Origin of the sequence: Algoriphagus sp. oki45, assembly GCF_036245605.1 — a bacterium.
In the GTDB taxonomy this organism is placed as follows: Bacteria; Bacteroidota; Bacteroidia; order Cytophagales; family Cyclobacteriaceae; genus Algoriphagus.
On the sequence record NZ_BTPC01000002.1, the window covers coordinates 654368 to 711322 of the forward strand.

The 56955-nt window shown below is 44.9% G+C and carries 56 protein-coding genes (1 of these 56 running past the window's edge); 31 read left to right on the top strand and 25 right to left on the bottom strand.

Features of this window, described 5'->3' with window-relative positions; all coding sequences use genetic code 11:
- The first annotated feature begins 43 nt into the window (after window positions 1-43).
- Window positions 44-2980, top strand: a complete 2937-nt coding sequence (locus tag AAA942_RS12320; protein ID WP_338220574.1) for a DEAD/DEAH box helicase — start codon at window positions 44-46, stop codon at window positions 2978-2980.
- A 217-nt stretch (window positions 2981-3197) separates the two neighbouring features.
- Entirely contained in the window at window positions 3198-4547 is a 1350-nt protein-coding gene (locus AAA942_RS12325; RefSeq protein WP_338220575.1) for a PhoH family protein, read from the top strand.
- An 83-nt stretch (window positions 4548-4630) separates the two neighbouring features.
- Here AAA942_RS12325 and AAA942_RS12330 read toward each other — a convergent pair whose 3' ends face one another.
- The 10 genes from AAA942_RS12330 to AAA942_RS12375 form a co-directional block, all read right to left on the bottom strand.
- Window positions 4631-5332 (bottom strand): hypothetical protein, encoded by a 702-nt coding sequence (locus AAA942_RS12330; RefSeq protein ID WP_338220576.1) that lies wholly within the window; start codon window positions 5330-5332, stop codon window positions 4631-4633.
- Window positions 5333-5479: 147 nt separating this feature from the next.
- The gene (locus tag AAA942_RS12335) at window positions 5480-6583 is read right to left on the bottom strand and encodes a DUF6544 family protein (protein ID WP_338220577.1); all 1104 of its coding nucleotides are present in this window, start codon (window positions 6581-6583) and stop codon (window positions 5480-5482) included.
- A 188-nt stretch (window positions 6584-6771) separates the two neighbouring features.
- Window positions 6772-7152, bottom strand: a complete 381-nt coding sequence (locus AAA942_RS12340; RefSeq protein WP_338220578.1) for a PH domain-containing protein — start codon at window positions 7150-7152, stop codon at window positions 6772-6774.
- Between the two features lie 2 nt (window positions 7153-7154).
- The gene (locus AAA942_RS12345; protein ID WP_338220579.1) at window positions 7155-7937 is read right to left on the bottom strand and encodes a sensor histidine kinase; all 783 of its coding nucleotides are present in this window, start codon (window positions 7935-7937) and stop codon (window positions 7155-7157) included.
- Window positions 7930-8652, bottom strand: coding sequence for a hypothetical protein (locus tag AAA942_RS12350; RefSeq protein ID WP_338220580.1), 723 nt, complete (start codon window positions 8650-8652; stop codon window positions 7930-7932). The genes AAA942_RS12345 and AAA942_RS12350 overlap by 8 nt, the downstream gene beginning before the upstream one ends.
- Entirely contained in the window at window positions 8643-9002 is a 360-nt protein-coding gene (locus tag AAA942_RS12355) for a molecular chaperone DnaK (RefSeq protein ID WP_338220581.1), read from the bottom strand. The genes AAA942_RS12350 and AAA942_RS12355 overlap by 10 nt, the downstream gene beginning before the upstream one ends.
- A gap of 113 nt (window positions 9003-9115) precedes the next feature.
- Window positions 9116-12082 carry a protein translocase subunit SecDF gene (gene secDF / locus AAA942_RS12360; protein WP_338220582.1) on the bottom strand — a complete coding sequence of 989 codons (2967 nt, stop codon included), beginning with the start codon at window positions 12080-12082 and terminating at the stop codon, window positions 9116-9118.
- An 81-nt stretch (window positions 12083-12163) separates the two neighbouring features.
- A complete protein-coding gene (locus AAA942_RS12365) occupies window positions 12164-12511 on the bottom strand; it encodes a hypothetical protein (RefSeq protein WP_338220583.1) in 348 nt (115 codons plus the stop codon).
- Between the two features lie 57 nt (window positions 12512-12568).
- Window positions 12569-13189, bottom strand: coding sequence for a uridine kinase family protein (locus AAA942_RS12370; RefSeq protein ID WP_338220584.1), 621 nt, complete (start codon window positions 13187-13189; stop codon window positions 12569-12571).
- A 31-nt stretch (window positions 13190-13220) separates the two neighbouring features.
- Entirely contained in the window at window positions 13221-13802 is a 582-nt protein-coding gene (locus tag AAA942_RS12375; RefSeq protein WP_338220585.1) for a non-canonical purine NTP diphosphatase, read from the bottom strand.
- Between the two features lie 190 nt (window positions 13803-13992).
- Between AAA942_RS12375 and AAA942_RS12380 the strand changes: the two genes are divergently transcribed.
- Both AAA942_RS12380 and AAA942_RS12385 read left to right on the top strand, forming a co-directional pair.
- On the top strand, window positions 13993-14556 hold the full coding sequence (locus tag AAA942_RS12380) for an LOG family protein (protein ID WP_338220586.1): 564 nt from the start codon (window positions 13993-13995) through the stop codon (window positions 14554-14556).
- A gap of 116 nt (window positions 14557-14672) precedes the next feature.
- Window positions 14673-15176, top strand: coding sequence for a hypothetical protein (locus tag AAA942_RS12385; RefSeq protein ID WP_338220587.1), 504 nt, complete (start codon window positions 14673-14675; stop codon window positions 15174-15176).
- On the opposite strand, the gene AAA942_RS12390 is transcribed toward AAA942_RS12385, so the two are convergent.
- Window positions 15163-15546 carry a hypothetical protein gene (locus AAA942_RS12390; RefSeq protein ID WP_338220588.1) on the bottom strand — a complete coding sequence of 128 codons (384 nt, stop codon included), beginning with the start codon at window positions 15544-15546 and terminating at the stop codon, window positions 15163-15165. The genes AAA942_RS12385 and AAA942_RS12390 overlap by 14 nt on opposite strands.
- 4 nt (window positions 15547-15550) lie before the next feature.
- A complete protein-coding gene (locus AAA942_RS12395) occupies window positions 15551-16279 on the bottom strand; it encodes an LOG family protein (RefSeq protein ID WP_338220589.1) in 729 nt (242 codons plus the stop codon).
- A gap of 162 nt (window positions 16280-16441) precedes the next feature.
- Here AAA942_RS12395 and AAA942_RS12400 point away from each other — a divergent pair, with 162 nt between their 5' ends.
- The 4 genes from AAA942_RS12400 to AAA942_RS12415 all read left to right on the top strand — a co-directional run bounded on the left by AAA942_RS12400 (window position 16442) and on the right by AAA942_RS12415 (window position 18580).
- Window positions 16442-17044 carry a YkgJ family cysteine cluster protein gene (locus AAA942_RS12400; RefSeq protein WP_338220590.1) on the top strand — a complete coding sequence of 201 codons (603 nt, stop codon included), beginning with the start codon at window positions 16442-16444 and terminating at the stop codon, window positions 17042-17044.
- Window positions 17045-17108: 64 nt separating this feature from the next.
- Window positions 17109-17468 carry a phage holin family protein gene (locus AAA942_RS12405; RefSeq protein WP_338220591.1) on the top strand — a complete coding sequence of 120 codons (360 nt, stop codon included), beginning with the start codon at window positions 17109-17111 and terminating at the stop codon, window positions 17466-17468.
- Window positions 17461-17838: a hypothetical protein gene (locus AAA942_RS12410; RefSeq protein WP_338220592.1), complete on the top strand. Its 378-nt coding sequence runs from the start codon at window positions 17461-17463 to the stop codon at window positions 17836-17838. The genes AAA942_RS12405 and AAA942_RS12410 overlap by 8 nt, the downstream gene beginning before the upstream one ends.
- Window positions 17825-18580, top strand: a complete 756-nt coding sequence (locus AAA942_RS12415; protein WP_338220593.1) for a geranylgeranylglyceryl/heptaprenylglyceryl phosphate synthase — start codon at window positions 17825-17827, stop codon at window positions 18578-18580. The genes AAA942_RS12410 and AAA942_RS12415 overlap by 14 nt, the downstream gene beginning before the upstream one ends.
- Here the strand turns inward: AAA942_RS12415 and AAA942_RS12420 are convergent.
- The 6 genes from AAA942_RS12420 to panC form a co-directional block, all read right to left on the bottom strand.
- Window positions 18563-19492, bottom strand: a complete 930-nt coding sequence (locus AAA942_RS12420) for an AraC family transcriptional regulator (RefSeq protein WP_338220594.1) — start codon at window positions 19490-19492, stop codon at window positions 18563-18565. The genes AAA942_RS12415 and AAA942_RS12420 overlap by 18 nt on opposite strands.
- Window positions 19493-19630: 138 nt before the next feature.
- The gene (locus tag AAA942_RS12425) at window positions 19631-20770 is read right to left on the bottom strand and encodes an acyl-CoA dehydrogenase (protein ID WP_338220595.1); all 1140 of its coding nucleotides are present in this window, start codon (window positions 20768-20770) and stop codon (window positions 19631-19633) included.
- A 102-nt stretch (window positions 20771-20872) separates the two neighbouring features.
- Entirely contained in the window at window positions 20873-21559 is a 687-nt protein-coding gene (locus tag AAA942_RS12430) for a zinc metallopeptidase (RefSeq protein WP_338220596.1), read from the bottom strand.
- 34 nt (window positions 21560-21593) lie between these two features.
- A complete protein-coding gene (locus AAA942_RS12435) occupies window positions 21594-22595 on the bottom strand; it encodes a lysylphosphatidylglycerol synthase transmembrane domain-containing protein (RefSeq protein WP_338220597.1) in 1002 nt (333 codons plus the stop codon).
- Entirely contained in the window at window positions 22595-22942 is a 348-nt protein-coding gene (gene panD / locus AAA942_RS12440; protein ID WP_338220598.1) for an aspartate 1-decarboxylase, read from the bottom strand. The genes AAA942_RS12435 and panD overlap by 1 nt, the downstream gene beginning before the upstream one ends.
- Window positions 22943-22966: 24 nt before the next feature.
- Window positions 22967-23815 (bottom strand): pantoate--beta-alanine ligase, encoded by an 849-nt coding sequence (gene panC / locus AAA942_RS12445; protein ID WP_338220599.1) that lies wholly within the window; start codon window positions 23813-23815, stop codon window positions 22967-22969.
- A gap of 124 nt (window positions 23816-23939) precedes the next feature.
- Between panC and AAA942_RS12450 the strand changes: the two genes are divergently transcribed.
- The 5 genes from AAA942_RS12450 to AAA942_RS12470 all read left to right on the top strand — a co-directional run bounded on the left by AAA942_RS12450 (window position 23940) and on the right by AAA942_RS12470 (window position 29980).
- Window positions 23940-24752, top strand: coding sequence for a glycogen/starch synthase (locus AAA942_RS12450; RefSeq protein ID WP_338220600.1), 813 nt, complete (start codon window positions 23940-23942; stop codon window positions 24750-24752).
- Window positions 24712-26082: a DUF4270 family protein gene (locus tag AAA942_RS12455; protein ID WP_338220601.1), complete on the top strand. Its 1371-nt coding sequence runs from the start codon at window positions 24712-24714 to the stop codon at window positions 26080-26082. The genes AAA942_RS12450 and AAA942_RS12455 overlap by 41 nt, the downstream gene beginning before the upstream one ends.
- 122 nt (window positions 26083-26204) lie before the next feature.
- Complete coding sequence (gene glmS, locus AAA942_RS12460) at window positions 26205-28046, top strand: glutamine--fructose-6-phosphate transaminase (isomerizing) (RefSeq protein ID WP_338220602.1); 1842 nt, start codon at window positions 26205-26207, stop codon at window positions 28044-28046.
- 262 nt (window positions 28047-28308) lie between these two features.
- Window positions 28309-29382 carry a peptide chain release factor 1 gene (gene prfA / locus AAA942_RS12465; protein WP_338220603.1) on the top strand — a complete coding sequence of 358 codons (1074 nt, stop codon included), beginning with the start codon at window positions 28309-28311 and terminating at the stop codon, window positions 29380-29382.
- A gap of 73 nt (window positions 29383-29455) precedes the next feature.
- Complete coding sequence (locus tag AAA942_RS12470) at window positions 29456-29980, top strand: GNAT family N-acetyltransferase (RefSeq protein WP_338220604.1); 525 nt, start codon at window positions 29456-29458, stop codon at window positions 29978-29980.
- A 13-nt stretch (window positions 29981-29993) separates the two neighbouring features.
- Here the strand turns inward: AAA942_RS12470 and AAA942_RS12475 are convergent, their stop codons facing one another.
- Together AAA942_RS12475 and AAA942_RS12480 are read right to left on the bottom strand one after the other, a co-directional pair.
- The gene (locus tag AAA942_RS12475) at window positions 29994-31232 is read right to left on the bottom strand and encodes a cystathionine gamma-synthase family protein (protein WP_338220605.1); all 1239 of its coding nucleotides are present in this window, start codon (window positions 31230-31232) and stop codon (window positions 29994-29996) included.
- Between the two features lie 208 nt (window positions 31233-31440).
- Window positions 31441-34269 carry a YCF48-related protein gene (locus tag AAA942_RS12480; RefSeq protein WP_338220606.1) on the bottom strand — a complete coding sequence of 943 codons (2829 nt, stop codon included), beginning with the start codon at window positions 34267-34269 and terminating at the stop codon, window positions 31441-31443.
- 139 nt (window positions 34270-34408) lie between these two features.
- Between AAA942_RS12480 and AAA942_RS12485 the strand changes: the two genes are divergently transcribed.
- From AAA942_RS12485 to AAA942_RS12510, 6 genes are all read left to right on the top strand, one after another.
- Complete coding sequence (locus tag AAA942_RS12485) at window positions 34409-35062, top strand: Tll0287-like domain-containing protein (RefSeq protein WP_338220607.1); 654 nt, start codon at window positions 34409-34411, stop codon at window positions 35060-35062.
- Between the two features lie 33 nt (window positions 35063-35095).
- Window positions 35096-36052 (top strand): formylglycine-generating enzyme family protein, encoded by a 957-nt coding sequence (locus AAA942_RS12490; RefSeq protein ID WP_338220608.1) that lies wholly within the window; start codon window positions 35096-35098, stop codon window positions 36050-36052.
- A gap of 20 nt (window positions 36053-36072) precedes the next feature.
- A complete protein-coding gene (locus tag AAA942_RS12495; protein ID WP_338220609.1) occupies window positions 36073-37386 on the top strand; it encodes a Gfo/Idh/MocA family oxidoreductase in 1314 nt (437 codons plus the stop codon).
- 1 nt (window position 37387) lies between these two features.
- Window positions 37388-38302 carry a hydroxypyruvate isomerase family protein gene (locus tag AAA942_RS12500; protein WP_338220610.1) on the top strand — a complete coding sequence of 305 codons (915 nt, stop codon included), beginning with the start codon at window positions 37388-37390 and terminating at the stop codon, window positions 38300-38302.
- The gene (locus AAA942_RS12505) at window positions 38299-39300 is read left to right on the top strand and encodes a WD40/YVTN/BNR-like repeat-containing protein (protein WP_338220611.1); all 1002 of its coding nucleotides are present in this window, start codon (window positions 38299-38301) and stop codon (window positions 39298-39300) included. Before AAA942_RS12500 ends, AAA942_RS12505 begins: the two co-directional genes overlap by 4 nt.
- A gap of 163 nt (window positions 39301-39463) precedes the next feature.
- Window positions 39464-40198: a 1-(5-phosphoribosyl)-5-[(5-phosphoribosylamino)methylideneamino]imidazole-4-carboxamide isomerase gene (locus AAA942_RS12510; RefSeq protein WP_338220612.1), complete on the top strand. Its 735-nt coding sequence runs from the start codon at window positions 39464-39466 to the stop codon at window positions 40196-40198.
- A 77-nt stretch (window positions 40199-40275) separates the two neighbouring features.
- On the opposite strand, the gene AAA942_RS12515 is transcribed toward AAA942_RS12510, so the two are convergent.
- Window positions 40276-40638, bottom strand: a complete 363-nt coding sequence (locus tag AAA942_RS12515; RefSeq protein ID WP_338220613.1) for a hypothetical protein — start codon at window positions 40636-40638, stop codon at window positions 40276-40278.
- A gap of 72 nt (window positions 40639-40710) precedes the next feature.
- Here AAA942_RS12515 and AAA942_RS12520 point away from each other — a divergent pair, with 72 nt between their 5' ends.
- Window positions 40711-41049, top strand: a complete 339-nt coding sequence (locus AAA942_RS12520) for a tRNA-binding protein (protein WP_338220614.1) — start codon at window positions 40711-40713, stop codon at window positions 41047-41049.
- On the opposite strand, the gene AAA942_RS12525 is transcribed toward AAA942_RS12520, so the two are convergent.
- Window positions 41050-41376: a Rieske (2Fe-2S) protein gene (locus AAA942_RS12525; RefSeq protein ID WP_338220615.1), complete on the bottom strand. Its 327-nt coding sequence runs from the start codon at window positions 41374-41376 to the stop codon at window positions 41050-41052.
- Window positions 41377-41477: 101 nt separating this feature from the next.
- Between AAA942_RS12525 and AAA942_RS12530 the strand changes: the two genes are divergently transcribed.
- Window positions 41478-42221, top strand: a complete 744-nt coding sequence (locus AAA942_RS12530; RefSeq protein ID WP_338220616.1) for a hypothetical protein — start codon at window positions 41478-41480, stop codon at window positions 42219-42221.
- Between the two features lie 160 nt (window positions 42222-42381).
- On the opposite strand, the gene AAA942_RS12535 is transcribed toward AAA942_RS12530, so the two are convergent.
- Entirely contained in the window at window positions 42382-43716 is a 1335-nt protein-coding gene (locus AAA942_RS12535; protein WP_338220617.1) for an amidohydrolase family protein, read from the bottom strand.
- A gap of 91 nt (window positions 43717-43807) precedes the next feature.
- On the opposite strand from AAA942_RS12535, the gene AAA942_RS12540 reads away from it, so the two are divergent.
- From AAA942_RS12540 to AAA942_RS12560, 5 genes are all read left to right on the top strand, one after another.
- Window positions 43808-44518, top strand: a complete 711-nt coding sequence (locus AAA942_RS12540; RefSeq protein WP_338220618.1) for an SAM-dependent methyltransferase — start codon at window positions 43808-43810, stop codon at window positions 44516-44518.
- A 3-nt stretch (window positions 44519-44521) separates the two neighbouring features.
- On the top strand, window positions 44522-45592 hold the full coding sequence (locus AAA942_RS12545) for a dipeptidase (protein WP_338220619.1): 1071 nt from the start codon (window positions 44522-44524) through the stop codon (window positions 45590-45592).
- Between the two features lie 95 nt (window positions 45593-45687).
- Window positions 45688-47019 (top strand): hypothetical protein, encoded by a 1332-nt coding sequence (locus AAA942_RS12550; protein WP_338220620.1) that lies wholly within the window; start codon window positions 45688-45690, stop codon window positions 47017-47019.
- A gap of 194 nt (window positions 47020-47213) precedes the next feature.
- Window positions 47214-48695 carry an MFS transporter gene (locus AAA942_RS12555; RefSeq protein ID WP_338220621.1) on the top strand — a complete coding sequence of 494 codons (1482 nt, stop codon included), beginning with the start codon at window positions 47214-47216 and terminating at the stop codon, window positions 48693-48695.
- Between the two features lie 23 nt (window positions 48696-48718).
- The gene (locus tag AAA942_RS12560; RefSeq protein WP_338220622.1) at window positions 48719-50677 is read left to right on the top strand and encodes an amylosucrase; all 1959 of its coding nucleotides are present in this window, start codon (window positions 48719-48721) and stop codon (window positions 50675-50677) included.
- Between the two features lie 152 nt (window positions 50678-50829).
- On the opposite strand, the gene AAA942_RS12565 is transcribed toward AAA942_RS12560, so the two are convergent.
- Window positions 50830-51855, bottom strand: coding sequence for a LacI family DNA-binding transcriptional regulator (locus tag AAA942_RS12565; protein ID WP_338220623.1), 1026 nt, complete (start codon window positions 51853-51855; stop codon window positions 50830-50832).
- Window positions 51856-52000: 145 nt separating this feature from the next.
- Between AAA942_RS12565 and AAA942_RS12570 the strand changes: the two genes are divergently transcribed.
- From AAA942_RS12570 to AAA942_RS12590, 5 genes are all read left to right on the top strand, one after another.
- Window positions 52001-52708 carry an orotidine 5'-phosphate decarboxylase / HUMPS family protein gene (locus tag AAA942_RS12570; RefSeq protein ID WP_338220624.1) on the top strand — a complete coding sequence of 236 codons (708 nt, stop codon included), beginning with the start codon at window positions 52001-52003 and terminating at the stop codon, window positions 52706-52708.
- 3 nt (window positions 52709-52711) lie between these two features.
- Window positions 52712-53755, top strand: coding sequence for a zinc-binding dehydrogenase (locus AAA942_RS12575; RefSeq protein WP_338220625.1), 1044 nt, complete (start codon window positions 52712-52714; stop codon window positions 53753-53755).
- 1 nt (window position 53756) lies between these two features.
- Window positions 53757-54548: an SDR family NAD(P)-dependent oxidoreductase gene (locus tag AAA942_RS12580; protein ID WP_338220626.1), complete on the top strand. Its 792-nt coding sequence runs from the start codon at window positions 53757-53759 to the stop codon at window positions 54546-54548.
- A gap of 157 nt (window positions 54549-54705) precedes the next feature.
- Complete coding sequence (locus AAA942_RS12585; protein WP_338220627.1) at window positions 54706-55590, top strand: sugar phosphate isomerase/epimerase family protein; 885 nt, start codon at window positions 54706-54708, stop codon at window positions 55588-55590.
- Window positions 55591-55721: 131 nt separating this feature from the next.
- Window positions 55722-56594, top strand: coding sequence for an SMP-30/gluconolactonase/LRE family protein (locus AAA942_RS12590; protein WP_338220628.1), 873 nt, complete (start codon window positions 55722-55724; stop codon window positions 56592-56594).
- A 232-nt stretch (window positions 56595-56826) separates the two neighbouring features.
- Here the strand turns inward: AAA942_RS12590 and AAA942_RS12595 are convergent, their stop codons facing one another.
- On the bottom strand, window positions 56827-56955 hold the 3' end of the coding sequence (locus tag AAA942_RS12595) for a phenylalanine--tRNA ligase subunit alpha (RefSeq protein WP_338220629.1). The gene runs 900 nt beyond the window's last position; only the last 129 of its 1029 coding nucleotides appear in the window; its start codon lies off the right edge, out of view; it ends in the stop codon at window positions 56827-56829.

A 56955-nucleotide genomic window follows, 5' to 3' on the forward strand; every position in this document is an offset into this window, starting at 1 on the left:
AATATAGTCTGAGAATAAATTCGAAGTCTATATAGTATCACTTATGATAGTTAATTCGGATCAACCTTTTCAGATAGTATATTCTATTTTCAGTCATGAATACCTCGGGCTTCTTTTGGAGTCATTTGTTGTGCAATTGGACGAAAAAGGAAGGCTCTCTCTCGCTTACCAAAATATCAGCTCTGCCAATGCCGCAGAATTTGACTCTGGTCTTGATGCTACCGATTACGAATTGATCAAACTCATGGACTCCATGCAGCCTGAAGTGGTGGTCAAGCAATACATGAAAAAGAAGAACATCAAGCCAACAGAATTTCTTCAGAAGATTTATGATCCTAAGACAGAAGATTTGGATATTCAAGGGCTTTTGGCAGAAAATCTGGAGATCAAGCGCTCCAAAATTCTCCCCAAACTGATCGGAAAGCGGCTTTTTGAAATGGGGTCGGATAAATACCCAGCCTGGAAAGAAATTCAGGTTAATCCCGAACCAGCTACGGTTTTGTTTCATTTTCATAAAAACCCGGATAATACCCACTATTGGCCTACCATTAAGCACAAAAACCTAAAACTGGATTGGCAGTACAAAAACGGCTATTTCATCTGCAAAGAGCCGGCTTGGTTGATAGTCAATCAACAGCTTTTTCACTTTGAAAAGGGGATAGACGGAAAGAAGCTACAGGCATTCCTCAATAAGAAATTCATCGTCATTGAGAAAAGGATTGAACCCAATTACTATCGTGGGTTCATGAAAAATCTCATTACCCAATTTGAGGTGGAGGCCAGGGGTTTTGAAATCAAAACTGAGCAGGCTTCCCCGCAGGCACTTTTGGCAATCAGTGAACTTCAGTATAATGGTGGTGAGGATCTTTTTGGTGCCGAATCTTCAGTGCCTGATGAAAGTAAAATAGTCTTTGAGCTACGATTTCAGTACGGAGAATATGATTTTGGAATTCAGTCGGCTGGGGGAGAAAACAGTGGGAATTCGGTCCGCTTGGAAGAGAAAAATGATACATACACTTTTTACAAGACCGTCAGGACTTCTCAGGTAGAAAAAAAATATGAAACCATTCTCAAGAAAAAGGGAATGGCATTTACCCATGGAAAATTCAGTCTTCCAAAAACGCAGGCATTTGAGTGGCTGGGGATAAACGAAGAGTATCTGGAGGAAAACCGGATTCAAATTGTCCAGAAAAATGGCCTTAATGGTAAGACTTATCATTTAGGCAAGGCACAGATTACCATTGAGGTCAATGAAAACATTGACTGGTTTGATGTCAAGGCTATGATCAAGTTTGGGGTTTATCTGGTTCCTTTTGCCAAAATCCGTCGCTTGATTATTTCGGGTAAGACAGAGTTTGAGCTGCCGAATGGGGAGATTGCCGTGATTCCTGCATCTTGGTTCGTCAACTACTCGGAGCTGTTCAATTTCATCGAGGAGCGATCTGCTGATGAGTTGGTGCTTCGCAAGCATCACTTGGCCTTTGCCCGTGAGCTGCAAAATGGGGAGCTGATTAAACTTACCCTTAGCCTGAAATTGGAACGGCTGCGGGAGTTTGATGCGATTGACGACTACGAAATCCCCTCTTCATTCAATGGTACACTGCGTCCCTATCAGCAGGCTGGGTACAATTGGCTTCGTTTTCTTAACGAATATCAGTTTGGAGGTTGTCTCGCAGATGATATGGGTTTGGGTAAAACTGTGCAGGCCTTGGCCTTGCTTTCTTACGAAAAGGAGGAAAATCCCGGCTTTGCTTCCCTGCTTGTCATGCCCACTTCCCTGATTTACAACTGGGAGCTAGAAGCCAGAAAGTTTGCTCCCGAGCTGAAAATCCTAGTCTATTCAGGCACGCAGCGGATCAAAGATCCTTGGAAGTTTCGAGGCTATGATGTGGTCCTGACCTCCTACGGAATTGTACGAATGGACATCGACGTATTGAAGGACTTTTACTTCAATTACATCATTCTGGATGAATCCCAAGCGATTAAAAATCCATCTTCGAATATCGCCGTGGCTGTCAACAAGCTGAAAAGCAAGCGCCGACTCATCCTTACCGGTACTCCGGTGGAAAACGGAACCATGGACCTTTGGTCTCAGATGAACTTTGTCAATCCTGGGCTTTTGGGCAATCAGAATATGTTCAAAAAACAGTTTTTGCTGCCCATCGAGAAGCAAAATGACAAGGACAAGGCTTCGCGTCTTCATGCGATGATCAAGCCTTTTATCCTAAGAAGACTCAAATCTCAAGTGGCCAAAGACCTTCCTGAAAAGCTCACCAATGTGAAGTACTCCGACATGACCGCCGAACAGGAAAAAGTCTATGAGGAAGTGAAGAGCTACTACCGGGAAAAAATCATCGGTGAACTCGCTGTTGCGGGTAGGGGTGCACAGCAATTCACCCTACTTCGGGGCCTGACACAGCTTCGTCAGATCGCCAATCATCCCAAGCTGGTAAGAGAAGATTACAAAGGAGAATCCGGAAAGCTGGAGGATATCACATACATGCTTCAGGAGACCATTTCAGAGGATCACAAGGTATTGGTCTTTAGCCAATTTGTTCGGCACCTGAGTATAGTTCGGGCATTTTTGGAAGAGAATAATATTCCCTATGCCTACCTCGATGGCTCTACTCGGGATCGACAGGCACAGGTGGAGAAGTTCCAAAATGATGATAAGATCAAGGTGTTCCTCATCTCACTCAAAGCCGGTGGCGTAGGTCTCAACCTAACCAAGGCGGAATATGTGTTTCTACTCGACCCTTGGTGGAATCCTGCCGTAGAAGCTCAGGCCATAGACCGGGCCCACCGTATCGGACAGGAAAACAAGGTGATCATCTACAAATTCATCACCCGAGGCTCCGTTGAAGAAAAGATCATGGCCCTTCAGGATCGGAAGCTAGCCCTTGCAGGAGAACTCATTTCCAATGAGGAAAGCTTTATGAAGAGCTTGGATAATGAGGATATTCGGGCATTATTGGATTAAAGTTCTAAAGTTGGAAGGTTGGAAACTTGTAAGGTAAGTCTCCCGCAACTTTGCAACTTTCAAACTTTGTCACTTTACAGCTTTTTTATCAAATTGATTCTCAAGCCTATCCCCCTTTTTCGTGATTTTTAACCATAATTTATTGGAAATGCATGCCTAATCCCCGAGATTATTTTTTAAATTATTTCAGCACTACACCACTACAATTTTCCTGCGCATGCCTAGAGCCAAATCCGATAAAGATCGGAAAATCTTTGTGCTGGACACCTCAGTGATCCTTTACGCACACAACTCCATCATGAACTTTGCCGAGCACGACGTGGTCATTCCGATCACAGTGCTGGAGGAACTGGATCAGTTCAAAAAAGGCAACGACACCAAAAACTTTGAAGCCCGGGAATTTATCCGATTGCTGGACAAGCTGTCCCAAGATCAGCGCATCGATCAGTGGACTCCACTCAACGGAAAGACCAAGGGCAATTTCAAAGTGATGATGAACCATCCAGAAAACGAGCGAAATGCCATTGAAATCTTCGGAGAGGAAAAAAATGACCACAAAATCCTCAACGTGGCTGTCCACCTTCAGGAGACGGAAAAGTCCCGAAAGGTCATTTTGGTATCCAAGGACATCAACCTTCGTCTCAAAGCCAAATCCTTAAACGTCCATGCCGAGGACTACGAAACGGGCAAAATCAAAAACATCACCGAGCTCGAAAATACCGGAAAATACGTCATGGAGTCGGTCGATCCCGAGGCGATCAATAAGCTCTACGAGCAGGGGTATATTGAGGCAAAGCACGTATTGGGTACCCGAAAGAGAAAGTCCAATGCCTACTACATCCTCAAAAGTGATAAAAACTCCGTGCTGGCATTTTACAATTCAGAGGAAAATGTCTTGGAGCGGGTAGATAAAAGGCTAGCTTACAATATCAAGCCCAAAAATGCCGAGCAGACTTTTGCTCTTCATGCCATCATGAATCCGGCAATCAAATTGGTCTCTATCCAGGGGGTAGCAGGAACAGGGAAAACGCTACTTGCTTTGGCAGGTGCACTTGAACAGCGTCGGGAATACAAGCAGGTCTTTTTGGCCCGACCCATTGTGCCTCTTTCCAACAAAGACATCGGATACTTGCCGGGTGATATTAAGTCCAAGCTCAATCCTTATATGGAGCCACTTTGGGACAACCTGAAGTTTATCCAAAATCAATACAAGGAGACCGACAAGGAATACCAAAAAATCACCGAACTGGTCAATCAGGAGAAGCTGGTCATACAGCCTTTAGCTTACATTCGCGGACGGTCGCTTTCCAATATTTTCTTTATTGTGGATGAGGCGCAAAACCTGACTCCGCATGAGATCAAAACGATCATCTCCAGAGCAGGTGAAAACACCAAAATCATCTTCACAGGTGATGTTTTCCAGATCGATACGCCCTATTTAGATTCCCAATCCAACGGCTTGTCGTACCTCATCGATCGGGTCAAAGACCATCCGCTCTATGCCCACATCAAGCTGGAGAAAGGTGAGCGGTCAGAACTGGCCAATTTGGCAAATGAGTTGTTGTAAATACGATTAAAATAGTCTTCAAAAAAAATAGTCCCGTATTCATTGGATTCGGGACTATTACTATATGGATTCAATAAGACTGCCTACTTCCTCACTTCAGAATATTCCTCAATCAGGCTGACCATCTTTTTGGTACTTTCATTCAGCGCATCGGAGATTTCCTTCATTTCCTTCCATTTGATATCGGTGCCTCTCTGGGCGATATAGGTGTTCGTATTCATCAGTTCGGCAAACCAATTGGTAATGATAATCATGAGTTGGGAGAGGTTGGATCGGCTGTTTTGGATTTCCAAAGGAGGTTTGAAAAAGAAAGTGGTAACCAAATCCAACAATCCCACCGAACCAAAGGCAATGGCCAAAATGGTCTTGTCGTGGGCTGCAAAATAAATGGAAGTCGCAATCAGCCCAATTCCTAGAATAAATGCAGTGATATACATAGCCATGATGTAATTGTAGGCCCGTGTCGCATCTTTGACCACCAGCTGAAGGGAGCTTTTTATGCTCATTATTGTCTCATAGGTATTTTCCATGTTTCGGGTATAGAGTTCAGATACCCGGATTTGTGTCTTTACCTGGTCTTCGTTTAATTTTTTTCCATTTTCAGACTTCAGGTAGTCAGTTTCCCTGGCTTTTGCAGAAACTTCTTTGATTAGGGTCATCAGCGGGAGTAGGGTCTCTTTGTCCTCTTGTGATAAATTGGGGTCTTCCGAGGCCAGCTTATCCGCTTCTTCGTTGACTAGCATCAGATTTTTCAGATAGTCAAAGGCTAAGGCTTTATTTTCCATAAGGTGCTAGGTTAAGTTTTTGAAAAAAGAGAATTCAGTACTAAAGGAAATCGAAAGCTTCGCAAAAAGTCATCATTCTCATTCCTGGATCGAGTTAAGTTAATGATTTTTAGTGATTTGAATCCATGTTGCTTTTTCTCCTGGCGGTCAGAATTCTATTCTTTCAGGATTATACTTAATGTCTGTCACCTCCAGTTTCAGCCAGGTCCAATCTCCCGAATCCAGCCTCCAGGTAGAGGTCATTTTTGAAGGAACTCGGATTCCTTCATATGTGCGATATTCCTGAATATCCATAATCCATTCTGTTCGCTGTGCATCTGTTTCATTGCCTCGGTATCTGAGAGCAGAGAAACGAGTGACTTCTCCCCCCTTATTGAAGAAGAAAGTACCACTGCCTGAAGTACCTTGAAATTCTAATGTGGCTTTGGCCGAGTGGCTATCAATAGGCTCCCAACGGACATGCGGACTGAGTGCAAGAGAAGGAAACCAGACCATCTCTCCCAAGAATCGCTGCAGAGAGCCTTCATCCAATTTTTCTCCCTTTTCATTTACGATTGGTATCAGAGAATTGAGTTGAATCAGCATCTCACCCTTTCCTTCTTCAAATTTATCCCTGCCTCGAAAGTTCAAAAAAGAGTTCATCCGGGCATCCACCACCCAGATGAAGGCCGGAGGATTCATACTGGTATATTGCTCTGCAGTCGCTTCCATCCATTGATCCTTGTCCGGGCTCATTTGCATTTCTGCAATTTGGGATACCTGAGCTCCAGACAAATAGGGTTTTCCTAGCATTCCCGACTGTCGAATCCAACGAGAAACCGGTTCAGGAAGGTTCTTCAGGTCTTCTTCTTTGACTGATTGGGTTTCGGAAGGATTGCTTGCCCGGACGATTTGGAGAGTTTGATTTTCTACCATTTTCTGAAAGCGGAATTGCCCCCAATTCATCAACGCGATGATTAAGATGAGAAGGTTTGGGAGTGTTCCGATTTTGGCATCTTTCCAGAAGATAAATACCAAAACCTGAGAAATCACCACCCCAATCAAACCGATCAACCAAGAATACTTGGACTGATAAAGGTACATTAGCCCGTAAATCACCAAAAGGATTGTGGTAAGTAGCCAAAGAATACCCATGGGTTTGGAAATAGGCAAGGTCAGTTCTCTAATTTCCCTAATCTGAAATGCTTTCAGAAAGCCCAAAAGGTGAATTAATCCATGAAGGATAATCAATATGAAAAAGAGGATTTTCATAATAGCAGGGTCTTTGGTTCGCTATCATTTTCAGCAAGATTTTCTCCGCCGATTCCAAAAGGCACTTTTTGAAATTATTGAAAATCAACGGTTTTGTCCAGAGGATAGGGGAAAATGTCATTTTCTCGGATCAAAAAACTGGAAAAAACCCTGAAAGACAGCTTGCGAATTCCTAGTAATTCCTGATTTTATTTCAAAACATGGTAGGCCAAAAGCTTTTGCACTTCATAGACATTGACCGATTTGTTGAACTGCTTTCGAATACTGGGTGCAGCTTCACTCGATATCCAAATTTTGAGCTCCGCATCCAGATCAAAGGTTCCGGTAGTTTCAATACTAAATCTGGAAATGCTCTTGTAGCTCACCGAGGTGTACTCTTTTTTGCTTCCTGTCAGACCCTGCACATCCACTAAAATCAGCCGTTTGGTAGTGAATATAAATGTATCTCGGACCAGCTTGAAGCCAAGCTCTATAGTTTCCCCTTCTGTTAGAAGTGGTCCGTATTTTTGGAAAAGTTCTTCCTGAGGCACTGCACCTGCATTTCCTAAAAGAGCTGAGAAAAGTCCCATAATTAAGGTTGGTTTAGAGAGGTTTTATTCTGCGTGGGGAGCTGGAGTCGGATTAAAGTCCCCACTCCGATTTTTGAGTCAATTTCCAGTTTCCCTCCGATAGTTTCCATTCTCTTTTTGATGTTATACATCCCACTTCCCTGAGAGGCCAGAGAAGTGTCAAATCCTTCCCCATTGTCTTTGATTTCAATTTTTCTCGCCACCCCGTTTTGATAGATTTTCACAGAAAGTTCTGTCGGCTTAGCATGCTTAATGGCGTTGTTGAGGCATTCCTGAATTACTCGAATTAACACCAGCTTTTGGTCTTTTGCCAGCTGATTGAATGACTGGTCTGATTCAATCCCGGTTTTGCAAAAACCAGTGGATTCAATTCTGTTCAATTGACCGGAGATGAAATCGTCTACCGAGATGCTTTCTACCCAATCCAGATTCAGGGATTTGGACAGGCTTCGGACTTCTTGGATGATTTGGTTCAAAAACTCTTTGCCCTCAGCCTGTCTTTCCGGCTTGGTGGAGTTTAGATTGAGTTTGGCGAGAGATAATAGCTGACCGATATTGTCATGAAGCTCCCTTCCGACATGCGAAAGGGTTTCTTGCTGGATTTCGTTTTCGATATCCGAAAGCATTTTGTCGTAATCTGCTTTGAGCTGCTTGAGTTTTTCCTGATTTTGTACTTGCCTCTGCCTATGCAGGACCACAATAGCCACCACAAACAGGGACATAAAAAATGCGAAGAATATTCCTCCAAAAAGGATAAGGATAAATTGGCTTTCCTGTTCAGACATGAATGATTTCTAGTTCAAATCTTTGCTTAATTACTTGTGAATAGATCCCAAAACAAAGGAGGAAGTTACAAAGCAGGGACATATGTCTTGGAATCTCAGATACCATGTAATACAATTCTATATGGTTGGTATACAAGTAAACATAAGATATATAAATCATGAATGAGGAGGAAATATAGAATAAAATAGTCGTGGTAATCCAGAAGCTGAAGGATTTCAAAGGATTGATTGCCAAATTCTCGTCCATGGTAATCAATTCAAAAAAATACAAACTGCAGGATGAAAGAATAAACACGGTATTTACTAAAGCAATGTATTCTCCTCCATCATGAAGGGAGGCAATGCCGTTAAAATGCAAAGCTCCAGAAATCAGCAATAATGCTGCAATGAAATACAGGACTATTCTTCGGTGAATTTTCTTCTTTAATAAACTTCGGATTAAAAGCAAAAAGAGAATTGAACCTATATGGCCATTAAAAATATTGTATACCCAATGGTTATTAATTTGTTGAGCAGCCAATATGCTTGCCAAAAATTCGTAGAAGGCTATATGAAGCAAGATTCCCAAGGAATAAACCATTGTTGGATTGGTTTTATCCTCTTTCTTAAGAAATAAAAAACCAATCCAACCCGCTATTCCGAAAAATAGCATCAGCTTCAGGTAATGGTCAGACCTTTCAAAAAGAACCTGTAATGTGGTTTCGTCTATTCGCATTTTGGAGGGCACATTTGTCCTCTATCGAAATATTCATCTCCATTTAGCGTGGCCATCCTAGAATCGCCTGAATAGATAGGAGAGAATACCAATCCCAGTCTCCCTACATACTTGTCTGAATCGCTGCCATAATATTTCTTGGCCACTTCTTCTGTGTATTCTGTAAAGTGAAATTTGATTCCTGTTACTCCTTCTTGTCCCAAAGCCTCCATGATATCTTTTTTAGAATAGGAAATCCAGTTGGTCTGATCGTCAATATCTTTGTTTTTATCTTTTCCAGCCTTTCCTTTTTTGATTTCCTGGTCATACTTGGCTTTCATTTGCTCAAAGTCTTCTTTGCTGATTTTCATGGTTGTCTGATAAAGTGTTGTTAAGTTTTAGATTCCAAAATATAGTTGAATTTTATCCCACAAAAAAAAGGAGCAGACCATCATCTGCTCCTTTCTTGTTTATTTTGTTTGGATCAAGCTGTTTTCTTGGCGTCTTTTTGTCCGGCCTCTTGCTCGATTTCTTTTTTCATCAAGTCAACTACGATTGGAGTCGCGATGAAAATAGAGGAGTAAGTACCCACACCGATACCTACAAAAAGAGCGAAAGAGAATCCTCTCAATACTTCCCCGCCGAAAATCAACAACACAATCACTACGATCAAAGTAGTAAAGGAAGTGATCAAGGTACGCCCCAAAGTCTGATTGATGGCATCATTAAATACCTTCACCAGTTTGTGAGTGCCTCTGTTTTCGATATTCTCCCGGATTCGGTCAAATACAATCACGGTATCGTTGATGGAGTAACCGATTACGGTCAATACCGCAGCGATGAATACCTGATCGATCTCAAATGTAGCTCCAAATGCACTGGCAATAGCAAAAGCAGCAATTACGAACAGCGTATCGTGAATCAAGGCCACAATGGAACCCAAAGAGAACTGCCATTTTCTAAATCTCAACAAGATGTAAAGGAAGATAGCAATCAATGCCACCATCATTGCTTCCAATGAAGAAGCCTTGATGTCGTCAGCTACTGTAGCTCCTACTTTGGAAGAGCCGGTGATTGCAAACTGATTTTCTGCAAGCAATTCAGCGTTTTCGATAAAGCTGAATCCAGTCACGTTGGCAATTCCTTCCTTCACTTTGTTTTCCACTTCCAAGTTTGAAGCATCGTCGTCTTCGTTGATCAGGTAAGAAGTGGTTACTTTCAAGACATTATTGGAGCCATAAGTCTTTACTTCCACAGAACCGTCAAACTCCCCATCCAAGCCGACTTTCAGGTCGGATGGAACCATGGGCTGATTGAATTCTACGATGTAAGATCGACCTCCTGAGAAGTCAACGCCGAATTTCAATCCATTGATGGCTGCGATAGCCAAACCGATGATGATAATCCCTGTGGAGATCAGGTAAGCTACTTTTCTCTTGCTCAAGAAATCAACCTGAAGGGCAGAAAGTGCATTTTTAGCAAATGGAGCAGAGAAATTGATGCTGCTCTTGTCGCCTTTTTTGGTCATCCAGGATACAATCACCCGAGTGATGAATACTGCGGAGAAGAAGGAGGAAGCAATACCAATCATCAATACAATCGCAAAGCCTTTAACTGGTCCCTGACCCAAAGAGTAAAGAATAGCACCAGTAAGGAAGGTAGTCACGTTACTATCCAAGATGGCAGAGAAGGCTTTGTTGTAACCTGAGTTGATCGCTGCAAGCAGTCCAGCTCCGTTTCTCAGTTCTTCTTTGATTCGTTCAAAAATCAATACGTTAGCATCGATCGACATACCAATGGTCAATACAATACCGGCGATACCAGGCAAAGTCAAAGCAGCGCCTAGCTGAGCCAGAATACCCAGAATAAAGAAGATATTGAATACCAGTGCTGCAATAGCTACCAAACCACCCTTGGTGTAATAAGCGATCATGAACAAGACCACCAAAACCAAACCGGCTACCATGGAAATAATACCTTGGCTTTGAGCTTCTTTACCCAAAGTTGGGCCGATGATGCTTTCTTCTACGATCTGAGTCGGAGCAGGAAGAGAACCTGACTTAAGGATGTTGGCCAAATCTTGAGCTTCCTGAAGAGAGAAGTTACCGGAGATTTCAGACTGACCGTTTGGAATTTCACCGTTTACTACCGGAGCTGTGTATACATAGTCATCCAATACCACGGCAATTCTTCTGCCTACATTTTCTGAGGTAAGTTTTCTCCATTTTCTAGCACCTTCTGCATTCATCTGCATGGATACTGCAGGACGGGAGGTCTGATCCAAAGTCTGTCTGGCATCGGTAACCACATCCCCTTCGAGAGGAGCCTCATCGCTTCCTCTTGCCGTTTTTACAGCATAGAGTTCGATGATTTCTGTACCGTCTTCAGCAGTTACGGGCTTCACACCCCAGAGAAGCTTGAGGTCACGAGGCAAAAAGGCTTGGTATCGCTCGTTTTTCAAGATTCGATTCACTGCCAAAGTATCTCTCACATCGTAAACCAAACCATAATTCGCTTTCAGCAGGCTGATTACAGGAGAAACGTCGTTGTTTGGATTTAGGGGATCCAGTTCCTGAAGTTGCTTTTCCAAAGCATTTTTCAGAGAATCTTCAGGAGATAAATTCTCATCGACTTCAGGCTCTTCTTCGGTAGTAGTTGCTTTTTGGTCAGCCACCCAGGTTGAGTTGATGGTTTCGATAGCTCCACCATATTCGTTGAGCTCCAATACTTCCCAAAACTGAAGCTTAGCCACACCCTGCAAAAGGTTTCTTACTCGCTCCTGATTGTCAGCACCAGGCAATTCGATCTGGATTCTGCCAGAACCTGCGATTCTCTGGATATTGGGCTGAGAAGTACCAAATCGGTCGATACGAGTTCTTAGGATATTAAAAGAACGGTCGATGGCATTTTCTACCTCAGTATTGATGATATCGAGGATTTCAGAATCAGAAGACTCAAGAGAAATTCTTCCTCTATTGGCAGCAGTTGCAAAAATGCTGCTTAGGTTTTTACCTGGGTTGTTTCTTTGCCATGCTGAATAGAAGAGGTCCGCAAAAGGTGAATTGGAAGTTTTGGCCTCCTCTCTGGCTTCTTCTACTGACTTGTTGAATCCTTCATCTCTTGGATTGCCGGCGATACCCTTGACGATCTCAACAGGAGATACTTCCAAGGTCACGTGCATACCGCCCTGAAGGTCAAGTCCCAAGCCAAGTTCGGTTTCTTTTACTTCTTGGTAAGTAAAATCGGCGCCAAGAAAACTGTAAACAGGCTGTCTCCAGATAGAGTCTAGGTAGGCTCTTCTTTTCCCGAAATCAATATTCCCATTGGTATCCGTAGCATATTCAGTTGCTTTTTGTTGGATCCCATTGGATACGAAAGTGAATGACAGATAATACAGACAGAGCGCTGTAATGACCACTGTCAAAAACACAATGATGCCTTTGTTTTGCATAAGGTATAAGTAATTGTTGTTAAGAAATACGTGAGAATGGTCTTTCCGAAAAGGAAAGAAAGCGGGTGTCAGCTAAAAAAATCAGGGGCCTTTGGTGGAAATAATCCGCTCGAAAAGCGTTTCCACAAGAGAATTGGGAATGGAGGCAGAGACTGCCTGAAGAGTAGGGAGCTTCAGTTCAAAACTGAAAATCTGATAAATCAGGTATAGTACCGTGTCCGCCACTTGTACAGCAAAAGGGACTACCGCATCCAAAGCTACACTGATGATAGTTTGGTCAGGATTTTCGGCAGTTTGTTCTGTATTTACCTGATCAGCAGCACTGGGAAGATATTCTACACTCGACACAAAAAAGCACAAGAATAGCACCAGCAACATGGTTAGCCGCTGTTTCCATAAGTTTGAGGATGTGCCGAAGTTCTTTTTCATGCGCGGCAAATATAGAGAATAATTATAATCTAAGCGATCAATGCCTTTTTTTTTGACTTAGGTAGAGGATTTGGCTCTTAAGTAGGTACGGATTACATCCAAGGCTCTTTCAAAGCTTTGATTGTTTGGGACGATCAAGTCAGCCTCATTTTTGAATGGCTTGATGTACTTTTCGTAAGTGGGCATCACGTGCATTTCATACCGATAGAGCACATCATCCAGATCATAGCCCCGCTCTACCTTGTCCCGGATGATTCTGCGCTTGAGCTTGATGTGATCTTTAGCATCGATAAAAATCTTTAAATCCAGCAAATCAGCTAATTCCGGGTAATACAAAACAAAAATACCTTCAACCACCACTACAGGAGCAGAATTGAAGGTGAGCATTTTCGGTTTTTTAGCTGCGTTGTTGAACGTATATTCTTCCCGATAAACCGTCTCTCCCTGTTGGATTTTGCGGATATCACAGGCATACTGCTCAAAATCTATGCTGTGAGGAGTATCGAAATTATGCACGCCCTGAGCATCAATCGGCTGTAGATGACGGGGCTTGTAATAATTGTCCTGAGAGATGAGACATACTTCACCGGGATCAAAACTGCTGAGCAAGCGCTCCAGAAAAAGGGTCTTTCCCGAGGCCGAACCTCCTGTGATACCGACGATGAAGGGTTTTTTCATGAGGGACAAAGTTAATTCATTTTGGGATTACTCAGAATTTTCTTTGGCTCAGGAATTCAATTAATGATTTTACCGCTTTTCCTCTATGACTGATTTGGTTTTTTTCTTCCAAAGTCAATTCCGCAAAAGTCTTTTCAAAGCCCACAGGTCGAAAAACAGGGTCATATCCAAACCCTCCATAGCCTACTTTTTTATCCAGAATTTCCCCCTCTGCTACCCCTTCAAATGCATACTCTTTTTCTCCAAGAATCAAGGCAATCACCGTCCGAAACCGCGCTTTTCTATTTGAGTGATTACTCATTTTTTCCAAAAGCAACCCAATATTCCGCTCGTCACCTCGTGGCTCCCCGGCAAATCTTCCCGAATACACCCCCGGAGCGCCGTGCAGAGCTTCCACTTCCAAGCCCGTGTCATCAGCAAAACAATCCACTCCATAGTGCTCCTTGACATATCGGGCCTTCTGAAAAGCATTGGCATCAAGCGTATCTCCCGTTTCGGGAAGTTCTTCGTTGCAACCGATTTCTTCAAGCGAAACAAGGGTGTATTTTGGGCCTAAGGCAGCTTTTACCTCCTCGATTTTCTTTTTGTTGTTGGTAGCAAAGCAGATTTTCATGGCTTGGAGGGGAAAAGGGAATGGGTATTTGATTTAAAAGATGAAGGTAAGATACTTTTCAAAAGAGGAAAACTTTCGTTTTTCTTCTTTTCCACAGGGAGATTCAGTCCTGAAATAAAAAAATCTATCTTCCCATCCGATTGAGAGACTTCGATCTTTCTATTTTAGAAGCCAAAATCATCAGATTGTCATGAAAAAAATCACGGTTTACTGCGGGTCCAAAAAAGGGAATGGATCCATTTACGAGGCTGGAGTCAGGGCCTTGGCTCAGGAGATGATCAAAAGAGATCATTCTTTGGTGTACGGAGCAGGCCGAGTCGGTTTGATGGGGGTAATCGCAGATGAAATGCTGGCTGCGGGAAAGGAAGTCCTGGGAATCATTCCCCAAAAACTGGTAGACCGCGAGGTAGCACACACCGGATGTACTGAGCTCATCATCGTCGAGACCATGCGGGACCGAAAGTGGCTGATGGCTGAGCGTGGAGATGGGTTCATCGCCATGCCGGGAGGTATCGGCACCCTTGAGGAGCTTTTTGAAATCATGACACTCAATCAGCTCCACTATATCCAAAAGCCCTTGGCGCTATACAATGTCAACGGTTACTATGACAAGCTGATCGATTTTCTCAATCATGCCATGGAGGAGGGCTTCCTCTATCCCGAGCAGGAGGATTTGATTATCATCTCCGATGACCCGGTGGAGCTTTTGGACCAAATGAGTGCCTATCGGTCCCCAAGACCGGCTGATTGGTAGACTTTTACCCTTCATTCATGGGCAAAAAAAAGAAAAACAGGATTTTTCAGGACATTCTATTTCACTTTTCCATTTTTTGGAGGAGAAATAGTATTTTTGCCCAAACCCTTGATTGAATGATCGATAAGCTGTTTCCTTTGGACAAAAATTATATTTTGCGGCAAGCTCAGTTTGCTCTGGAGGAAGAACTGCTTGATCAGATGGTGTATGAATTGAAAAAGTCCTACACGCATCTTTACAATCCTCTTAGGCTTATGGATGAGACCTATGAGCGGATTTTGGATACCTTCGAATATCCCTCAGACAGGATCCGATTGATTTACAGACAGCTCTGTGGAATCTATCGGTTCAAAAACGGGGACAATCAACTCGAACTACTTTTTGATGGTAGAAGTCATTTTGACAAATTCAAGGAAGAATGGGAATCCACCTTCCTCTCTTGGGTCAAAAATCTCGGACATCACGAGCAATATGTCAAGACCATGCTGAGAATGACCCTACTTTTCGATACAGAATCCCGTGCCGAATGGGCAGAGAATCACTGCAAGGCATTTATCAATCAGCATTTTGAGCTGAAAGTGGTAAAAAGGCAAGGAGAGCTGAAGCTCAAAGTGGGTTGAGGTAAGAAGATCCTGTTTTGGATAGTTTCTCAACCATGGACTTGGGAAGCTGATCAAGTGATTCGTCTTTTAACCAAATCAAAATAACTCCGTTTTTCCCGGCCTCACCGTATTCTGCAACAGCTTCAGGAGTCCTGAGTACTTTCATTTCTTTGATTTGATCTGGGTTTATTCCTCCTCCGATTTCCTTGCTATTGTATTCCCCCTTGAGCTCTCCTAAAAAAATCACAAAAAGCGGATCTCCAATATTTTCAGCAGTAGACACACATCGGGTTTTGATCACCACCGTTTTGCCATCGGTATCCTGTCCAAAGGAAGGAAGTGAGGCAAATGCCAATACGAAAAGAAAAAGAAGTCCGCTTTTTGTCATGGGTTTAAAAGTTGGGACTGAGAAGGTACTTGCTGTAAAACTCATCGATAGCTTTGACCGCTTCCGTAGCATCATCGACCACGGTAAACAGATCCAAGTCCGATTCGCTGATGTAATTGGGGTCTCCTCTCAGCAAGGTCTTTTTGATCCATTCCACCAGTCCTCCCCAGTAATCTTTGCCTACCAATACGATCGGGAATCGACCGATTTTGTTGGTCTGGATGAGGGTAAGTGCTTCAAAGAATTCATCCAAAGTCCCAAAACCTCCCGGCAGAACCACAAAGCCCTGGGCATATTTTATAAACATAACCTTGCGGACAAAGAAATAGTCAAAGGTTAATAACTTGTCTCGGTCTATATAAATGTTGTTGAATTGCTCGAAGGGAAGCTGGATGTTTAACCCTACGGACTTGCCCCCCTCAGAATAGGCCCCCTTATTTCCTGCCTCCATAATACCCGGTCCACCTCCGGTGATCACGCCATATCCGTGGCGGACCAATTTTGCGGCGATTTCTTCGGCGATTTGATAGTATTCGTGATCTCGGGGTGTCCTTGCTGACCCAAAAATGGACACGCAGGGGCCTATTTTGGCCAACTTTTCGAAGCCTTCCACAAATTCCGACATGACTTTGAAAATTGCCCAGGAATTTTCGCTTTTTATTTCACTCCAATTTCTTTCCTCAAACGCTCTTCGGATTCTTTCTTCCGACTTTTTCTCATCGATATGACTCATCTTGTCTTTGTTTAACACATTAAAAAAACGATTCCCAATCTATATTGGTCATTCTTTTTGACTAATGTCTTGTAAAAAGCTGTAAATCAGAACAAAAAAATCTTTGTTCGGAAGAATTTATCCGCCTTTTCTCACCCTAACTTTGCCCAATATTCACATCGTATGAGTCTGGTAGAGAAGGCCCGGGCAGTTCAGGAATTATTTTCAGAACTGGAGGAGGAAGCAAAGACATTTCATCAGGAAGGAGGGCTAGGATGCCTATCGGGCTGCGGGTTTTGCTGCTCCAACCCCAAGGTGCCAGCGTCACCTTTGGAGTTTTTGCCGCTGGCATTTGATCTGGAGTCCAAGGGAATCGCAGATGAAATCGCCAAACAGTTGGCAATGGAAGAAGAACCGGGTTCCTGTGTGGTATATCGTAAACTCAGTGAGGATGGCAAAAAGGGCTTTTGTGGCAATTATTCTCAAAGAGGATTGATCTGCAGATTATTTGCCGCTTCTGCACGCAGAAACCAAAAATCAGGGAAAAAAGAGCTGATCACCTGCAAACCACTGAAAGAAGAACGGGCTGAAGCCTATCGAATCGTATCCGAAAAGATTAACGATACCATGGAAATTCCCATGGCCTCTCAATGGTACACGCGGCTTTCGGACATCGACGATCATCTCAATCAGCTTTATCCGATCAATCAGGCGATTCTGCTTGCTTTGGAGCTGGTTTTGACCTACAGATTTTACACCCAAGAAGAAGAACGAGCTTCCCTTTAATTTTTTTGATGAAGGGTTTTGGCTTATATTCGATTTCAGTTTAGCCTACAATTTACTTTCAGCCATGATCAATGTCGGGGAAATCATCAAGACCCTCAGAGGAATAGTCGAAGCTCGAATAGGGCTGATTAAAGAGGAAATCCAGGAAGAATTTTTGGGTTTTCTTTCCCGTCTGATTTTATTGGTGATCATTGGGAGCCTGCTACTGCTGGTTTTTTTGTTTTTGTCTCTTTCTTTGGCCTTTTTTCTTAGTCAGCTTACCCAAAGTCCTTATTTGGGATTTTTGATCGTGGCGCTAATGTATTTGTTGACCGTCTTGGTACTTTATCTGAGTAGGGATTCATTGAGGTTGCGACAGCGAACAGAAGGTGCTTTGAAAAACTTTTTCTCCAACATAAAAAACGAGAAAACTACCGATGAGTAAGGAATTGGAAAAAAGGTCTGAAGAACTGGAACAGACCCTCAACAAGCAGCTCGAGTTGCTTAAAAAAGAATCTGAAGACTGGTTGAAAGTCGGAGCAGTGGTTGCTACCGGTGCTCTTTTGGCCTTTGCGGTGGTGAAAGCAACCCGCAGGAAAAAGCAACATAAGACTCAAGAAGCCTTGGAAGTTTTGGATCGGGAAGGCTTACTCAATGAGGATATCCGTAGGAGGCTTACCGAACCCAAGAAATCCACTTTTTGGCCTACTTTGTCTCAGCGGGTTTTGATTTTGGGCTTGGCTTTGGCCAAAGACAAAATCTACAGTGCTCTTTTTGCCAAGCCTGAGGAAGAAAAACAAAGTGAAGAAAGTTAAAAAACTTCTTGACAACCTCTCTAAATCAGGCAAAAAAGGCGTCGCTTGGCTGATAGACCCGGAAAAGGGAATAGACAATCGATTAAAGGGGTCCCATGATTTATGTGATTTAGATTTAATTCTCGTAGGAGGGAGCTATTCCACTGGAGAGGGCTTGGATGAGCTGATCCGTGAAGTCAAAGAATTGGTTTTGGAGGTTCCCGTGTGCATTTTCCCGGGCTCTCACGGACAAGTTTCCCGAGAAGCGGAAGCTTTGCTTTTCTTATCCTTGCTTTCCGGGCGCAATCCGGAATACCTGATTGGTCAGCAGGTGCAGGCAGCCCGTCAAATTCATGAATCCGGGCTGGAAGTGATTCCCACGGCTTATATTCTTGTCAATAATGGGGAATTGCTCAGTGTACATTCAGTCAGCCAAACTCTTCCTTTGCTCAATTCCCAAGTAAGGCTTGTGGCCGACACTGCCTTGGCCGGAAAGTTTTTGGGATTGAAGTGCTTCTATCTGGATGCGGGCAGTGGGAGTAGTGTGGCTGTAAGTCAGGAAGTGATTTTTGAAGTTAAGTCCCTAATTAAAGACCCTCTGATTGTCGGTGGAGGATTGGATTCCAGACAAAAAGTGAAAATGGCATTTGATGCGGGAGCGGATTTGGTGGTCTTGGGAAACAGGGTCGAAAAAGACCCGGAATTTCTTAAGGAGATATTGCAACTCAAGAAAGCTTACAATTACTCATTGGAAGCTAATTAAAGAATCTCTTCTTCTCATTTTACCCGCGGGCACCCCATACATCATCTTGAAGCGCCTGCAGAAATAGGCCGTGTCTTTGTACCCGACTTCTTTTCCGATATCCCGAATGGACTTTTTGGAAGTGCGAAGCAATTCTACCGCTGCTTCCATACGTTGGTATTCGATGTAGTCCTGGGGGTTGATTCCTGTCAACATTTTGAAGTATTGGCCCACATAGTCTTCCGACACATTGGCTACCTGAGCGAGTACTTTATTGGATAGATCGCCGTTGAGATTGGTTTTGATATAGTTGAAAAGATCGATTAGCCTTGGGTCTTTGAAATAGGTGGCGTTGGTGGATAGCTCTTCGGTGAATAGTCGGTTTTTCAAAATATGGCGTAGCAGCTCTATCATCAGCACTTCCGTGAGTGATTTGAGTACCCGTTCTTTTCCCACCGTTCCGTTTTCCAGTTCTTTCACGATATCCTCGATCAGCGTGGCAATCCTGTCATTGAACCGAATAATGAAGGGTGGAATATCCAGGGAATTAAAAAAGTTAACCACATCGAATACCTTCGATTCAAAATTGATCAAGGAGATGCAGTCTTCATCTATGCTTTTGATGTCTTTGAAGCTGATGCTTTGCAGGTATTTTCTTTTGGAGTCCGAAAACTGCTCAAAATCCATCTCGGCTCTTTTACTGCTGCTTCCTATAGTAAGGACTGTTTTTCTTCCTTTAGGGAGAAAAAGAATCTCTCCTTCATTGACCAGCTCCTGATCTTCTCCGAATTTTAGGTTTCCATGGTGCAGCAAGATCAAGGCATTTTCATTTTCCTGATAATCGTTAACCTTTACTGCCTTTTCTACCCGGTAATTATTGCCTTTCAAAAAACGGATGTGTACGGATTCAATGATTTTATTGTAATAATCCATGGAGTAAGATTTAGGTAGAAGGTAAAAATATCACTTTTCCAGAAAAGAACTGGAATATATTTTTCGAAAAGTCATGAAAATAAAAAAAAGGGCATAATTTTTTTGAATTATACCCTTTTTTGCGCGCTTTGGATTTAATTATTTCAGTACACCACGAGAGATCACGATTTTCTGGATTTCTGAAGTTCCTTCATAGATCTGGGTGATTTTGGCGTCTCTCATGAGTCGCTCCACATGGTATTCTTTTACGTAGCCATAGCCTCCATGCACCTGAACCGCTTCTACGGTCACATTCATAGCTACTTCCGAAGCATACAGCTTGGCCATGGCCGAAGCATGGGCGTAGTCTTCACCCTGATCTTTTAGCCATGCGGCTTTGTAAACCAGAAGTCTCGCAGCTTCTATCTGTGTGGCCATATCGGCAAGTTTGAACTGAATAGCTTGATGCTGACTGATCGGTTTGCCAAAGGCTTTTCGCTCTTTGGAATAGGCCAAAGCCAATTCATATGCTCCTGCGGCAATTCCTAAGGCTTGGGCAGCAATTCCTATTCGCCCTCCATTGAGTGTCTCCATGGCAAAAGTGAAACCAAAACCTTCGGCACCAATCCGATTTTCAACAGGTACTTTGACATCGGTAAACATAAGCGAGTGCGTATCTGATCCACGGATGCCGAGTTTATCCTCTTTTTTTCCAATTACAAATCCTTCCCAGCCTTTTTCCACGATGAATACGGAAATGCCTTTGTGCCCTTTTGAAGGATCGGTTTGGGCGATAACCAAGTAGATACTCGCTGTATTCCCATTGGTGATCCAGTTTTTGGTTCCGTTGAGCAGGTAGTGGTCACCATTGAGTTCTGCAGTAGTTCTTTGTGAGGTAGCATCAGATCCGGCTTCGGGTTCTGAAAGGCAAAATGCCCCGATCAATTCTCCCGTAGCCAGTTTGGGGATGTACTTTTCTTTTTGGGCATCGGAGCCGTATTTTTCCAAGCCCCAAAGGACGAGGGAGTTATTCACGGACATGGAGACGGAGGCGGAGGCATCTACCTTAGATAGTTCTTCCATAGCCAATACGTAGCTGAGCGTGTCCATTCCTCCACCATTGTACTTCGGGTCGGTCATCATGCCCATGAAGCCTAATTCACCCATTTTTCGGATTTGTTCTGTGGGAAATTTGGCTTCTGTGTCCCGGTCAATCACGCCGGGAAGTAGTTCGCTCTGAGCAAATTCTCTCGCTGCTTCCCTTACGGCCAGATGCTCTTCGGTCAATTGGAAATTCATAGAAGTAGTTAAATTATCGGGTGTTATATTCTTGGCGAAAAGATAGCCAAAAAAAGAAAAGGGGCAAAAATGCCCCTTTAGTAAACTTATTTTTTCTTAGAATTAATCCCTGTTGCCAAAGAAAATCATAATGTAATACGCGAGAGTAGCCAGAGAAGCTAGCGCAGCTACTACATAAGTCATCGCCGCCCACTTGAGCGCGTCTTTGGACATGTCGTATTCATCTCGGGTGACCACATTTCGGTTTTGTACCCAAGCCAATGCTCTGTTGGAAGCGTCAAACTCCACAGGAAGTGTCACCAAAGTAAACAAGGTCATCACTCCATAAGAGCCTACCACAATGTATCCAATCAGAGGAACAGGAAGTCCAAGTGCAAATCCTCCCAAAAGGGAGGCGATCAAAACCACATTCAGGATTTTCCCGGATATGTTTTGAATGGGTACCATGGCAGAACGGAAGTTGAGCCAAGTGTAGGATGTCGCATGCTGCACGGCGTGACCGCATTCGTGTGCGGCAACTGCAGCGGCGGCGGCATTTCGGCCGTAGAATACATCCGGAGAAAGATTCACGGTTTTGTTCATAGGGTTATAGTGGTCGGTCAGTTGACCTTCCACACAGACCACCTGCACATCATGAATATTATTGTCTGCAAGCATGAGCTTGGCTATTTCAGCACCTGAGAGATTGGCCTGAAGAGGCGTCTGAGAGTACTTTTTGAATTTGCTTTTCAGTCTGCTGCTGACCACAAATCCTAGGATGGCAAATACAACTACGATGAGTATTATCATGGTTTAGGTAATTTATTCGGGATTGAATACGAAGTTAGTCCTTGTCAGGTTTAATCCAAGCGGGAATTCTCATCATCGCCAGCCAACTTATCAGACCCAAAATCAACATAAATACGAGTTGGGTTCCATGAATAATGGCAGCGAAGATTTTTCCGTCTGTCTCTGACACTCCCAACTGGATCAAAATGTACGCCACGAGTGCGTGAAAGGTCCCAATCCCCCCTTGCACAGGGGCTACCATGCCAATACTCCCCATCACCATGACTAAAAGGACTTCTCCCGGTGTCAAATTGGCAGTGCTTTCTATAGCCAACGACACAAAGTACATGGTAAGAAAGTAAATGACCCAAATGGCAACTGAAGTAATCCAGAATCCGGCAGGATTGCTCATTTGGGAAATGCTTTTCACTCCGGAAAAGATCTGCCTGAAAAAGCCCTGAAGCTTGTTGATCAAGCCGTGGTTTTTAAATTTTCGGAAGAGAAAGTAGAAAAACAAAATCAAAACAACCCCTCCTCCTAGAACTATGGGAAGGTTGTTCCCCAGTTTTTCTCCTAAAGAATTCACATTGACAAGGCCTGAAAAGAGCTCCAGAAAAAGTTGGTTTTCCAATAGGAAGGCCAATGCGATGGTGCCAACCAAAAAGAGCAAGTCGATACTTCTTTCTACAATCACTGTCCCCAGTAGATGCCCCAAGGAAACTCCATTGGTGCGGGTGAGAATCCCACAGCGGGCGACCTCTCCGGCTCTGGGCACGAGGAGATTGGCCAAATAGCCCACCATGACTGCATGATAGGATCGGGTTGGATTGATAGGAATTCCCTCTTCTTTTGAGATCAATAGTGTCCATCTCCAGCCTCTCAGCCAAAATCCAACCCAAGAGATCAGTAAAGAACCACCAATCCAAAACCAATTACTTGTCTGCAACTGATTCCAGAGGCTGGAAGCGTCGATATCTTTATACAAAAACCAAAAAATCCAAACAGCAATCCCCAAAGAGATTGCGATTTGGATTCCTTTTTTCAGTGTTGGGTTCATTAGATTAGCCTATTCCTTTCATCTGGGAAGATAAGGACGGGTTGGTATTTTTTGGCTTCTTCCAGTTCCATTCCTGCATAAGAGATAATGATGACTATGTCTCCCACGGCAGCTTTGCGGGCTGCTGGTCCATTCAAACAGACCTGGCCGCTGCCTCTTTCTCCTTTGATCACATAAGTTTCCAGTCTTTCGCCATTATTGACGTTGACGACTTGGACTTTTTCATTTTCAATGAGATGAGCTGCGTCCATGAGGTCCTCATCAATTGTAATCGACCCTACGTAATGAAGCTCCGCTTGGGTGATTTTCACCCGGTGGATTTTGGATTTAAGAATTTGGATTTGCATTGGTTTAGTTTTTCCGGCGCGAAATTAAGGAATTATCGGCAGGTTGTCGATCAATCGTATTCCTCCCAAATAAGCTGCGACACAGATGGAGGATTTTTTCTCCTGGTTGAATTCTGTCTGACTTTCAAATGTATCGGGGTGGACCAATTCGAAATAATCCAATTTGGCTAAAGGAACCTGCTGAAAATCCCTTTCGATTTCCTTTTGGACTTGCAACCAAGATTTTCCATCAAAAAGTTCTCTTTTGGCTTTTTCCAGACTTTGAATGAGGATTAGGGCTTGGATTCTTTCCTCAGGATTTAATCTGAGATTTCGGGAAGACATTGCCAACCCATCTTCCTCTCTGCGGGTAGGCACGATTTCCAGTTCGATGGGAAATGAAAGGTCTCGAACCAATCTTTTGATGATGGCAACTTGCTGAAGGTCTTTTTGCCCAAAAAACGCAACATGAGGTCGGATAAAGTGAAAAAGCTTGGACACTACGACACCCACACCATTGAAGTGGCCGGGCCTGAATTCACCTTCCAGGACTCGCTCGACATCTCCAAAATCCAGCTTGAGCTCGGCTTTCTCGGGATATATTGTGTTTACCTCTGGGACGAATACGTAATCTACCCCTGCGGATTCCAGTTTTTCCAAGTCGTCCCCTAAGGTATTCGGGTATTTTTTAAAATCTTCCGGATTGTTGAATTGGGTAGGGTTGACAAAAATGGACACTAGGGTGATGTCTGTGTTTTGCACCGATTTTTGGACCAAATCCAAGTGCCCTTGATGCAGTGCTCCCATGGTGGGAACAAACCCTATTCTTTCGTTTTTCTGGAGGTGACTGAGCCATAGCGGATTCCACTCAGCGGGGGTATTTATTCGTTTCACGGGAAGGCAGTATTTCGGCCAAATTGGGGCAAAACTAGATTAATATCCAGAATTACAAGGCTTTTAGGCTTTTTTTTATTACCTTTGTACCGTTGTTTATCACTTTAATTAAAATCCCACAAGTATGTCCAAACTACGTATTCTCTACGTCGCCAGTGAAATCAACCCTTTCTTACAAACTTCTGAAGTAGCCAATTTCTTACGAACTCTCCCTCAAGCCATGCAAGAGCGTGGAATGGAGATCCGTATTTTGGTTCCAAGATTTGGGTTGATCAACGAAAGAAAAAACCGACTTCATGAAGTAGTGAGGCTCTCCGGGATCAATATCGCAGTAGGCGAAGAGGAAAAACCACTCGTCATTAAGGTGGCTTCCATCCCTAATGCCAAGCTTCAAGTGTACTTCATTGACAATGAAGACTATTTCCAAAGAAAAAGCGTTTTCCATGACAAGCAGGAGAAATTCTACGAAGACAATGATGAGAGAGCCATTTTCTTCTGCAAAGGGGTGATCGAAACTGTGAAGAAGCTCGGTTGGGCTCCGGATATCGTGCATTGCAACGACTGGATGACTTCCCTGATTCCGATGTATCTGAAGACTACCTACAAAAATGATCCGCTATTTAAAGACACCAAAACTGTCTTTGGGATATATTCCAATGGATTTTCCCATACCTTTGGCGACGATTTGTTAAACAAGGTTAAGATGGTGGACATAGATGACACTATTTTAGCACCTTTGAAGAGCAAAGACTTCACCGGATTCATCAAGTTGGGTATGGAATATGCCGACATGGTCATCAAGGGTCAGGATGTCTCTGCCGAACTAAACCAACTCATCGAGGATTTCTCAAAAGATAAAAAGTTTGAAATCAGTATTGAAGAAGAGCAGCAAGCTCATGAAGAGTTATACGGCATCTACACCAGTCTCGCCGGTTAAATGGGCCTTAATGGCCCTGATTTCCCTTATTTTCCTTAATTCTTCCTGCAGCGATCCTTCCCGGATCGGTATCGAATTATCTCCTGATAATAACCAAATCGGTGTTTTTTATCGGGAGTTTGCTTTGGATGCCCAGATGATTCTGTTGGACTCGTTCAATACGACCAACTCCACCATCTTACTAGCAGGTCATGAGCAGGATGATCTTTTTGGGGTGACTGAGGCCACCGCCTTCAGTAGAATGTTTTTGGATGTGACTGAGGACAGACCTAGAAACGATGCCATTTTGGACTCGACATTCTTCAGTCTGGACGTGGTCAGTGTCAATGGTTCTAATCTCGATCAGCCCAAGAAGTATTCTGTTCATCAGCTTACTGAGCCGATTTTGGATACCCTGTATTACAATTTTGATCGGCTGGATTACCAAACGACACCTTTCGCAGAGGTAGAAGCGACCTTTGGAGAGGTGAAGGATACTACTTTGGTGTTCCCTGTGGACGAGACCTTTGCAGGTGATTTCTTCGTCAGACTTAGGAATTCCCGTGAATTCCAGACTCTTTTCGAATTCAGGGATTATTTTCCAGGTTTTGCGTTGCAAGCTCGTGAGGGGGATAATACTTCTATTGGAGTTGCATTGGGGGGAAATACCAGCCTGACCTTTTATTTTCACTATGCAGGGGATACCACGGCTACTGCTTTTTCCATTACCACCTTTTCTTCAAGAAGCTTCAATGGTGTGAAATCTGATCGTTCAGGCACTCCCTCACAAGTCATTGTTGATCGGGGAAAAACCTACGATGTAGGCCCAATAGTCGGAATGAAATCGGGATTAGCTATGGCCCTGAAAGTGGATACCAGTCCAATTGATGCTTTCTTGGATACGCTCAGTGGCGTGACTTTCAATCAGATCAATCTGAATATAGGTCCTATAGAGGCACAGGATGAGGATAACAATCCCATTTCTGCCATGGTGATGAAATTCATCGATTCTGAAAACAGAATTTTGCTAAGTTCACTTCCGGCCAAAAATGAATTGCATGTCCAAGGTGACGGACAGCCACAGGTAATTGAGGATGAGAATGGGAATATGGTACCCAATAATTTCTTTGCCTCGGCAGCGGTCCTTCAGTACGATTCGGAGAATAAAGAATACCGGACCCGAATTACTTCTCATGTCAATGCCATCTTTAGGGGGCAGCTTCAGCGACAGGATTGGTTATTGTTTGCTGAGACTCCAACTCAAGGAATTGAGTTTAGAAGGTCCATGCGCCAATACAAGATCAATAAGGATAAGATCAAGGTTCAGGTGATTTACTCCAGAACTAGGTAAACAATCGATTTCAAAGAAGTCCCAATAATCCACTTTCTGATTTTATGGAAGTGGATTATTTTTTTTGGCACGAAACCTGTTTCTTTGCGGAAGTATAATTCAACTTTTAAGAATTTTTCATTATGTGTGGAATAGTTGCGTACGTTGGGCAGCAGGAAGCTTTGCCTATCATTCTCAAAGGCCTTCGAAGACTGGAGTATCGAGGCTATGACTCCGCTGGAGTTGCACTCTTGGATCAAAATGGGCTAAGTGTTTATAAAAAGAAAGGTAAAGTGGCTGAGTTGGAGAATTATCTCCAGAGTAATGGACAGCTTCAATCCAAGATAGGAATCGGCCATACTCGATGGGCTACCCATGGAGAGCCAAATGATGTCAATGCCCATCCGCATTACTCGGCCTCCGAGCGCTTTGCGATGATTCATAATGGGATCATTGAAAACTACGAGGTATTGAAAAAAGACCTTCTTCAAAAGGGATACACTTTTCAAAGCGAGACCGATACCGAGGTTTTTGTCAAATTCATCGAAGATATCTATGTCAACAATCAATGCTCACTTGAAGAAGCGTTGAGGTTGGCTCTGCACAAAGTGGTCGGAGCCTATGCGATCGTACTGATCAATATGGAAGAACCGGATACGCTCATTGCAGCAAGAAAAGGATCTCCATTGGTGATTGGAGTAGGGGAAGACGAGTATTTCCTGGCTTCTGACGCAACCCCGATTATCGAATACACCAACAAGGTAGTTTACTTAGACGATTATGAAATTGCCGTGATCCGAAATGGTGCGCTTCAAGTCAAAACCATCGAAAATGTTCATACCAACCCCTACATCAATCAGTTGGAGCTGGAATTGGAGGCAATCGAAAAAGGGGGTTACGAGCACTTCATGCTCAAGGAAATCTACGAGCAGCCCAAGTCCATCGCAGACTGTCTGAGAGGAAGGCTTGATGCGAAATCAGGAAGACTGGTGTTGGGAGGCCTGAGAGACTACATGAATAAGTTTCAGAATGCCGAGCGAATCATCATCACTGCCTGTGGAACTTCCTGGCATGCAGGCTTGGTAGCAGAGTATCTTTTTGAAGAGTTTGCACGGGTTCCAGTGGAGGTAGAATATGCCTCTGAGTTCCGTTACAGAAATCCTGTGGTGAATGAGAAAGACTTTGTCATCGCCATTTCCCAGTCCGGAGAGACAGCAGATACTTTGGCTGCAATTGAGTTGGCCAAATCCCGTGGCGCTACCATCTTTGGAGTTTGCAATGTGGTCGGTTCATCCATTCCCCGAGCTACTCACGCTGGTTCTTATACCCACGCAGGACCTGAGATTGGTGTGGCCTCGACCAAAGCCTTTACAGCTCAAATTTCCGTATTGGCCATGATGGCCTTGAAGCTGGGTTACCAAAGAGGGACTTTACCGGAAAACAAATATATCCAGCTCCTTCATGAGCTGGCTGCGATCCCTTCCAAAGTAGAAAAGGCGCTTCAATCCAATGAACTGATCAAGTACATTTCCGCAGAATACAAAGACGCCCGCAACATGCTCTACTTGGGTAGAGGGTACAACTTCCCGGTAGCGTTGGAAGGTGCGCTGAAGCTAAAGGAAATTTCCTATATCCATGCAGAGGGATATCCTGCGGCTGAGATGAAGCACGGCCCTATTGCTTTGATTGACGAAGAAATGCCGGTGATTTTTATTGCCACCAGAGATAGTTCCTACGAAAAAGTGGTGAGCAATATCCAAGAGGTGAAAGCCAGAAAAGGCAAAGTGATTGCTGTAGTCACGGAAGGTGATACTCAGGTAAAAGCTATGGCAGACCATGTGATCGAGATTCCAGAAGTTCATGAAGCCTTTGTCCCTTTGGTCGCGGTAGTTCCTCTTCAGCTTTTCTCTTATCACATCGCTGTGATGAGAGGCTGTAATGTGGATCAACCGAGAAACTTGGCAAAATCAGTAACGGTGGAATAAGCCCGATTTCAAGTTTAAAAAATAGAGGCTGTCTCAAAAGTTAAGTTTGTCACATTGAGCGAAGTCGAAATGTCGTCCGGAAAGCTGGAAATGGCCTTCGACTCCTGTCACCCTGAGCACTTGAGAGACGAGAGTCTCGAAATCGAAGGGTCAGGCTGACAACTAAACGATTTATGAGACAGCCTCTTTTCATTGGAGGCCCATTCCCTCTTTCTGCTCCAAGAATAAATTTCCTTACTTTTGCGCAGCCAAGAAAAAGCCCATGCTCGATAAATTACAAGCCCTTAAAGAACGATTTGAAGAAGTAGGTCAATTGATCATTTTGCCGGATTCTATGTCGGATATGAGCAAGTATGCCAAGCTGACCAAAGAGTACAAAGACTTGGAAAAAATCGTGGCAGCTTACGATGAGTACTCCCTGGTGCTGCAAAATATCGACAGCTCAAAGGAGATCCTGGACAAAGAAAAAGACCCTGAATTCCGGGAAATGGCCAAAATGGAACTGGAAGACTTGCGGGAAAGGAAAGAAAAGCTGGAGGCTGAATTGAAGGAATTGCTTATTCCAAAAGATCCCAATGATTCCAAAGACTGTATTTTGGAAGTCCGGGCAGGAACTGGAGGGGATGAAGCGGCCATTTTTGCGGGAGACCTGTTTCGTATGTATGAGCGCTTCTGCGAAATGCAAGGCTGGAAATTGACTGTGCTTGATTTGACTTTTGGTACAGCTGGAGGCTACAAAGAAATCATTGCCACGGTATCCGGAGCGGATGTCTATGGGATGCTTAAATACGAATCTGGAGTTCACCGCGTGCAGCGCGTACCAGCCACCGAATCTCAAGGCCGAGTGCATACTTCTGCTGCTTCTGTGGCAGTACTACCGGAAATGGACGAAGTAGAGGTGCATCTGGACATGAATGATATCCGAAAAGATACCTACTGCTCTTCAGGTCCAGGAGGTCAATCCGTCAATACGACCTATTCGGCTGTGCGATTGACTCACAATCCCACCGGGCTGGTGGTGACCTGTCAGGATGAAAAGTCACAGATCAAAAACTTCGAAAAAGCCCTAAAGGTACTTCGGTCCAGACTCTATGAGATTGAGCTAGCCAAGCACAATGAGTCTGTTGGGGCTCAGAGAAAATCCATGGTAGGCAGTGGTGACCGTTCGGACAAGATCCGAACTTACAACTATCCCCAATCCCGGGTCACCGACCACCGTATCAACAAAACAGTGTACAATCTCCCCGAAGTGATGGACGGACATATCGAAGAATTCATCTCTGCACTCAGAATGGCAGAGAATTTGGAGAAAATGCAGGCAGGAGGAATTGAGTAATCAAATCCCGTTTGTCTTACCAAGGGAAACCTCCTATATTGAACTATTCAAGCCCCATAACCGCTGTACTTTTATGATCATTGCCGGAGAAAGAGACATCAGCTTAGTCACTTGGAATGAGTCTCATTTCCATCAGCTCTATCCACTCGCCAACAATCCCAAGATTGCCATGAATCTTCGGGATAGCTTTCCTCAGCCTTATACCATTCATGATGCAAGGCATTGGATAGAGCATAATCAAAAGTTTAATCCCCCACAAAACTTTGCCATTGAATTTGAAGGAAAACTGGTCGGTGCTGTGGGTTCCGAGCGGGGCAAAGACGAACTGAGAACCAATGTGGAATTGGGCTTTTGGGTAGGCGAACCCTATTGGGGAAAGGGAATTGCTACAGAAGCGGTAAAACTTTACACCAAGTATATCCTTGAGAAGTTTGATATCGAGCGGGTTTTTGCCCAAGTCTATGATTTCAACGGGGAATCCATGAGCGTACTGGAAAAAGCCGGCTACATTCCAGAGGCTATTTTGAAAAAAGCCTACATCAAACGAGGGAAAATAGGAGACATTTTCCAGTACGTGGTCATTAGGGATGAGGAATAACTCATCCCTTTTTTTATACCTGATTCAGTGCCTGCTCTATATCCCAGATTAAGTCTTGATAGTTTTCCACTCCGATGGATAGTCGGATCAATTTTTCAGAGATTCCTAGGTTTTTTCTGTCTTCTTCACTCACATCACTATGCGTCATTGTAGCAGGGTGTTCGGCTAGGGATTCTGTACTACCGAGAGAAACAGCCAAATGGAAAAGTTTGAGTGCATCCAAGAATTTGAAGGCCTCTTTTTCCCCACCTTTGATGTCAAAAGAAACCATCGCTCCAGCGCTGGTCAGTTGGTTTTTGAAGATGCGGTATTGGTCACTTCCGGGCTCCAAATGGCCCAAGTAATATACTTTTTCCACTTTGGGGTGACCTACTAAAAAGTCAGCTACTTGGGATGCGTTTTCAGCCTGCTGGGTCATGCGTACTTTCAAAGTCTCCAAACTTCTCATCAACAGCCAACCTGTCCATGGCCCTGCCATATTCCCCAAAAAAGTCCGTAAAGTGAGGACTCGCTGCATCAATTCGGCATTGCCCAAAACTGCTCCCGCAATCAAATCCGAATGTCCACCGATGTATTTTGTGGCAGAGTACAAGACTAGGTCAGCTCCTAACTTGAGGGGGTGTTGCCAAAGGGGGCCCATATAGGTGTTGTCCACTGCCACATATACTGGGGAATCTTTTGTTCCTAGCTCATCGGCTATTTCCCTGCATAAGTTTAAGTCGAATAAGGCATTGGTGGGATTGGCGGGCGTTTCAACATAGACAAGTTTTACCCCTTTATTTCTCGCCTTTTTTAGAATTTCTTCTTTTGAATCTCTAGGTGTAAAACCTATTCCCTTGATTCCGTACTGAGGAAGTACCTTATTGATAAAGTGGTCTGTACCACCATAGACGGGCATACTGTAAAGTAGGGAATCACCGGGTCTGAGGAATTCAAGTAGAACAGTAGAAATAGCCGACATGCCGCTCTCGAATACTGCACATTTCTCGGCCCCATCCCAGAGGCAAAGTCTTTCTTCCAATATTTGAAGGTCGGGATTGTTGAGTCTTGAATAGATGAGCCCTGGTTGCTCATCCGGATTTTTTTCTCTTTTCCCGTAGGCCAATTCAAAAAATTCTTTCCCTTCTTGAGCGGATTTAAATACGAAGGTGGAGGTTTGAAAGATCGGGCATTTTATAGCTCCTTCAGATAGCTCAGGCTTGTAGCCGTAGGACATCATCAGGCTTTCGGGTTGAAAATTTCTTGGGTTCATTGGGCTTATATCTTGCCCCAAATGAGAGAAAAAGTTTTGGATAAAACAAAAAGCTGAATCCAAATAATGTTTTGAATCTTGTCCTTATACAAACTGAAATTCGGGTTTTTTAAAAATATTATTGAAAAGATTTTTATAATGCAGAATAAAATTTGGTCGGGATTGTTTTAAAATCACCCGCCCCGATTAAAATTTTTTTAAAGGAAAATCACAAAACCAAAATCTTTTCTTGCATGAAGCCCCGAGGACCGCTAAAGCGCAGCAGGAGGAGCCCTCTTGGTAGATTTTCCAAGTAAATAACCTGTTCTCCTTTGAGAATCTGTCTTTCTTGAATCTTTTTCCCTGAAGTCGAAAACAGTTCCACAAAAGTCCATTGATCTAAATTGGGAGATTCAAGGGTAAGATTGCCCGTAAAGCTGGGATTCGGGTAGATTTTGATCACACCACTTGGTTCTTTTCCTGAGACAGAGGATATGATATCCACCTTGATCGGCAGTGTTCGCTTGGGACCAAAATTGCAGGCATTTTGAGCCTCCACGCTGACTTCGAAGTCTCCTTCCGATTCCCATATCACCTGGATTCGTCCTGTACCTTGGCCGGAAAGAATTCTTCCTCCCCCGGACAAGGTCCATCTGTAATCTAATCCCGGTAAAATTGGGATTTCATAGCTTTGCTCACCCAAACCGACTAAAGCTTCTCCCTGGATGTCAGCAGGTATTTCGGGTCTGTTCGATACCTGTACCGGAGTGGCCAATTCGGAGGATTTGCCACAGAAGTTGTCCTGAATGAGAAGAATATTTTGAAGCCCGGGGCTGGTCCATCGAACTTGAATTTCACTTGTCCCCTGTCCGCTGATCACTTCTCCCCCTGTCACGGTCCAAGTGTAGTTGACCCCGATGCGATTAGGAAGTGAGTAGATGGTTAAATCTTCCAAACAAACACTTCCTGGACCTACTAGGGGAGTAATATTGGAAGGAATATCTGAAACCTGAACTTCGAGGAAAGAAGTCTGTCCAGCACCGCAGAAGTTAAATCTACTGACTAAAACCGCATTTCTACCCGGAAGTGTCCAGTTTACTTCAATAGTTGATGTTCCCTGTCCACTCACAATTTCCCCACCGTCTACTCTCCAGAGGATTTCTGAACCGGCTTGGGGAGATTCAGTAATACTGTAGGTGGTGGTTTGAAGGCAGGATGTGTTTACTCCTGATATTTCACCCAGGCTGCCAGTAGGTGGTACGCAGTCGTAGCTGATTACTGTCCCATCATCCCCCACAGCATATGCTCTATTCGGGTTGATTGCAAAGACAGCATTTAAGTTTCTACCCGTCCCTGCATTTGTTTTTCTCCAAGTCTCACCACCATCGGTACTGAGTAATATGAGTCCATTTTCTCCTACAATAAATCCATTAGTTTCCTGAAAGAAGTCCACACCGAGCAGGTTCTCCTCGGTCTCTACTTCAATTTTTCTCCAAGTTTTACCCAAGTCTCTTGTTCTTAGAATTGTGCCATTTTTCCCTACTACCATAGCAGAGGAATCGCTGATTTGAGTGGAAAAAAGGAGATCATTAGATGTTCCCGACTCGACTTTTGTCCAAATCGAACCTGTATTCGAGAAGCTGATATAGCCTTTATCCCCGACAGCCATTGCATTGGTCAAATCAAATCCCAGTATATCATTGATGCTTTGTTCTGTATTGGTGGTTTCAGGTGGAAAAAGCTCCCAAGAATTGCCACTTGTACCTGAGGATCGGCCAATCAATCCTGTATCCCCGCTCAGATAGGGGAATTCCGGAAGAAATAAATGAAAACCGTTTATAGCCTGTGAGCTAGGCAAGGACAAATCGGTCCAGGCTTGACCTGCATTGGATGTCCTGAATACTTTCCCTCCGTCCCCTCCAACAAAACCGTAATTGGTGTTCCAAAAGTCAAGGGTGCGGATCGTAATTTTCTCAGGCAGTGATCTGTCAATGACGGTAAAAAAAGAATTGGAAGTCACGAAAAAGCGTCCCTGAGTCCCACCAATCAGGGCGTAGGTGTTGGTGATGAATTCAAGGGAGAGAAAATCGGTGCGGTTTCCCAAGAGTCTGTTGGCCCAACTTCCGCCCGAATTATTTGAAAAAATGGAATACCCGTCTTGACCAATGGCATAGACCACCCCCAGTTGAGGCTTGAAAGAAAGATCATTGATTTTTCTTCCCACTCCTTGGGCTGGAGTGTTGATTCTAGAAAAGGTCTGACCTGAGTTAGTGGATCGGATTATAGTATTATCCGAGCCTGAGATGACAACAATCCTTTGATCCAGAGGACTGATGGCCAGCTGATGAAAGTCTACCGATACCGGGGAAATTACCTGGGTCCAGTTTTTACCTGTATCCAGCGAATAAAGGATCTTACCTCCTTCTCCAGCAGCGAAGACCCTTCCTGAAGGAGCAATCTCAATGGTCTTTAAGCCTTCCGTTATGCCTGTAGAAAGTGTTTCCCAGCTGACTCCTCCATTTAAGGTTTTGGAGATCCTGCCTTGATCACCGCAGATAAAGCCCAAGCCATTTTCTTGGAAGGTGACCTCATTTAGACTTGACGTGATACCGATATCAACAGAAGCCCAATTCTGACCGGCATTTTCAGACCTGAGGACGATTCCATCTTCACCAACCACAAAAAGGGTTTCTTCTGCTGATTTTTCTATGCTGAGCAAATCCTTGGCTGTACCTGATTGGACTGCAATCCAAGAATTCCCTCCGTCGATAGTCCGAAATATCCTTCCCGCTTCACCTACTGCAAATCCAAGATTTTCATTCAAAAAAATCACATCATTGAATCGAAAATCAAACTCCTGTAAAACCTCTTTCCAGGTCAATCCCCCGTCTTCTGTGAAGACAATTAATTCCTCTCCAACGATGAAACCCCGGTTTTCATCTATCCAGGCTATAGCCTCAAAATCCAAACCCCAGCTCTGCATTCTGGTGAACGTCTGGGCTTGGCCAATTATGGCATAAAAAATCAGAACAAATAGAAAATAGTAGAATTTCCGCATGTTGCCTAGATACTTCTTGGGTTGAATTTACACCTAAATTCCTTGAAAAATATTTTGATGCGGAAAATCCGCCTATTCTTGGTTTTTGTTTCGGTTGAAGCTAAGAATACCTTAATTTAAGTCGACAATTGGAGTAGCTATGAGAAAAATAATAAAATATTCTGTGGTTTTGATGTTCTTTTCCTCCTGTGGAGGAGGAGAAAGAGTTTCCAAAGAGGTGTTCGAAGAAGTAAATAAAAACATGGAGGTAAAAAAGCTTTCCGAGGCAGAGATTCTGGAGGAGGCCATGATTTGGGGGGATTCGATTTCCACAGAAGCTCAAATGGAATTAATATCCCAGCTTCAAAATGCCATTTCAGAAAAAGGTGTGCCCGGAGCTATTGAATTCTGTAGCGTAAGTGCACTTCCTATCCTCACCGAAGTAGGTAAGGTCCACGGAGTAGCTATCAAGCGGGCATCCAATCGGTACAGAAACCCTGCTGACCAGCCGGACCCGCAGGAACTGCCCATTTTGGAGGCCTATGAATACAATGCGGAAAATGGAATTAAAAGTGATCCCAACATCCAAAAAATCGAAGGCGGTGAGGTTTTCCTTTATACCAAACCGATCGTAATTCCCGGTGGACTTTGCTTAAGCTGCCATGGGGATCCCGGAAGAGACATCAATTCCGAAACCCTTGCAAAACTGGCTGAACTTTATCCGCAAGATCAGGCCAAAGGACACCAAATCGGAGATCTGAGAGGAATGTGGTCTCTGAGAATTCCCAAAAGAGAGGTAGTAAAAAGAATGTGATCCCCCCCGAATAAATAACTGTTGTTCTCTTCCATGAAAAAAATCTGGATTCTTGTCTTTTTTTCCTTCCTGAGCTTCCGGCTCAATGATCAGTTGGATTTTGAAGCCTATGCTCAGAAAATTGCCGGTACTTCTTTGGAGTTTCAAATGGTCCCTATCCCCGGAGGTTCATTCAAAATGGGCTCTGATTCGCCTGATTTTTCAGATCAGAATCCTGCTCATGAGGTCAAGATTGATCCGTTTTGGATCGGAGTTCACGAAGTGACTTGGGATTTGTTTGAGCTTTTTTTGGATAAAAATTTTGAAGAAAGCATGACTGAAGGAGGAGTAGAAGCCCAAGTTGACGGGCTGACTCGGCCAAGCTTACCCTATTTGGATATGACTTTTGGCATGGGCAAAGAAGGGAAACCGGCCGTAGGTATGACCCAATACGGAGCAATTCAGTTTTGTCATTGGCTCTATCTGAAAACAGGAGTCTTCTATAGACTTCCCACTGAGGCGGAGTGGGAATATGCTGCAAGGGCTGGCTCTGGGTCTAGATTTTTCTTCGGTGAGGATATTCAAGAGTTGGAATCTTACGCTTGGACAGCTTCCAACAGCGGGGGCCAAACACATCCTGTAGGAACAAAAAAGCCGAACCCTTGGGGGATCTACGATATTTATGGAAATGTGCAGGAGTGGACGATAGACCAGTACGATCCTGAATTCTACAGCAGGTCACCCAAGGACAATCCAGTAAATAAGCCGGCTAATTTATACCCGCATTCGGTGAGAGGAGGAAGTTTCAAAACACCGGAAGATCAAATCGGATCTGCTTACCGGTCGGCTTCTGATCCGTACTGGAAACGGATTGACCCGCAGATTCCCAAAAGCCAATGGTGGTTTCCAGAGGCACCGTTTATGGGTTTGCGGGTAGTGAGGCCCCTGAACCCTCCTTCTGATGCTGAGATTCAGGCCTATTTCAATCAAGAACCCATCGCTGATTATTGACAACCTAAAACAACCTACATATGAAAAATCTGAATTCCCGAAGGGACTTTATCAAAACATCCGCCTTGGTGACTGGTGGGATGATGGCCCCTTCTTTCCTCGTACCCGGTGCTTTTGCCGCTCCGGACAATCACCTGAAGCTGGCCGTTATTGGATGTGGAGGAAGAGGAACCGGTGCAGTCTTCCAGGCATTTGAGACAGGACATCCTATCCAATTGGTGGCTATGGCCGATGCTTTTCAGGACCGGTTGGAAAATAGCTACAAAGCCATTTCCACCAAATACGGAGCTGAAAAAGTCAAGGTAAGTCCGGATACCATGTTTGTGGGATTTGAGGGATACAAGCAAGCTATTGCACTAGCTGATGTGGTCATTTTAGCAGCACCTCCGGGATTCAGACCTCAGCATTTTGAAGAGGCGGTGAAGCAGGGCAAGCAGATTTTTATGGAAAAGCCTGTGGCCACGGATGCTGTGGGTATCCGAAAGGTTTTGGCAGCAGCCGAAGAGGCAAAGGCTAAAAAGCTCAATGTGGTCGTTGGACTCCAGCGCCATTATCAAAACAACTACCGGGAAGTCATCAAAAGAATTCATGACGGAGCCCTCGGAGAAATCGTAGGTGGCCAGGTCTACTGGAATGACGGAGGTGTATGGGTGAGGGAGAGAAAACCTGAGCAGACCGAAATGGAATACCAAATGCGAAACTGGTACTACTTCAACTGGCTCTGTGGGGATCATATCGTGGAGCAGCATGTCCATAACATCGATATTGCCAACTGGGTAAAAAATGCCTATCCGGTCAAAGCTGAAGGAACCGGCGGTCGGCAAATCCGAACAGGTAAGGACCATGGAGAGATATTTGATCACCATGTACTCACTTTTACCTATGCGGATGGTTCGGTAATCCACTCGGAGTGCCGACACTTCCCCGGTGCTGCCAACCGGGTAGACGAAACTTTCCAAGGCACCAAAGGAAAGGTGTACCTCAGCGCAGGGAATCACGGCATCATGACCGATTGGAAGGGGAATTCCATTTACACCCATGACCGGGAAAATCAGCCTAATCCCTATCAGCAAGAGCACGATGAGCTTTGGGCTGCTTTGGTAAAGGGAGAATATAAGTTTGCCGATGCAGAAAATGCAGCCAAGTCGACCATGACAGCTATCATGGGAAGATATGCCACCTATTCTGGTAAAGTCCTGACTTGGGATGAGGCCATGAATGGATCTGTGGATCTTTTCCCAGAAAAACTGGCCTGGGATGCCCAGCCTAAGCTTTTGCCGAATGCCGATGGATATTATCCGCATGCAATCCCTGGAAAAACTCAAGTAATCTGATATGGAAAGAAGAGGATTTATCAAACGAATGGGGCTGGGGACTGCTCTTTTCAGTGCTGCCGGAGCGGTCAGTATTTCTGCGCTGGCAGAGGAAAAAAGGAAAGCAATTCCCTTCAAAATGGATTTTGCCCCTCATTTTGGCATGTTTAAAAATCATGCGCCGGGAGGAATAGTGGATGAGCTAAAGTTTATGGCTGATCAGGGATTCCGTTCACTTGAGGACAATGGACTTTTGAAGCGCCCCGTAGCTGACCAGGAATTGATAGGAAAGACCTTGAGTGACTTGGGTATGAGAATGGGCGTGTTTGTAATAGATGGAGGAGACAACTGGAAAGTCTCACTGACCACCGGCAAACAGGAATTTTTGGACACTTTTCTGAAAACCTGTAGGGATTCTGTGGAAGCAGCTAAGCGGGTTAATGCCAAATGGATGACTGTGGTGCCGGGATATTTTGAGAGAAATCTTCCCATGGGGGTACAGACGGGCAATGTGATTGAAGCTTTGAAAAGAGGCGCTGAGATATTTGAACCTCACGGCCTGACTATGGTTCTTGAGCCCCTGAGTGATAATCCTGACCTTTTTCTCCGTCATGCGGATCAGACCTATATGATTTGTAAAGCCGTAGGAAGTCCATCCTGCAAGATCCTTTATGACATCTACCATATGCAGAGAAATGAAGGAAATCTTATTGCTACCATGGAGAAGACCTGGAGCGAGATCGCCTACATCCAAATCGGGGATAATCCGGGCCGAAAAGAACCGGGAACCGGGGAGATCAATTATTCCAATGTGTTTCAGTGGGTGAATACAAAGGGCTTTGATGGAATCTTGGGGATGGAGCATGGCAATGCGCAGCCTGGAAAAGAGGGAGAATTAGCCCTGATTGAGGCCTATAGGAAAGTAGATATTTCATGAAAATACTTTCATTTTGCCTCTTATTTCTCGGGATATCCAATTTTCTTTTTAGCCAAAGCCCAAGCTGGGAAGAGTTTCATACCCCTGTAACTTCTTCCCTGCGAGGGCTTTCCCCTGTTTCCGACCAAATCTGCTGGGCAAGTGGAAGCGGTGGCACTTGGCTGAAGACCAGAGATGGAGGTAAAACATGGGAAAACGGAGTTATTGCTGGTTTGGACACGGTGGATTTTCGATCCATTTACGCTTGGGATGAGCTCCATGCTGTGGTAGCATCTGCCGGACAGCCTGCTTTAATTTACCGGACTGAGGATGGAGGAAAAAGCTGGAACCTAGTCCATAGGGAAGGAGAAGAGGCCTTTTTTGACGCAATCTATTTTTCGGGGGATGTAGGTTATGTTTTGGGAGACCCTGTGGGAGGAAAGTGGATGATTTTAGGGAGTTCGGATAGAGGAAAGACTTGGAGACCTTTGGAAAATTTGCCTGCAGCATTAGATGGAGAGGCCGCATTTGCTGCAAGTTCTTCCTCTTTGATTTCGACTACTGAGGAGGTGATTTTTGCTACTGGGGGTACTTTCAGCCGTCTGCACCGATATTCTGTTCTGGATAAGTCTTGGACTGTCCAGGACCTCGATCTCATGGCCCAAGGGGAAAGTGCCAAAGGTGTTTTTGCCATTTCAGAGGCCAAAAATGGGCTTATTTTGGTGGGAGGAGATTATACACTGGCAGACTCCAGAGAAGGCAATGCAGTTTTGTCGACTACATCCGGTTTTACCATTTCTGATGTTTCTCCTTTCGGTTATCGGTCGGGGGTAGCTTATTGGAAGCAGGAAAACCTAGTGGTGGCAGTCGGACCTTCCGGATCGGATTATTCCCTGGATTCGGGTCTTACTTGGATTTCTTTTTCGGAGACAGGATTTCATGCCGTAAAAACTTCCAATGATCTAGGTGCAGTTTGGGCGTCGGGTTCGGGGGGAAGGATAGGTAAATTGATTTTTTGATCAGTTTTTTAAGGTATTATTAATAATTTTAAGCCTAAAAGTCCTTTTTGATTTAAAAAATGAATCATTTCTGTAAGAATTGCAGTTATGATCATTTTGGGGTTGTATATTTATCCTCTGCTCTGAAAAAGCTTAAAGTCTAAACGAAAAAATCCTTTTACCCATGTTCGAAATAATTCCATCTATTTGGCTGATCAACGGAAAATGCGTTCGTCTACAAAGGGGTGATTTTTCCACTGAAGAAGTCATTTCCAACAATCCCTTGGAGATTGCCCAGGTGTTTGAAGGAATAGGAATTAAGCGCCTTCATTTGGTGGATTTAGATGGGGCTAGGAGAGCTGAACCTAAAAATTATCATATCCTTGAAGCCATCACGGGATACACCGACTTGAAGGTAGATTTCACTGGGGGTATTTCCACCGACGGGGATGTGATCAAGTGTTTTGAATTCGGGGCCAAGACGGTTACCATCGCCTCTGCAGCAGCCAATCATCCCGAACGATTCGCTCAGTTTATCCTTTCTTACGGAAGAGAAAAAATCAACTTAGCAGCAGACACCAATCCCCAAGATCACAAAATTAAAATCAGAGGTTGGCTGAAAAAGACCGAGATTGACCTTTTTGATCATATTGATTATTTCTATCAGCGGGGGTTGAAATTTCTCAAATGTTCGGATGTAACCAGAGACGGTGTGATGGAAGGGCCAAATTTTGAATTGTATGAGGAGATTCTAAAAAAGTTTCCAACCATCAATTTGGCGGCGTCAGGTGGGGTGAGGAATGTGGATGATTTCCGAAGACTAAGAGATATGGGTGTCCATGCCGCAGTTTTTGGAAGAGCCTACTACGAAGGAAGAATGAGTCTCAAGGATATTGAGCAATTTCTCAAGGAAAATTGATTTAGAAAAACATCAAAAGAAAACCCGCTTAAATGTTGAATCTAAGCGGGTTTTATATTTTCAAACGAGGTGAATGATTAATCAGCCCGTTGGTTGTTCTCTTTGAATTTGTCCACTACGTAAAGGAAAAGATTAAAAGAAAGAGTGGAGGGAGAGTCCGTTTTTTTTGTATCCTTTTCAGGACTATCTTTTTTGGCAGGGGTTGCCGCTTTTTCTATCGGTCTAACTCGAGTGCCTTCCGGACCTAAAATGGTTGAGAGGTCTTGTGTAGCGGTTTGGTCCTCAACAGAAACTGGCCTGTCCAAAATTCTGGGAGCATTCTCCTCTACTTTTTCTTTTTCTCCTTGTGCTAAAGCTTCCTGAGAAAAGGAAACCATACCTAAAGAAACCAAGCAAAACAAACCGAAACTTTTCAAAAAGAAATTGTTTGTCTTTGACATCATGAGTTGGATTTACCTTAATTAAACTGGGGCAATTGAGAAAGGTTTGTAAAATTAGCAAAAATTTTGGCTATGCAAACGATTGACCTAGAAGATTTCGACAAAGTGGATTTGAGAGTTGGAACAATAATTCAGGTAGAAAATTTTGAAAAAGCGCGAAAACCTGCCTATAAAATTTGGGTTGATCTGGGCGAGGAATTGGGAGTAAAAAAATCCTCCGCACAGGTTACCCATTGGTATACTCCGGAGCGATTGATTGGTAGACAGGTGATCTGCGTTTGTAATTTTAAACCGAGACAAATCGCGGATTTTATGTCCGAAATTTTAATCACAGGTTTTACCGCTGCCGAGGGAGGAATTATCTTGGCAGCCGTAGAAAGGCCCGTGCCCAACGGAAGCAAATTGCATTAATCATTGGGGGATGGTGATGGTCAGTCCATTTTCGTCCAAGCTACAGGGATAAACCTCCATTTCTCTGCAATACCCACTTTTTACCTGCCCTGTTTTTAGGTCAAACCGATACTGATGAAGAGGGCAGATGATTTCTTCCTTGGCATTGGTGAAGGCAGTCAGCAGAGAAGCGCCTCGATGGGGACAAAAAGGCTCAAAGGCATAAACAGTATCCTTCAGCCTTAGGACAGCCACCTCTTTATCCCCAAGCCGAACCTTTTTGATTTTCCGCTCCGGGATCATTTCCCAAATGTCATTTTTACTGTTTCCCAGCTGAAACACCCTCATTTCTTCCTGCTTTAGCCCAGAATTTTCCGATCACCAAATTTCTTTTGGATTTCTGACTCCGAATCGGGAATTTCAATAAAACAATCTAAAAAGCCTTAGCCATGAAAAAATTAATTGTTTTTCCGCTTTTGTTTCTGTTTGCCTGGGTCAGTGGCCAAAGCCTGGAAGGGGCTTGGAAACTCACAAGCCAAAACGGCAAAGCCGTCACCGAACAGGAGTACATCAAGATTTACCAGGATGACTATTTTGCCTTTGGGGTAAAGAATGTTAGTGACAATGCATTTATCGGTGCAGGCGGAGGACCTTACGCCTATGCCAATGGCAAATACTCCGAAACTTTGGATTTTTTTACCCTCAATCCACTTCAGGTAGGAACTACGACTCCCTTCAAAGCAGAGCTTGCCGGTAATAAATTAACCCTATCGGCTGATACCAATAATGGGATGCTGGTGGAAGTTTGGGAAAAGATTTCCAGTGATGAGGATGCTTTGACTGGCAACTGGGTGATTACCGGACGAAAAAGAGATGATCAGATTTCCCGGTCTACTCCAGGAGCCAGACGCACCATTAAAATCCTCAGTGGAGGCAGATTCCAATGGGTAGCATTCAATTCCGAAACCCGGGAGTTTTCAGGAACCGGAGGGGGTACTTACACTGCAAAGGATGGGAAATATACCGAAAACATCACCTTTTTCTCCAGAGATAACAGTCGGGTAGGAGCCAGTTTGGGTTTTGATTTCGAGGTCATCGATGGAGAATGGCATCACAGTGGTCTGAGCTCAACAGGGATGCCTATCTATGAAATCTGGACATCCTATGCAATCGGCTATAAACCAGCCAAGTAAAAAAAACTCAGAAAAGCGAGACTTGATTTTCATTTCTGTATCAGTCCAAAAGCTGTCTCCTAAAAAGAGGCAGCTTTTTCTCTTTAATTTATCCCGGTTGCCCCCAGTACCCTGAGACTGACCACTGGGACTGATCCCTGGCTCTGCCTACTGAGACTGATCATTTCACCTGCTTCCCATGCTTCATCACCATATCCACATCCTGAAGTAGGTTGATGTAGCGAAGGACGTCTCCACGCACAGCGATGATGTCAGCATATTTTCCTTCCGAAATCGTACCGTAGTCCTTATCCACTTTCATGGCTACCGCAGGCCAATAGGTCGCTGCTTTAATGGTCAATAAGGGATCCATCCCAAACTGATTCACCCAGACATCGAGTTCGTTCCAAGTGCTTTGGCTGTGGAATTTCATGGGAATTCCGCTGTCTGTTCCTACCAGCATCACGACTCCACTTTCTTTGAGCTGGGCAAATTTGCGAGTAAGGGTAGGTTTTCTCACGGGAGTAAGTTGGAAGTAAGACATCCTTCCGGGAAAGCGAAGGCTAGCTCGAATATCCCGAATGATGGAATCCGGCAAATCCAAATGCCAGGAAGGATCGTCCAACTTCTCGGGATTGTCGCGCACATATTCGTAGTTGAAAAGCCCTTCTACGGTCGGTGTCCAAAAAAGCGGCCCAAGGTTCATCTTGGCTGCCCGCTCTTTCAACATCAGCATGATGTCAGCTGGGTATTCCGGCGCTGAACTCAAACCTGTATGCTCAAAGTTGTCCACGCCGATCTGCAGTCCGATGCGGATTTCGTCTGGACGGTGTGAGTGGCCTACGACCATTTTTCCGTATTTGTGCGCTTCATCCACCACAGCTTTGGCTTCCTCTAGGGTCATCTGATCCTGATCGATCAGCTTGATTACATCCACTCCTGCGTCGATCAATTTTTTGACTTTAGCGCGCGCATCAGCGGCCCCATTCACTCCCCATCGGAAAGCCTCCGTGCCTGGATAGGGGGCTTTTTGGATAAATGGCCCTGAAACATAAATGGTCGGACCCGGAATTTCTCCTCTATTGATTCGGTCTCTTACTTCAATGCTTGGTTCTAAAGGAGCCCCCAAATCTCTTGCACTGGTCACTCCAGCCATGAGTAGTTGATGTGCTGAGGAAGGCATGATCACCGAACCCAAAACATCCAAATAGGTCGTATCCCAATGGGTGTAGTCGCTGTGACCATTGAGCATCAAGTGCACATGCATATCCCAAAGGCCCGGCAAAACGCTCATTCCTTCTGTAGAAATGACTTCTGCACCTGCCGGAATCGCTAGGCTGCCCACTTGCCCCACAGCTTTGATCCGCTCGCCTTCGATAATAATAACCGAATTGCGGATGGGAGTGCCTCCGAATCCGTCGATCAGGGTGCCACCGACGAGGGCTTTGAGATTTTGGGGAGAGGCTTGGATCGAAAGCAAATACAATATGCCGAGTGTAAGTATTCTAATCTTCATATCAGTAATAGGGAAGGTGATAATGATCAAAAAGGTAATGATTTTGCCTGTTTAATTTTAACTTTCGCCCCCATTATCTCTTTCTGATAAAATGCCCAAAGGAAAACTTTTCTTAATCCCCAATGTCCTCGCCGATAACACGGCACATTGGGTGATTTCGCCGCAAGTACAAGATGTCATCGCCCACACCAAGATCTTTTTGGTCGAAAATCCACGGTCTGCTAGACGCTATATTTCAAGCTTGAAGCTTGGAGTGAATCTGGAAGAAGTGCACATGGAGGTGTTGGATAAAGGCACTCCGCCTGAATCGATCAATAGACTGATGCAGCCACTCATGAATGGAGCAGATATCGGGGTGATCTCAGAGGCGGGCTGTCCGGGAATCGCAGACCCTGGAGCCATGGCTGTGGCCTATGCGCATCAAAAGGGCATTCAAGTCGTGCCGATCTCCGGGCCAAGTTCCATGTTTTTGGCATTGATGGGTTCCGGATTCAACGGGCAATCTTTTGCTTTCCACGGCTATTTACCCATTGATAAAAAGGAAAGAGCTACAGCTTTGAAAAGATTGGAAGCCGAATCTATTCGGGAGAAACGCGCCCAGATTTTTATGGAAACGCCCTTCCGAAATAACCAATTACTGGAAGACCTTCTATCGACTTTGGCTCCTCAAACCAAGCTTTGCATCGCCAAAAATCTTACCGCAGCGGATGAAATGATCCATACCAAGACCGTCGCCGACTGGAAAAACCATCCCGTCGACCTGCATAAAATCCCTACTGTTTTTGTCCTTCAAGCCTTCTAAGTCATGTGTACCATAGACGCGCACCTCGACCTGAGTATGAATGCCCTCGAGTGGAATCGGGACCTCACCCGACCTGTCACCGAGATCAATGCTCGGGAAAAAGGCCTGTCCGACAAACCCGATCGGGGAAATGCAACCGTCTCTCTTCCTGAGCTGCGCAAAGGAAACATCGGTCTGGTCGTCGCTACACAGATCGCCCGATTCGTTGCACCAGAAAATCCCCTTCCAGGTTGGCATTCGCCAGAGCAGGCTTGGGCTCAGACTCAGGGTCAGTTGGCTTGGTATCAAGCGATGGTCGAAAAGGGCGAAATGACCCAAATCCGAAACTGGGCCGAGTTGGAAGCCCACTTAGCTCATTGGAATCAGGGTGAGGACAAAAGCCAAAAGCCCGTGGGATTTATCCTTTCCCTAGAAGGAGCCGATTCGATTGTGAATTTGGATTACTTGGAAAAAGCCTACGAAAGCGGTCTCCGGGCTTTGGGCCCTGCGCATTATGGACCGGGTCGCTATGCTTTTGGGACAGATTCTTCCGCGCCTTTGAGTCAGCAAGGAAAAGACTTGGTGAAGAAAATGGATGAGCTCGGGATCATTCTGGACGCCACGCATCTTTGCGATTTAGCCTTTTGGGATGCTTTGGAATTGTACCAAGGTCCTGTGTGGGCGAGTCACAACAATTGCCGCGCGCTCGTCGATCACAATCGGCAGTTTTCCGATGAAATGATCAAAGCGCTGATCGATCGTGGAGCAGTGATCGGCGGAGCCTTCGATGCCTGGATGCTGAGTCCGGGCTGGCTGAGAGGGAAAAGCACTCCGAAAGAGCGCAACGTCACTATCTCAACCGTCTTGGATCACCTAGATCATATTTGTCAGATTGCTGGGAATGCCAATCACATCGGGATAGGATCGGATCTGGATGGAGCTTTTGGAACTGAGCAAAGTCCTGCAGACTTGGAGACCATTGCAGATTTGTCAAAAATCCCTGATTTGCTCAGAAAAAGAGGGTATACCGAGGCAGATGTGGAAAAGGTGATGCACGGGAATTGGTTGAACTTTTTGAAGAAAGCTTGGGGCTAGGGCAAGAAAAATTGAATTTTATCGCTAACGGTGGTTTGCATAAATAATTCAAATTGAATTTCTTGCAGGGTCTTACACACCCTTACAAGTATCTTATGCATTCAAAATCTTTACTTACAGCCTTTCTTTTTATTGCCTCTACTGTTTTCACCTTCTCCCAAAAAATCCAGCTTACTGCCAATCACAGCGATGCCAAATTTATTCTCCTGAATGATTATGATGATTCTGACAAGCAGGAATTGGGTACAGGAACAGTGGAAATCAAACTGGAAAAAGACTCCAAAAACCGGGTAAAAGTCTTCAAACCGGGATACCAAAGCGTCATCAAAGAATACAACAAAGACTTGAAATGGGATAAGGAGCAAAGAATCACTTTGGATACCCGACAGGTGGATATTACTGCGGAGCCTTTCGATGCAGAGATTCTCGTCGATGGAAGAGTGATCGGCACCAAAGCCATCTTTCTCTATATTGCCAAGGACCGTTTTCTGACTGTTGAGATCAAAAAGCCAGGTTTCGCGCCTGTTTCAAAAGTCTATTACAATCAACCTGACAAAGAAACCCCTCCATTCAAAGAGCATTTTGTCCTCAAAGACCGACAAGTCAGATTGGAAGTTACACCTGCCGACGCGACCGTTTCAGCCAACGGTACCTCAGTAGGCAGAGGAAATCAGGATATCAAAATTCCTTTTGGAGATTGTGTCACCGTCACGGTGACCAAGGAAGGATTTGTCAATTATGAGAAAGTGCATTGCAACAAAGATGGGGATCCTGAACCTCCGGTGAGAGATAAAGTCACACTGGAAGACAGATTGGTGAAGATTACCACTGCTCCCAATGATGCCTCGATTGAGATCGCAGGAAAAAGAGTCGGTAATGGTTCCTATGACCTTAAAGTTCCAAAAAATGCCTGTGTAGAAGTTCGCGTTAGTAAAGATGGCTTTATTCGATACATCAAAAACTATTGTAATCAGGCCAATATGCAGGAACCGCCTACCGCAGACTTCTTAGAAATGCAGGTAGATGAGGCATATACCTCTTCAGTTTCTTCTGATTTGGCAAATGTCAGAATCACTGTTCCAATCAACCCAATCCATACTCCAGAAGATGCATGGAAAATTCTTAGCGGAATTGTAACAGGGTATTTCGATATTCTAGAAACGGTAGACTTCAACACTCGCTATTTGACTACTTCCTGGCAGGTGCAAAACTTTCAATCCAGCATTATACGAACCCGCTTGGTAGTAAGTAATGGAGGAAATTCAAATCAGGAAGCTTATTCCGTTAAGTTGATTTCTCAGGAGGCGTTTCTCGATGGGAAAAATCAAGTCACGGTAAAGGACGATGAGAAGTTTGATGACTGGGCAAGAATCCTTAAAAAGTACGATGGACTGATTCAGGAAATACAAGCCCGATTGCAAAACTAGTCCTGACTAAGTCACTAAATCCCTGAATTTTCAGGGATTTTTTTTTGATTTTTTCTTTCGAAATCAAACGATTTCCTTGGGGTTTTTGAAGAAAAACGCCCGTTCTCCACCTTCTAAGCCCTTTTTTACCAAGCTTTTCTTCCTATTTTTTGTAGCCCAAAGCCCAAAAAAGGCATCAAAACCCATTTAACCTCATGCAAAAACCCAAACTCTCCTTTTCCCAAATCATCAACATGAACGTTGGGTTTTTTGGGATTCAATACAGCTTTGGTCTCCAGCAAAGTGCAGTCAATCCGATTTACGATATGCTCGGTGCTGCACCTGACGAAATCCCGATTTTGAATCTTGCCGGTCCCATGACCGGACTTTTGATCCAGCCAATCATCGGTGCGCTCAGCGACAGCACTTGGAGCGATAAATACGGCCGAAGAAAGCCTTACTTTTTTATCGGGGCTTTGATGTGCAGTATTTGTCTCTTTTTCTATCCCTTCAGCAGCACACTATGGATGGCAGCCGGTTTACTTTGGGTCCTGGACGCAGCAAACAATACGGCCATGGAGCCTTATCGAGCCTTGATTGCAGATTCGCTTCCTGAGGAGCAGTATGGACAGGGCTTTTTGACCCAAAGCTTCTTCACCGGTTTGGGGATCACCCTGGCCAACCTTTCCCTTTTCGTCTTTCAGATTTTCTTCAAAGGCACCATCGGTTCTCTGCCCATGTGGGTCTACGCTTCTTTCTTTCTCGGCACGGTCTGCTCCATCACTTCGGTCCTGTGGAGTATTTCCAAAGCGCCCGAGTACCCTCCTTCTCCGGAGGAATTGGCTGCTCTGAAGGAGCGGAACAAAGGAATGCCTCATCCTGCCATCCAGTTTTTTCTTTCCATCCTCACTACGCTGATCGCTTATCTGGTCTTTTTCCTTCTGTTGATCCCCTCGATTTTTGACCGAAAGATCATCCGAAAGACAATCCATTGGGCAGAAAATAATCCGACTACGAAAGTGCTTTTTGCCCAAAATCTGGAAATCATCGAATCCATCATCCACATGCCTTCTGTGATGTGGAAGCTGGCCCTGGTATATCTATTCCAGTGGTATGCCCTGTTTTGCTATTGGCAGAATGCCGCCAAATCCATCGCACTCTCCGTTTGGGATGCCACACCGGCCAGCGATCCGGCCAAGTATGAGGAAGCGGTAGGTTGGACTGGATTAGTCAATGGATGGTACAATATCGTCACTTTCCTGTCCGCCTTCTTTTTGGTAGGGATGGCTAAAAGATTTGGTCCCAAAACGGTTCATTTCCTTTGTCTCATCATTGCGGGACTGGGGCTGATTGCTTTCCCGATGATAGAGAATAAATACCTGCTCTTTGCTCCGATGACCGGTTTTGGGATCGCTTGGGCCAGTATGATGGGTGTGCCTTACCTGCTAGTGGTCAATGAAATCCCCAAAGAGCGCTATGGTGTCTACATGGGCATCATCAACATGATGATCGTAATCCCGATGATTCTTCAGACCCTGACCTTCGGTTTTATTTCCAAAAATTTCCTTGCCAATGATGCAGGAATGGCGATTTCTTTTGCGGGTGTCTTACTTCTGATCGCAGCCGCAGCCACTTTGCTCATCAAGGAAAATAAAAATATCGACCCTGAGGAGGTTATCGTCTCCTCCGGACATTAAAATTTCAAAACACGCTCACCCACATGTACCCTGAATCTTTACTTGCTCAGCTTCTCCAGGAGATTTTTCTGGAAAAAGGAATTGATGAGAAAAAAGACCGAAACTTCATCCAAACCCTAAACGAGCATCTGCCGAAAATCCATCGGCTCTACGGAGAAATCTATGCAGCTCATCCGGAAGGGGAAAGTCAATTTAAGGCATTATTGAAAGTGCTGGTTGATGCCTATCAATCAAGGGAAAAAGGGCTTCGCAAAAGGGATGAGGAAAAAGCCAAAACAGGGACTTGGTTTCTAAGCAATCAGCTGGCAGGGATGAGCTTGTATGTGGATCGATTTGCGGGAAATTTGAAAACTATGCCGTCCAAACTTCCTCATTTGGAAGAGCTCGGGGTGAATTTTCTTCACTTGATGCCGGTATTTGAAAGTCCGCAAGGCGAAAGTGACGGAGGCTATGCAGTTTCGGATTTTCGAAAGGTGGATCCCCGTTTCGGAACTCTGGAGGAACTGATTTCCCTGCGAAAAAAAATGCACAATAAAGGGATGTATCTGATGCTCGATATTGTGCTCAACCACACCTCTCATCACCACGAATGGGCCCGAAAGGCAAAAGCTGGCGATTCTTACTTTCAGGATTTCTATTACACCAATGAAAACCGCTCTATCCCAGACGAGTTTGAACGGGCTATGCCGGAGATTTTTCCGGAGAGTGCTCCCGGCAATTTTACCTGGAATGAGGAGATGGGCAAATGGGTAATGACTGTTTTTCATCGCTATCAGTGGGACCTTAATTATACCAATCCCCATGTTTTTCGGGCGATGCTAGAAAATGTACTTTTTTATGGAAATCTCGGGGTGGATTTGCTCCGGATAGATGCCCCGGCATTTATCTGGAAGCAGATGGGGACGACCTGCCAAAATCTACCTCAGGCTCATACCCTTCTCCGATTGATCAAGCAATGCGTGCAGGTGGCTACTCCGGGAATGGCGATTTTGGGTGAAGCCATCGTGGCTCCAAAGGAAATCATGAAGTACTTTGGCACGGGAGAGTTCATCGCTCAGGAATGCGACTTTGCCTACAATGCCACCCAAATGGCCTTGCAATGGGACATGTTAGCTTCAGGTGAGACCCAAGTCATGCTTGCCGCCCAACACGAAATTCTCCAAAAACCCTATGGAACTTCCTGGATTACCTATACCCGCTGCCATGACGATATTGGATTGGGCTATGATGACTACATGATTGCGAAGGCAGGTAAAGACCCCTACATGCATCGAAAGTTTCTCAAGGACTACTTCTCTTTCTCCGGAGATCAATGGATGAGTCCGGCGAGGGGGGCTCTGTTTTCTTCCAATCCCAAAACAGGAGATGCGCGGATTTCCGGAACCCTGGCTTCCCTCTGCGGATTGGAAAAAGCCCTGATCGAAGGCAATGGACCCGCCATAGACCAAAGCATCCAGAAAATTCTGATGATGCAGGCGCATTCCATTTTCCTGGGAGGCTTACCTATGCTTTTCTATGGGGACGAAGTCGGCTACACCAATGACTACAGCTACCAAAATGATCCGGGGAAAAGCTACGACAACCGCTGGATGCACCGTCCGGTAATTGACTGGGAAAAAGTCAGCCGAAAAAACGAAAATGGAACGATGGAGAATCGGATTTTTTCCGGAACCAAAAGATTGCTTCAAATCCGAAAAAGCCATGAACTATTCAGCGATCTGAGCAATATCTCCTGGATGAGTCCGCACAATATTCATGTAGCCGGTTTTGTTCGGCGAATGGGGAATTCGCGGATGTATTGTCTGTTCAACTTTTCGGATAGGGCTGCCTACTTGACTTGGTATGCTTTCCGAGAGCAGGGAGAGGGGTCGGCTAGACTTTGGGATCACTGGACTGAATCCGAAGTGGAGGTGGGGCCTGATCACGAATACTTGATCCTAGAGCCGTATGGGTTTCGGGTTTTGGAGCCAGTTCATGGATGAAAGGAGGCTGTCTCAAAAGTTAAGTTTGTCACATAAAGAGAAGTCAAAACATTCTCTAGAAGGCTGGAAATGGCCTTCGACTCCTGTCACCCTGAGCGGAGTCGAAGGGTCAGGCTGACAAAGAAACCATTTAAGAGACAGTCTTTTTACTTTTAGCTTTTCATCGAAGAACCACGGATGACCAATTCAGTTTTCACTTCCATGGTTCCATTGGTGCCCAATTCTTGCTTTTTCAGGAGATCAATAAGGATTTCTGCAGCTTTACTGCCCATTTGGGTTCCAAACTGATCTACTGAGCTCAGTGAAGGACTGGTATACTCAGAAAGCATCCAATTGCTGAAGCCCATCAGGCCGATTTGCTGGGGAATTTGATAGCCGGAGGATTTTAGGTAATTCATCGCTCCCAATGCGACCAAGTCCGTAATGCAAAAAATAGCATCTGGCTTTTCTTCCGATTCCATCAACTCTTGGGTAAAATCAAAACCTTCCTTTTCGGAAATATCAAAGCAGTTTTTCACCCAAGCTTCACTGAATTCCAGTCCATGGTCTTTGAGGGCTTTTTTATAGCCGAAGAATCGCTCATGGGCATTTTTGACTTCCATCCGTCCGCTCAGATGGGCAATTTTGCGATAGCCCTGCCGGATCAGATGGCTGACTGCCTGATAGGCTCCCTGAAAATCATCTACCTCAATTTTCGGCCCTTCCAGTTGGTCAGTGATTTTGTCAAACTGAACCACAGGTTTGCCCTCATCCAAAAAGGCCTGAAGATGCTCTGCTTCTTTGGTTTCATTGGAAACCGAGATCAACAATCCGTCCACGCCCATACCCAAAAGGTGCTGACTCGCTAAAATTTCGTCCTTCAACAGATCATATGACTGAGCCAATAAAATACTATAGCCATTTTTTTTGGCAGTTTCCATGGCCCCGCTGATGGTGGTGGAGAAAAAATGATGGACAATATGAGGGACAATCATACCGATGATGGAGGTCCGGTTTTTCCGAAAATTGACAGCGATGGGATTAGGGACATAATTGTGCCTTTCCGCGTGGTCTTTCACCAGCTGTATGGTTTCTTCGGAAAGAGAAGGATATCCATTCAATGCTCTGGAAACGGTAGACGGGGAAAGATTCAATGCTTTGGCAATGTCTTTCAGGGTAGTTCGGCGTTTGTCGGACATGGGGAGGTTAGTTTGGGTTAGGGAATTTATCAGAATCTGCGATTAAATCGAAAAACTTTATGGAAATGGTCTTCTGACCGGCTTATCGGGATGCTTCTGGGGTCAAAAAATTTTATATTGAGTCCCAACCTTAAACCCAAACTAAATGAAACCTATTGTACAGATCTCACTGGATCTGACCAATATTGACGAAGCCCTTGAAACTGCGGCTATGGCACTCCGGGCCGGAGTGGATTGGCTGGAGGCCGGTACTCCACTGATTTTGGCCGAGGGACTTCATGGGGTTCGGAAACTCAGAGAAGCTTTTCCCGGAATTCCCATCGTTGCTGATTTGAAAACTATGGATGGGGGCTATCTCGAGGCCGAAATGATGGCCAAAGCCGGTGCTACCCATGTGGTGGTCATGGCCCGTGCTCATGCCGAAACGATCAAGTGTGTGGTCAAAGCAGGAAAAGACTTTGGCGTACAAGTCATGGGCGACAATATGGTCTGCCCGGATATGGTGGAGGGGGCCAAATTTTTGGAAGACTTGGGCTGTGATTATGTGATTCACCATATCGGTTACGATGAGCGGCGGGGAATTGCTGCCGCAGGACACCGCATGCCAAGTCCGCTTGATCAACTTCAGGAAGTAGTAGCAGCCGTGAATATCCCTGTGCAGGCGGTGGGAGGACTTTCCCTTGAGCAGGCGATCCAATGCCCGCAATATGGCGCTCCTTTGGTTGTATTAGGCGCTCCGCTGACGATCGATGCCGATTCTTTTAAAACGGCAGACGGAGATTTGGAGTCTTCTCTCCGAATGATCTGCGAAGCTATCCATGCCCAAACCCCTGTTTTCCCCTCTAAATCCTAAGCCATGTCCAGCACCAAAATACCCGCAGTAGTCAACTATTCCGAGCAAAAGCATTCGGTAGAAATCCGTGAAATACCGGTTCCCGAGATCGGAGAAGAGGACATTCTTCTTGAAGTCGAAAATGTCGGCGTATGCGGAAGCGACCTGCATCAGTGGACTTCGGACCACAGTTGGCCAGTGAATTATCCCGTCGTTTTGGGCCATGAATTTGGAGGAAAAATCGCCAAGTTGGGGTCTAGGGTTTCTGGTTGGAAAGTAGGAGATCGAGTGGTCTCCGAAACTGCTGCCGTGATCGACTCCCTTAATCCCATGAGCAAAGTCGGACTCTACAACCTTGATCCTACGCGCAAAGGCTTCGGCTACGGAGTCAACGGGGCCATGACCCGGTTTGTACGGGTGCCGGCAAGATGCTTGCATACCGTTCCCGAGAATCTATCCTTTGAAGAAGCCTGCCTGACCGAACCCTGTTGTGTCGCTTTCAATGCCTTGGTGGGAAATTCCCATATCAAACCTGGAGATCGGGTGGTGGTAATTGGACCTGGGACAATTGGGATTCTTTGTGCGGCAGTGGCCAGACTTTGCAGAGCGGAAGTAGCTGTTTTGGGATTGGAAGCGGACCGTGGGAGACTGGAAATTGCAAAAAATGCCTACGGTTGTGATGCCTTGATCGGAGAAGATGCTGCTGAGGCTTGGGCACGAAAGCGTGATGGATTGGGTGCCGACCTGATCGTGGATGCGGCAGGACATAGTATTACTCTCAAGACAGCAATGAAGCTGGTTAGACCAAACGGGCAGATCACCAAAGTAGGATGGGGACCTCAACCGCTGAATTTCTCCATTGACCCAATCGTGCAGAAAAATGTGCGTCTGCAGGGCAGCTTCAGTCATAACTGGCCGATTTGGGAGCGGGTGATTGCTTTGCTGGCAAGCGGAGCATTAAATGTGAAGCCGATTATCGGAGGGGTATGGTCGATTACAGAGTGGCACGAGGCATTTGAAAAAATGCATACCGGACAAATTGTAAAAGCGGTTTTAAAACCTGTTTAATATGCGACTCAAAGACAAAGTCATCATCGTCACCGGAAGTACCACAGGCATCGGAAAAGCCATCGCCAAACGTTGTGCGGCCGAAGGCGCCAAAGTCGTCCTTCATGGATTGGAACAGTACTTAGGAGAAGAAGTAGAAGAAGAGATTGGAGTTGAGCATGCGGTATTCCATTGTGAGGATATCACCTCGGAGTCCTGCCCTGAAAATCTCGTGAATCTTGCCCTGAAAAGGTTCGGGAAACTCGATGCCGTTGTTAACAATGCCGCTTGGGTCATCGCTTCCGATATCCACAATACAGATCGGGCCTTTTTTCAAAAAGTACTGGATATCAATACGATCGCGCCCTTTCTCCTGATTCAAAAAGCGCTTCCCGAACTGATCAAAACCCGTGGAAGCGTACTTAATATCGGCTCCATCAATGCCTGGAGCGGAGAACCCAATCTGCTTGCCTATTCGGTTTCTAAAGGAGCCATTATGACCTTGACCGGAAATCTGGGAGATTCCCTGATGCGGGAATACGGGATACGGGTCAACCAAATCAATCCGGGTTGGGTGCTGACGGAGCGTGAAAAAGAACGCAAAAAGGAGCATGGACTTTCTGAAACTTGGTACGAGGATTTGCCTGCCATCATTGCTCCATCGGGGAGGATTCTTTCGCCAGAAGAGATTGCAGCGGCTTGTATTTTCTTCCTTTCGGACGAAAGCGGCCCCGTATCAGGACAAGTGCTCACCTTGGAGCAGCATCCGATGATCGGACGAAACCTACCCAAAGACAACAAGACCTTTAAATAAAAATGCAAATTCCTTTCTTTTCAAGCGGGAGAACTCAAGAGGTGAATTTAGTCCTGAAATCTAATTTGATCCCCTCTTCCGTCTCCGGTTTTCCATCGGGTTTAAAAAGAAAATTCAGCTCATGGCAGAAATCCTAAATTCAAACAAATAACCCCCTATGCCCAAACTAGCCGCCTTTCCCAAGGCCTTTATGCAGCAGCTCTGCAAGGATGGAAGTATGAAAATCGCCGATTGGGTGAAATTGGCAGCCCCGCTCCAGATCGATGGACTGGAGTGGTATGCTGGTTTTTTGGAGATGGCCGATGAAAAAAACTGGCCCAAATTCCGCCGGATGGTCGAAAATGAGGGTATGGTGATTCCCATGATGTGCTGCTCACCGGATTTTACCCATCGGGATAAGGCTTTCCGGGAAAAGGAAATCCAAAAGCAAAAGCGCTGGATTGACATGACGGATGAATTGGGAGGAAAATACTGCCGGGTGCTTTCCGGACAGTATCGCCCCGAACTCTCTATCGAGGAAGGAATCCAACTCGCCAAAGATTGCATCGAAGCCTGTCTTCCATATGCCCAAAGCCTGGGAATTACCCTGATCATCGAAAATCACTACAAGGATGACTTTTGGGAATATCCGGAATTTGCGCAGAAGCGAGACATTTTCACCAAACTAGTCAAGTCTATCCATCATCCCAATTTTGGAGTGAATTACGATCCGAGCAATGCGTTTTTGGCGGGAGAAGATCCGTTGGATTTATTGTATGACGTGTCCGAGCGCGTGGTGACCATGCATGCGAGCGACCGGTTTTTGAAATACGGCACGATCGAAGATCTTCGAAAAGTAGAGGGGGGAGCCGTGGGATATGCGAAAATGCTCAGTCACGGGGAAATCGGCAAGGGAATGAATGATTACGACGCGATCTTCACCGAACTCAAGCGTGTCGGGTTTGATAATTGGATCAGCATCGAGGACGGGGTGGACGGCATGGATCAATTGGAGCGCAGCGTGGCGTTTTTGAAGAAGAAAATTGCGCAGTACTGGAAGTAAGAGTTATTGATTATTAAGTTATTGGGAAAAGTGATTGAAAACCTTTTAAAGATTGAGCTTTAATTTGGCGCTATTCCCCCTTCTCAAGGGGGCTAGGGGGATTTTTATTCCTCTGAAATAATGAATCGAATATGAAAATCATTAATACAATTCCTTCCCAATGCTTCCTTGGAGAAGGCCCGCTTTGGATTGCCAAGCTCGGCTGTTTCTTTTGGGTGGATATCGAAAAGGGTAACCTGCATCGCTACAATTTGGCAACTGAACAACTTGAAATCCGGCATTTTCCAAACCGCCTGGCGGTGGTCTTGGAAGGACAAAATGGAAAGCTGATTTTGGGTTTGGATCGGAAACTGGTTCGGTACGATTGGGATACTCAGGACATCGAAGAACTCTGTCAAGTTGAACTGGAATTGACTTTGCATCGCTTCAATGACGGCAAAATCGATCCTCAAGGTAGAATCTGGATCGGGACGCTGAGTAGGCTTTTTACCGAAGGTGCGGGTTCCTTGTATCGAATTGGAACGGATCTAAAACCTCAAATCCAATTGCAAAACCTGACCATTTCCAATGGAATGGCCTGGACCGCTGATCAAAGGACGTATTACTTTATCGACACCCCAACCAAGAAGATTCAGGAATTTGCTTTTGATCCGGAGTCTGGAGGGATTCAGTTTCGAAGAATCGCGGTGGAGATTCTGGAGGGATTGGGCTTCCCGGACGGAATGTGCATTGATCGGGAAGGAATGCTTTGGGTGGCGCACTATGGGGGTTCGGGTGTGTACCGATGGAATCCTGAAACAGGCAAACTTTTGGACAAAATCGAATTACCTGTTCCCCACGTTACTTCCTGCTGCTTTGGGGGAGAAAATATGGATCTGATGCTGATTACCACTGCTCAGGAAAATCTGACAGGGGATGATTTGGAAAAGTATCCGCAGAGCGGAAATGTGTTTTTGGTAAACGTAGAGGTCGGGGGATTGGAGTCAAATCGGGCAGAGATTTGATTTTTCTCACGGATAGCACAGATTTTCACAGATGAAAAATTTGAAATAAATCATCTGTGTTCATCCGTGTAATCAGTGAGCAATAAAAAAAGCCAATCTTTCAACTGGCTTCTCGTTTGGTCCAAGTCAGGAGACTTGAACCAGTTTAGATCTGTGCAAATCTGTGATTTTAATCCGTGTGAATCTGTGGGAAATAAAAAAAGCCAATCTCTCGACTGGCTTCTCAACTTTTCTATAACAAAGGCCTAAACTGCCTCAGGAATCGCACATCATTTTCTGTAAAGAGTCGCAAGTCCTTGATCTGATATTTCAGCATTGCGATTCGCTCGATTCCCATGCCGAATGCAAATCCGGTGTATTT

What these genes read in the sequence shown, in the direction of transcription:
- secDF (WP_338220582.1), bottom strand. Translation starts at nt 12,082, where the DNA reads ATGCAAAACAAAGGCATCATTGTGTTTTTGACAGTGGTCATTACAGCG.
- AAA942_RS12355 (WP_338220581.1), bottom strand. Translation starts at nt 9,002, where the DNA reads ATGAAAATCAGCAAAGAAGACTTTGAGCAAATGAAAGCCAAGTATGAC.
- AAA942_RS12325 (WP_338220575.1), top strand. Translation starts at nt 3,198, where the DNA reads ATGCCTAGAGCCAAATCCGATAAAGATCGGAAAATCTTTGTGCTGGAC.
- AAA942_RS12530 (WP_338220616.1), top strand. Translation starts at nt 41,478, where the DNA reads ATGAAAAAATTAATTGTTTTTCCGCTTTTGTTTCTGTTTGCCTGGGTC.
- AAA942_RS12590 (WP_338220628.1), top strand. Translation starts at nt 55,722, where the DNA reads ATGAAAATCATTAATACAATTCCTTCCCAATGCTTCCTTGGAGAAGGC.
- AAA942_RS12365 (WP_338220583.1), bottom strand. Translation starts at nt 12,511, where the DNA reads ATGAAAAAGAACTTCGGCACATCCTCAAACTTATGGAAACAGCGGCTA.
- AAA942_RS12585 (WP_338220627.1), top strand. Translation starts at nt 54,706, where the DNA reads ATGCCCAAACTAGCCGCCTTTCCCAAGGCCTTTATGCAGCAGCTCTGC.
- AAA942_RS12430 (WP_338220596.1), bottom strand. Translation starts at nt 21,559, where the DNA reads ATGATAATACTCATCGTAGTTGTATTTGCCATCCTAGGATTTGTGGTC.
- AAA942_RS12475 (WP_338220605.1), bottom strand. Translation starts at nt 31,232, where the DNA reads ATGAACCCAAGAAATTTTCAACCCGAAAGCCTGATGATGTCCTACGGC.
- AAA942_RS12375 (WP_338220585.1), bottom strand. Translation starts at nt 13,802, where the DNA reads ATGAAAATCTGCTTTGCTACCAACAACAAAAAGAAAATCGAGGAGGTA.
- AAA942_RS12370 (WP_338220584.1), bottom strand. Translation starts at nt 13,189, where the DNA reads ATGAAAAAACCCTTCATCGTCGGTATCACAGGAGGTTCGGCCTCGGGA.
- AAA942_RS12510 (WP_338220612.1), top strand. Translation starts at nt 39,464, where the DNA reads ATGTTCGAAATAATTCCATCTATTTGGCTGATCAACGGAAAATGCGTT.
- AAA942_RS12420 (WP_338220594.1), bottom strand. Translation starts at nt 19,492, where the DNA reads ATGGATTATTACAATAAAATCATTGAATCCGTACACATCCGTTTTTTG.
- AAA942_RS12470 (WP_338220604.1), top strand. Translation starts at nt 29,456, where the DNA reads ATGATCATTGCCGGAGAAAGAGACATCAGCTTAGTCACTTGGAATGAG.
- AAA942_RS12390 (WP_338220588.1), bottom strand. Translation starts at nt 15,546, where the DNA reads ATGACAAAAAGCGGACTTCTTTTTCTTTTCGTATTGGCATTTGCCTCA.
- AAA942_RS12575 (WP_338220625.1), top strand. Translation starts at nt 52,712, where the DNA reads ATGTCCAGCACCAAAATACCCGCAGTAGTCAACTATTCCGAGCAAAAG.
- AAA942_RS12520 (WP_338220614.1), top strand. Translation starts at nt 40,711, where the DNA reads ATGCAAACGATTGACCTAGAAGATTTCGACAAAGTGGATTTGAGAGTT.
- AAA942_RS12400 (WP_338220590.1), top strand. Translation starts at nt 16,442, where the DNA reads ATGAGTCTGGTAGAGAAGGCCCGGGCAGTTCAGGAATTATTTTCAGAA.
- AAA942_RS12330 (WP_338220576.1), bottom strand. Translation starts at nt 5,332, where the DNA reads ATGGAAAATAAAGCCTTAGCCTTTGACTATCTGAAAAATCTGATGCTA.
- AAA942_RS12545 (WP_338220619.1), top strand. Translation starts at nt 44,522, where the DNA reads ATGTGTACCATAGACGCGCACCTCGACCTGAGTATGAATGCCCTCGAG.
- AAA942_RS12450 (WP_338220600.1), top strand. Translation starts at nt 23,940, where the DNA reads ATGTCCAAACTACGTATTCTCTACGTCGCCAGTGAAATCAACCCTTTC.
- AAA942_RS12565 (WP_338220623.1), bottom strand. Translation starts at nt 51,855, where the DNA reads ATGTCCGACAAACGCCGAACTACCCTGAAAGACATTGCCAAAGCATTG.
- AAA942_RS12495 (WP_338220609.1), top strand. Translation starts at nt 36,073, where the DNA reads ATGAAAAATCTGAATTCCCGAAGGGACTTTATCAAAACATCCGCCTTG.
- AAA942_RS12385 (WP_338220587.1), top strand. Translation starts at nt 14,673, where the DNA reads ATGATCGATAAGCTGTTTCCTTTGGACAAAAATTATATTTTGCGGCAA.
- AAA942_RS12555 (WP_338220621.1), top strand. Translation starts at nt 47,214, where the DNA reads ATGCAAAAACCCAAACTCTCCTTTTCCCAAATCATCAACATGAACGTT.
- AAA942_RS12350 (WP_338220580.1), bottom strand. Translation starts at nt 8,652, where the DNA reads ATGCGAATAGACGAAACCACATTACAGGTTCTTTTTGAAAGGTCTGAC.
- AAA942_RS12490 (WP_338220608.1), top strand. Translation starts at nt 35,096, where the DNA reads ATGAAAAAAATCTGGATTCTTGTCTTTTTTTCCTTCCTGAGCTTCCGG.
- AAA942_RS12335 (WP_338220577.1), bottom strand. Translation starts at nt 6,583, where the DNA reads ATGAAAATCCTCTTTTTCATATTGATTATCCTTCATGGATTAATTCAC.
- AAA942_RS12540 (WP_338220618.1), top strand. Translation starts at nt 43,808, where the DNA reads ATGCCCAAAGGAAAACTTTTCTTAATCCCCAATGTCCTCGCCGATAAC.
- AAA942_RS12500 (WP_338220610.1), top strand. Translation starts at nt 37,388, where the DNA reads ATGGAAAGAAGAGGATTTATCAAACGAATGGGGCTGGGGACTGCTCTT.
- AAA942_RS12395 (WP_338220589.1), bottom strand. Translation starts at nt 16,279, where the DNA reads ATGAGTCATATCGATGAGAAAAAGTCGGAAGAAAGAATCCGAAGAGCG.
- AAA942_RS12435 (WP_338220597.1), bottom strand. Translation starts at nt 22,595, where the DNA reads ATGAACCCAACACTGAAAAAAGGAATCCAAATCGCAATCTCTTTGGGG.
- AAA942_RS12480 (WP_338220606.1), bottom strand. Translation starts at nt 34,269, where the DNA reads ATGCGGAAATTCTACTATTTTCTATTTGTTCTGATTTTTTATGCCATA.
- panD (WP_338220598.1), bottom strand. Translation starts at nt 22,942, where the DNA reads ATGCAAATCCAAATTCTTAAATCCAAAATCCACCGGGTGAAAATCACC.
- AAA942_RS12380 (WP_338220586.1), top strand. Translation starts at nt 13,993, where the DNA reads ATGAAAAAAATCACGGTTTACTGCGGGTCCAAAAAAGGGAATGGATCC.
- prfA (WP_338220603.1), top strand. Translation starts at nt 28,309, where the DNA reads ATGCTCGATAAATTACAAGCCCTTAAAGAACGATTTGAAGAAGTAGGT.
- AAA942_RS12340 (WP_338220578.1), bottom strand. Translation starts at nt 7,152, where the DNA reads ATGGGACTTTTCTCAGCTCTTTTAGGAAATGCAGGTGCAGTGCCTCAG.
- AAA942_RS12550 (WP_338220620.1), top strand. Translation starts at nt 45,688, where the DNA reads ATGCATTCAAAATCTTTACTTACAGCCTTTCTTTTTATTGCCTCTACT.
- AAA942_RS12505 (WP_338220611.1), top strand. Translation starts at nt 38,299, where the DNA reads ATGAAAATACTTTCATTTTGCCTCTTATTTCTCGGGATATCCAATTTT.
- AAA942_RS12580 (WP_338220626.1), top strand. Translation starts at nt 53,757, where the DNA reads ATGCGACTCAAAGACAAAGTCATCATCGTCACCGGAAGTACCACAGGC.
- AAA942_RS12410 (WP_338220592.1), top strand. Translation starts at nt 17,461, where the DNA reads ATGAGTAAGGAATTGGAAAAAAGGTCTGAAGAACTGGAACAGACCCTC.
- AAA942_RS12455 (WP_338220601.1), top strand. Translation starts at nt 24,712, where the DNA reads ATGAAGAGTTATACGGCATCTACACCAGTCTCGCCGGTTAAATGGGCC.
- AAA942_RS12405 (WP_338220591.1), top strand. Translation starts at nt 17,109, where the DNA reads ATGATCAATGTCGGGGAAATCATCAAGACCCTCAGAGGAATAGTCGAA.
- AAA942_RS12570 (WP_338220624.1), top strand. Translation starts at nt 52,001, where the DNA reads ATGAAACCTATTGTACAGATCTCACTGGATCTGACCAATATTGACGAA.
- AAA942_RS12515 (WP_338220613.1), bottom strand. Translation starts at nt 40,638, where the DNA reads ATGTCAAAGACAAACAATTTCTTTTTGAAAAGTTTCGGTTTGTTTTGC.
- AAA942_RS12485 (WP_338220607.1), top strand. Translation starts at nt 34,409, where the DNA reads ATGAGAAAAATAATAAAATATTCTGTGGTTTTGATGTTCTTTTCCTCC.
- glmS (WP_338220602.1), top strand. Translation starts at nt 26,205, where the DNA reads ATGTGTGGAATAGTTGCGTACGTTGGGCAGCAGGAAGCTTTGCCTATC.
- AAA942_RS12425 (WP_338220595.1), bottom strand. Translation starts at nt 20,770, where the DNA reads ATGAATTTCCAATTGACCGAAGAGCATCTGGCCGTAAGGGAAGCAGCG.
- AAA942_RS12345 (WP_338220579.1), bottom strand. Translation starts at nt 7,937, where the DNA reads ATGTCTGAACAGGAAAGCCAATTTATCCTTATCCTTTTTGGAGGAATA.
- AAA942_RS12525 (WP_338220615.1), bottom strand. Translation starts at nt 41,376, where the DNA reads ATGAGGGTGTTTCAGCTGGGAAACAGTAAAAATGACATTTGGGAAATG.
- AAA942_RS12535 (WP_338220617.1), bottom strand. Translation starts at nt 43,716, where the DNA reads ATGAAGATTAGAATACTTACACTCGGCATATTGTATTTGCTTTCGATC.
- AAA942_RS12320 (WP_338220574.1), top strand. Translation starts at nt 44, where the DNA reads ATGATAGTTAATTCGGATCAACCTTTTCAGATAGTATATTCTATTTTC.
- AAA942_RS12560 (WP_338220622.1), top strand. Translation starts at nt 48,719, where the DNA reads ATGTACCCTGAATCTTTACTTGCTCAGCTTCTCCAGGAGATTTTTCTG.